This is a genomic window from Chryseobacterium endalhagicum, from assembly GCF_016745235.1.
In the GTDB taxonomy this organism is placed as follows: domain Bacteria; phylum Bacteroidota; class Bacteroidia; order Flavobacteriales; family Weeksellaceae; genus Chryseobacterium; species Chryseobacterium endalhagicum.
In genome coordinates, this window is sequence record NZ_JAELVM010000001.1 from 359,885 (window position 1) to 417,555 (window position 57,671).

A 57,671-nucleotide genomic window follows, 5' to 3' on the forward strand; every position below is an offset into this window, starting at 1 on the left:
ATCTGGATGGGCATTCTCCAAGTGATGGAACTTTTGCAAGAGAGCCAATTGTTTCCAGTTACTATAAATCAGTGGGTTCTGGATTTAGATATTATGGCGATTTAATGGCGAACTTTGATTATGACCTAACGGATAATATCAATATGAGGCTTAACGTGGGACACAATATCCAGGATAATACGTCCTCTACAACACAAGTTGGGGGAACCAACCTTAAAATTCCAGGATGGTATCATATTACCAATGTTTTGAATCCTGATCCTTTCTATAAACTTGATAATGGTAAATCACAGGTGAGATCTTATGCTTGGTTTGCCAACCTGGATCTTGCTTATAAAGATTATTTATTCCTGAATTCTACCTTCAGATATGAAAAAAGTTCTCTTATCAGCTTAAATCCTAGAGATATTGATGGAAATGCGTTGCCTTTTTCAAATAAGCCTTTTGCTTATTATTCTGTAGGGGCGTCCTTTATTCCTACAAAAGCATTTGAAAATATTAAAGGAAAAGTACTGAACTATGCTAAAGTGAGCTTATCATTCAGTAGGGTAGGTAACGTACAGACTATCCCTGTGTATGGTCTTGACCGTGTGGGTGCTTTCCCAACAGGATATCCTTTCGGTAATTTATCTTCATCGCTACCTACGGCTAACTTCTATGCTCCGGATATTGAACCGGAATTCTATAACTCTAAAGAAGCTGGATTACAGTTAGGATTCTTTAATGACCGTATTACTTTTGATGGGTCAGTATATAGAAATGATACCAATAACTTAATTACTTTGGTGACTACTTCTTCTGCTTCGGGAATTACTGGTATTCTTAATAATATCGGGGATAGCCGTAATGAGGGGTTTGAATTGGATTTAGGTTTTACACCGATCAAATCCAAAAATTTTGAATGGAAAATAAGAGGATCTTATACTACATACAGAACAAAGATTCTTTCCTTAGCTGATGGTTCTGACGAGACTCCATTGAATGTGATCTCAAGACCAACTGTAGGAATTTATGCTGTAGTGGGAGAAGATTTCCCAATGATCAAAGGAACTAAGTACCAAAGAGATCCTAATGGAAATATTATTGTTGACAGAAACGGAAACCCTCTGACTACTTCAACTTTGGAAGTTTTAGGAAAGGTAAATCCTGATTATATCCTGGGTTTCAGTACTTCATTTAAATTTAAAGGAATTACATTAAGTGCTGTTGCAGATTACAGAACCGGAAACAGCTTTGTTCCGCTTTCTAAAGAATTACTTGCTTATGCCGGGCATCTTGAGCAGACTGCGACTTTCGACAGAAACCAGGGGTATGTTGTTCCTAACTCAGTTCAGTTGGTAAACGGACAGTATGTACCAAATACAACACCTGTAGGAGATGATGCGTCTTACTTCGGAACCAATGAATACTTTACGAACGGTAATTTCCGTAGAGTAGGTGAGGAGCATGTAATTGACGGTACTGCCTTTAAAATAAGGGAGATTGCTTTGAGTTATGATATCCCGAAATCTGTATTAAGAAATACATTTGTTAACTCATTAACCATAGGAGTGTATGCAAGAAATCCTATTGCGATTTATGCAAAGAGCAACAGAAACTATGCTGATCCGGAAACAGCTACAACCAGCGGAAATGCTGCAGGTTTGGCGTCTACAGGACAATATCCTACTATCAGAAACTTTGGCTTCAACTTAAATGTAACTTTCTAATTATTGAATAAAATGAAAAAGAATAAATTTTTAACAGCTCTGTCCATTGTGGCATTAAGTATAGCGGCGACTTCCTGCTCTAATGAGTATCTGGATGTCAATGATAATCCTAATGCAATACAGGCAGAGTCGATTACTCCGGATCTTATGCTTCCGGGAGCTATCAGTACGGCTTACAGAACGCAAGGAGGTACAATGGTGCAGTTTGGGAACTTAATGATGAACAGCTGGGCTGGAAACACATACAGTTTTGGAGGTGCATTTTCAAGAGAATTTAACTTGGGATCAATAGATAATACTTTTTATACAGGTATTTGGGGGCTATATCCTAGAATAGCTAATTTTGCTCAAATAGAAATCTATCCCAATGCTGATCATAAGCAGGATAATTATATTGCGATCGCAAAAATTATGAAAGCATATTATATGCAGTATATTGTGGATCTTTACGGGGATGTTCCTTATTCTGAAGCCTTTAAAGGAAGGGATAATATGACGCCTAAGTATGATCAGGATTCAGATATTTACAAGGCACTTATTACAAGCCTGGAAGAAGCGAATGCTATTATTGCAGCGGGGAATGCTAATGCTGAAAATCCGGGAGCTGCAGATATTGTTTTCCACGGAACTATGACGAAATGGGCATCTTTCTCCAATACAATTAAATTAAGAATGCTGGTTAGAATGTCTAAAGTGACAGGTGATCTTGCGGCGTACAGGGATGCGAAATTACAGACTCTTGCCAGTGCAACATTTATTGATGAAGAGGTTGTAGTAAATCCTGGATATAGTGCTGCTACTGACGATCAGATGAATCCTTATATTCTTAACTGGGCAAGAACTTCAGCAGGAACTCAGGTTCAGAATTATGGACTTGTTGTTGCTTCCGAGCATATGGCAAATGCATTAGAGGGTAATCTTATCCTGAATGATGCCAACTATTCTAAATTTACAGGATTAAAAGATCCTAGAAGAAGCAGGTTATTTACCAATGTAGCCTCTGTTGATTATAATGGAAATGCATTTACAGGATTGAAGGGAATCAGACAGGGAGCTGTTCCTGGTCAGCCTGGAGCGCCTATCAGTAATACGAACACTTCAAAGCTGGGGATTGGTAATTTTGCAGGATCGGCTGCTATCAGTACCTGGACGGATGTAATTGATGTTAATAACGGACGTGGTGGAGTATTGATGTCAAGTGCGGAAAGTAACTTCCTGCAGGCTGAAGCTGCACTTAGATGGCCGTCTGTTTTTACATTTAGTCCGCAGGCTAAATTTGAATCAGCGATCAAATCTAATGCTGCCTGGTTGGGTGCAAATGCTGCAACAACGACAGCTTATATTACTTCGGCTAATGCCAGACCAGGACTGGGTTGGACAGGTTCTACACAACAGAAGATTGAAGCAATTATGACTCAGAAGTGGATTGCTTTAACGAATGTAAATCCTACAGAAATGTTTATTGAATATAACAGAACAGGATATCCATGGACGCCATTGGCGGTTACGGCTCAACAAGTTAATAAGCCGTACCGATTGATTTATCCATTCTCTGAATATGCTGCGAATGCTGCAAATGTTCCTAATATATCTGCTGCAGATATATTTGTTAAAAATCAGCATACACCTTTCTGGAATCAAAATTAAATTTGACAGATTTTTAATATATTTTTATTTACCGCCCTCGGGCGGTTTTTTTATTTTATTAATTGAATGCTCGCTTTTGTGAGTATAAAATATGATATGCATAGCATTGCTTTTTAAGAAGAGTGTTTTTTTATTTTTCATTGAAAAGTGAGTAATTGTTTTGATTATCAGTCTGTTATTGCGCTTTTTTTAAATATTCTATATAGAAAATATCAATTAAAAGCATTTGTGTATTTATGAAAAAAAATAATATAAAAATGTTTTGTTTTTGTTAATTGTTTTGTTTTTAACTTAATTTAATAAATTTTTTGAATATTGTTTTATGAAATGATGAACATTTGATATTTTTTTAAGATTTTGTTTTGTGTTTTTAAGAAAGTTTTACAAATTTGTACAGTCCACAAAATTAAAATTTGATATGAAGAAACTAACAACAAGTCTGCTTGTTTTAGTATTGTCCTCATCTGTTGCAATTGCAAACGCCCAACAGACGAATGATACTGTAAAAACAAAGGAAATTGAGGGGGTAGTAGTAACTGCACTCGGAATTAAAAGAGAAAAAAGATCTCTCGGCTATGCAACCCAGGAAGTGAAAGGGGATGCCGTAAATAAAAACCCTACAACCAACTTCTTAAATAACCTATCCGGAAAAGTAGCTGGATTAGAGATCAAGCAAAGTACCAACTTTGGTGGTTCTATCAACGTTGTTACAAGAGGGTATAAATCTTTATTAGGTGATAACCAGGCACTTTTTGTGGTAGATGGTGTTCCTATTATGAATAAGAATATCAATACTGCAAATCAATCTTCTGGTGGTGGAGGTTATGACTATGGAAGTTCTGTATCTGATATCAATCCCAATGACATAGAAACACTTAACGTGCTTAAAGGAGCTGCAGCAACTGCATTATATGGTTCCAGAGCTCAGAATGGTGCTATTATTATTACCACGAAAAGAGGAAAGAAAAATAAGGAAGGAATAGGGATGGAATTTTCTACTTCTATCACGATGTCTACAATAGATAAATCAACCTTCCCGGAATATCAGACACAATATGGGCAAGGATACACAGGAAGAAGTTTTAGTACTGCATTGTATCAGGGAAGCCCAAGAGTGGCTTTTGGGAATGATGCTTCCTATGGATCGCCTTATGATGGATCTATGGTATGGCAGTATGGTGCTTTTATTCCCGGATCTCCAACCGAAGGGCAGAGGACGCCATGGCAGATGGCTAAGAACGGACCGATTAAATTCTTCAATACCGGGACCAATTATGTGAACAGTTTAGCTTTCAATGGAGGAAATGATCAGGCAACTTATCGTCTAAGTTATACAAATACGGATGCTTCAGACATAATGCCGAACAGTTCTTTAACTAAAAATAATTTCAGTGGAAATGCATCTTACAAGATAACGGATAAATTAACCGCTAATTTATACGCCAATTATATTACTCAAAAAACCGTTGGACGAAATAGTACGGGATATAACGATAATATAATGACGAATTTCAGACAATGGTGGGCTACCAACGTAGATATAAAAGATCTGCAGCACCTGTATAATTCTTTCAGAAAAAATTATACATGGAACATGAGAAGCCAGACCGATCTTACACCTGCTTTCTGGGATAACCCGTATTTTCAGCGATATGAAAACTATCAGAATGACTCTCGTGACAGATTTGCAGGAAACTTCAGCTTAAGCTATGATGTAAATAAAGACATTAACCTATTGGTAAGAATGGGAAGGGATGGTTACACCATGATTACGGAAGACAGAAAAGCAGTTGGTTCATACATTGGAAATGATTTTGGATTAAACGGAACTGTTGACCAGCCTTCAGGTTATGCTACGAATCAGTACAAGTTTTCTGAAACCAATTATGACTTTATTGGGACCTACAAGAAAAATATTACCGATGACTTTAATGTTAATGTATTGTTAGGAGGTAACGTTAACGTACAAAAAACTTATTCTAATCAGCAGTCAACTTCGGGAGGACTTTATATTCCTGGAATTTATACGGTTGCCAATTCAAATTCTTCACCGGTTAGACCTTTAATTTCAGACGTTTCAAAATATGTTTACGGAGTTTTTGGTCAGATTTCCTTAGGGTACAAAAATACCTACTATTTGGAAGGAACATACAGAAGAGATCAATCTACGGCACTTCCTACGAATGATGCAGTGTACTGGTATCCATCATTATCTGCGAGTGTTGTGTTCTCTAATTTAGTGAAAGCAAACTGGCTGAACTTTGGTAAGGTTAGAGCAGCATACGCTGAAGTAGGATCGGATACTAATGCAGACCAACTATTGAATAGATATTTCTCTCAACCTTCTTATGGAGATATTCCTATTTATGCTTACAATACTACACTTAGAAATTTTGAGCTTAAATCACAGGGACTTAAGAATGTGGAAGTGGGTATTGAAGCAAGAATGTTTAATAACCGAGTAGGTTTTGATGTAGCTTGGTTCCAGAATAAAGCATTTGATCAGATCTTACCGCTACCGGTTTCTTTTGCTAACGGTGCATTGGCTAAAACCCAAAATGCAGGTGAGCTTACTACAAAAGGTTTCGAAGTATCCCTTAATGTAACGCCTATTAAAACAACCAATTTTTCCTGGGATCTTAATTTAAACTGGTCTAATCCATGGACTAAAGTTACCGCACTTGCTCCGGGTATTGAAAATATTACAATGGGTAGATCACAGGGAGGAGTAAGTATTAATGCCCCTCTTAATGGAGATTACGGTTCAATATGGACTTCCGATTATGTATACGATGCCAACGGACAGCGTATTGTTGGAGAAAACGGTGCCTATCTTGTAACAGATACTCCTACATACAATCAGGGAAGCTTCCAGGCTGACTGGACAGCTGGTTTGAATAACACGATCAATTACAAAAACTTATCATTAAGCTTCTTAATTGACTGGAGAAAAGGAGGAAAAGTATATTCTCTTGACCAGTTTTACGGATATGGAACAGGGGTATATCCTGATTCAGTAGGATTTAATGAATTAGGAAACCCAATCAGAAATACGCTTGCTACAGGAGGAGGTGTGATTTTACCAGGTGTGATGGAGAGTCCAACTAATCCGGGAACATATATTCCGAATACGATAAGACTTGACAGGTCACAATCCAGCCAGGTTTTAGGAACTGACCTTCCTGGAGCTGCCTACGTGTATGATGCAAGTTTCATCAAATTAAGAGAGGTAGCCATAACCTATAAATTTAATAAAGAGTTTTTCAATTCTAAATTTATACAGGGAATGTCTGTAAGTTTAATTGGTAATAACTTATGGATCATGCATAAAAACTTACCTTACTCTGATCCGGAAGCTGGATTGTCTTCAGGAAACCTTCAGGGATATCAATCTGGTCCGATGCCGGCTACGAGAAACATTTCATTTAATGTAAAAATTAATTTCTAAAGAACATGAAAAAATATATAATAACATCAATATTAGCGCTTTTGTTTGTAGGATGTTCAACAACTGATGATGTCAATTTGGATGACCATGCATTTTACAATACAACTCAGGAGTCCTTACTGACCTATTCACAAAAGGAGCTTAGTGATTATATGAACACGCCTAGTGTGAATGAAAACAACTTTAGGCTGACCATGCAGTACTGGACGGAAACTATTTACGTAAATGAAAGTAATTATGACTTTACAAATAGAAACGTATCCAATAATGTCTGGACTGACAATTATGTGAATGTACTGAAAAACCTAGATCAGGCAGAAGGGATCATTAATGCCTATACACCTACTCCTTCAGAACTTACGACATGGCCTGGTAAAAAGAAAAATCAGCTGGCCATCATTGATATGATGAAAATCTATACATATCAGGTTTTAGTAGATACTTATGGTGATATACCTTATACCCAAGCATTAAATATAGATGCTTATCCACTTCCGAAATATGATAAAGCTGCTGATATTTATTCTTCACTGATTACCAAATTAACTGCAGACATAAATAATCTGTCGGCTAGCGCAGGTACGTTTGGTAATGGAGATATTTACTATAAAGGAGATATCGGAAAATGGAAAAAATTTGGAAATTCATTATTACTTAAATTGGGGATCGCTTTGGCAGATGTTAATCCATCTTTAGCGCAAAATACTGTAAATCAAGCTTTAGCAGGTGGAGTGATCACGTTGTCCAGTGATAATTGCCAGTTCCAATATCTTGGGGCCTCTCCAAACGAAAATCCTATGTTCCAGGAAACTGGTTCCAGAGATGATTTTATTGCAGGAAAGACATTGGTTGATTATATGAATACTAACAATGACACAAGAATCAGCAAATATTATACAGATGTGGATGGAGACTATATTGGTCAGGTTATAGGAACACCAGGAGAATTTGCGGATTTTTCAAATGCAGGAGCATTCGCATATACAGCTACTACACCTGGAGTGATTCTGAGCAGTACAGAAGTATTGTTTTATCGTGCTGAAGCTGCTGCAAGATGGGGAATTGGAGGTGCCCCTGCTACATTATACGCTGATGCTATTACTTCTTCTTTCACGGATTGGGGAGTAGCTTCCGATGCAGTTGCATACATTGCAGCACATCCGTACAATGCAGCAAACTGGAAAAAATCTATCGGGGAGCAGGCTTGGGTAGCGATGTATAATCAGGCAATCACTTCTTGGAATTTCTTCAGAAGATTAGATTATCCTCAATTAGTAGCTCCTGCTACAGCAATTCCTAACGCAGATGGTAAAGTTCCGGTTAGGTTGCAGTATCCTGCGGCTGAAGCTACAACGAATGGTACCAACTATGCTGCTGCCAGTGCTGCAATTGGTGGTGATAGATTGACAACAAAAATATTCTGGGATATCAACTAAAAAATAGTTACTCATATTCAAATAACCGCCTTCGGGCGGTTTTTTTATTTCCGTATATTTGTACTTTAAAATTTTGAAGAAAAAAGACTATTTCCCATAGTCTTAAAAAATTAATAGATACACATGAATATTAAAGATATTATAGAAAAGAAGCTTTCGGAGGTTATTCTGAACGTATATCAGCTGAAAGAAATCAATCTGGAAATTCAGGAAAACAAAACTGAATTCGAGGGGGATTTTACCATCGTTACGTTTCCGCTGGTAAAACAGCTGAAAAAAAATCCGGAAAGCATTGGCATTGAATTGGGAGGAGCTTTGACGGAGTACTCTGACCTGTTCGAAAGTTTCAATGTAGTAAAAGGTTTCCTTAATGTTAAGGTAAAAAACCAGCTGTTTGTGGATAACTTCAGATCTGTGAGCAGCGATTTCGATACTATAGAAAAGAAAAATTCTACGGTAATGGTGGAATATTCTTCTCCGAATACCAATAAACCACTTCACCTTGGACATGTTAGAAATAATTTATTAGGATTTTCTGTAGCCCAGATCTTAAAAGAAGCAGGCTATGATGTGATCAAATCTCAAATTATCAATGACAGAGGAATTCATATCTGTAAGTCAATGCTGGCTTGGGAAAAATTTGGAAAAGGAGAAACTCCGGAGTCAACGAATACAAAAGGCGATAAATTTGTAGGAAATTATTATGTAGAGTTTGATAAGAACTATAAAACAGAAATTGCAGAACTTGTAGCAAAGGGTTCCACAGAAGATCAGGCCAAAAAAGAAGCTCTATCCATTATAGAAGCTCAAAAAATGCTTTTGGATTGGGAGAGTGGCGATGAAACAGTAAGAAATCTGTGGAAAGAAATGAACTCATGGGTTTATAAGGGCTTTAGTGAAACTTACAAAAGATTAGGTGTTGATTTTGATCAGATTCAATACGAAAGCAATACGTATATTTTAGGAAAAGATCTTATCCAGGAAGGACTGGACAAAGGTATTCTTTATCAGAAAGAAGATGGTTCTGTGTGGTGTGATCTTACAGATGAAGGTTTAGATCAAAAATTATTGTTGCGTTCAGATGGAACTTCTGTATATATGACTCAGGATTTGGGAACAGCTGTCGAGCGTTTTAAACAAAATAACATTCAGAAATTAATTTATACAGTAGGAAACGAACAGGATTATCACTTCCAGGTTTTATTTAAAATCTTGAAAAAACTGGGATATTCTTGGGCAGATCAACTATTCCACCTTTCTTATGGAATGGTAGAACTTCCGAACGGAAAAATGAAATCCCGTGAAGGAACTGTGGTAGATGCTGATGACCTGATGGAGGAAATGCATGAGACGGCAAAACTAAAAGCGACAGAACAAGGAAGATTGGAAGGTCTTTCAGAAGAGGAAAAAGTAGCTTCTTATGAAATAATCGGTATGGGTGCTTTGAAATATTTCATGCTGAAAGTGGATCCTAAGAAAAAAATGCTGTTCAATCCGGAAGAAAGTATTGAATTCAACGGGAATACAGGTCCGTTTATTCAATATACCTATGCACGTATTCAATCTTTATTGGCAAAGGCTGATTATCAGTATAAAGAAGTCACTGCTGTTGATGCGAATCAATTTGAAAAAGAACTGATCATATTATTGGTCAATTATAAAAATGTGGTGGAGAAAGCTGCAGAAGCACTAAGCCCGGCATTAGTAGCCAATTATGTGTATGATCTGGTTAAATCTTACAACTCATTCTATCAGAATCAAAGCACTCCGATAGTGAAGCTTGAAGACGAAAATTTAAAACAATTCCGTTTAAATCTATCCGATATAACGGCAAAAACAATACAAAAATCATTAAAACTACTGGGAATAGGAACGGTAAACAGAATGTAAAAATAAAGCCTCCTGAAATTTTTGGGAGGCTATTTTTTTTATAGTGTAAAATGTAAAATGTAAAATGTAAAATGTAAAATGTAAAATGTAAAATGTAAAATGTAAAATGTATTAATGATAAACATCTATTGATACAAGAGAATCTCGCATCTCACAACACGTACCCCGAAACGCTCAACTCTCTCCCAATTCATTCTTCTTTGCACTATCTCTGTACATCTTCGCTGCACTCCATTTTGCATGTTTGGAAAGAACGACTTTGTAACCTTTTTTGTAATTGTACACTTTCGTAAACTCGGCTCCGAAAAAGATCAGCATACAGGAATAATTAATCCACATCATAATTAAAATAACAGTTCCTGCCGCTCCGAAAGTAGATGTAGGTTTGAAATTACCGAAATACAGACTCAGTAAAAATTTACCCAGTGTGAATAAGATGGTAGTCAGTAAAGCCCCTTTCCATACAGGTTTCCAGCTGATTTTTACATCAGGAAGTACTTTGAACATCAGTGCAAACAAGAGCATAACCAGACCAAAACCGATGGCAAAATTCACGAGCTCTACCAGCATATAGGTCTCAAGACCAAAATAGTTGGTGATCCAGTTGTTGAACAGGCTGATCATTGAAGATAAAATCATTGTGATCATCAGTAAGAATCCTAGAATAAGAATCATTCCCAATGAGTTTGCGCGGTCCAGAAGAAATTTGATTAATGCTTTTTTAGGAGCCGCTTCCACATCCCAAAGCGTATTTAAAGTATGTTGCAGCTGAAAAAACAGAGTCGTGGAACCAAAAACCAAAGATCCTATTCCTACGGTTTTCATGAAAATATTCTGTTTGTCAATAAGAGCTCCGGCAATCATTCCTTCAATACTTTTGGCCACATCAGCTCCCATCAATCCGCCGATCTGATTACTGATTTCTCCACGGATGGCTTCCTCACCAAAGAAATTCCCGGCAATCCAGATAATAATAATCAATAGTCCCGGGATAGAAAAAATCGCGTAATAGGCTAAACTTGCCGAATCTTTTGATGCGGAAGAATTGTTCCATTCGTCGAAAGTCTCTTTTAAAGTCTCCCAGAAAAATTTGATTGTATTGATCATATTAGAAAGGATATCCGATGGCTATATTTAAAACTAAATTATCTTTTCTCCATTGTGAATCTCCGAAGTTAATCCGGTTAAATGCCCATCGGTCGCCTTTTTCATAATAAGGAACTCTCAATGGCATCGCAAGATCCAGCCTCAAAATTAAGATAGAGAAATCAAGTCTTAGACCAACTCCGGCTCCAACAGCAATTTCATCCAGAAAATCTTTTGAAAATTTGGCACCCGGTCTGTCTTTATCCTCATTGATTAACCAGACATTCCCTGCATCTGCGAAGACTGCCACATTTAAAAATTTATAAAGATTGGCTCGGTATTCTGCATTTAATTCCAGTTTAATATCTCCGGCCTGATCCAATAAAGTTCCCGGTGGAATGGTTCGCGGATCAAAGCTTCCGGGACCTAAAGTTCTTGCACGGAAGGCACGGATACTATTACTTCCTCCCGAGAAAAACTGTTTGGAGAAAGGAATGAATTCTGAATTTCCATATGGATAGGCAATTCCTCCGATAAATCTGGTAGCCAGCGAAGTTTTCTCTGTAAATTTATGATAGAGCCTGAAGTCATTTTCTATTTTAGCATATTGGCTGAAAGGAATTCCGAAGATCTTTTTTTCTTTTCCCTTTTCAACATTGGCTCCGGTCACCAAACCTGTAATGTTTCCGGCTAAATCCAATGTACCCTTATAATAAATAGTGGTGGGCTTAGACAACATCGTATTGGTGTAGGTGTACGAATAAGTAGGCCCGAAAATAAGTTGCTTTTCAACCACTCTTCGTGCTGCCGGCGTTGTGGCCTGCTCATAAAATTTTTCTGTTACTTTAGCGGGAGAAACCAGTGTAATATCAATGACTTTCAGATCATGTTCCTTTCTGGCATTCTCTTTCCAAACATATCCGAAGGAAGCCGTAAAATTATTAAGAGTATAAAACTGTGTACGGTTTTGAAACTCATAACCTAAAGTAATATTTGTTCTCGGAACAAAAGCACTTGAAGAATTGAAACGGAAAGGAGCCACAATTCTCGGAATAGAAAGCTGAACATTGGTTCCCGCACGGAAAAGATTCTGTGCATTTTCCTGACCTCCCATCTGGAAATCAAATGCGCCGTAAACAGCTGCTTTAAACTGTTCGGCTCCTCTGAAAAAGTTTCTGTGGGTCCAGTTTAAGTTAAGCTCACTACCGGCATAGTTGGCAGAATTGGTTCTTCCCAAAGTTTCCAGTCTCAGCGACTGAATTTGTCTTGGGGTCAGTAAATAATACGCATCAAACTGATGTTTTAAAGAATCCGAAACAATAAATTCATTCTTCACAAATTTGAAAACCCCCAGACTGATCAGACGGTTAAGCGTAAGATTATGATTCGTTCGGTTATAAAGATCTCCTTTTTTGAAATATAATGCCCTGTCGAAGATTTTCGGCTTGAATTTATGCTTGGGATCAATGACGTAAATGTCTTCGTATGCATATTTGGAAAGCGAATCAGGATTCATAGGAACGCTGTATTTGGCTCTTTTTACATCCTGAATATTATAATTCGGGAATACAATCACCTTGTCGATGCTGAACTGATCAGTCGCCAGATCCGGGGTATCTTCTTTTAATTTTACGTTAAGTTCAACCTTATGATTTTTGCTTACCGTACTGTCCGCCTGAACAATAATATTGTCCGGACTGAAATAATAGAATCCTCTTTCTTTTAAGCCGTTATCTATCCTCTCTCTTTCATTTTTAATTACATCAAGATCGAAAGGTTTCCCGGATTTAAGCAGCGTTTTGTTGGCCAGACTTTGAATTTCTTTATTGACCAGTGAAGAATCCTGCTGAAATTTCACATTGCTCACAGAATATCTTGCCCCAGGTCTTAAGGTGTAAATTACCTGTGCTTTTTTATTTTTAGAAACCGTATCATACGTGGCTTTTGCATTGAAATATCCCTTGTTTTCAGAATAATTCTCAATGATTTTTCTGTTGAATTCACGGTCTACATCTCCCAATAATACAGGTTTTTCACCTACTTTATATTTTAGCCAGTAATTGAAACCTTTATCTTTTTTAGGTTCTTTGGCAATATTATAGAAATACAATTTTGGACGAAGCCCTAATATAGAAGAATTAGGTTTAGGAACCAGATTTTCCTCCAGCGCAGCTTTAAGCTCGTTCTTTTCCTTTTTGGGAAGACTGTCGTTCTGGATTTTTACTTCCGCTCCGGTATAAAGCATCTGGCCCTGCTTCAGATATTTTGTATTGCTGCAGGAAAGACTGACAGCGGCAAATACCGACGCGAACGCATATTTCCAATATATATTCAATCTGTTTTTCATTATTTAAATTCTACCACCTGGTTATTCTTGTTTTCTTTTTTACGTCTCTCCTTCTTGGATTTCTGGAAAATCTCACGGAATTTATCATAGTCTAAAGTGATAATGAAACCAACTCCCGTTTCTATGATCTGCCCCTGAAGCGCTACCTGATATTCATCTTTACGGTACGCACGGAGCATATATCTTCCGTCTTTAGACAATGCGTAATCTATCGTTACATTTCCTGCAATGTTGGTCGTATTTTCGTTTTGACGGGCTTCCCCTTCCAGGGCAAAATTACTACCTACAGAAACTTTCAGACGGTCATTCAGTAATTTTTTACTTACCCCAACATTCAGATCTGTACGGGTATTTTTTTCTCCGGTGGAATAATCTTCAGAAGAATCAAGACCTAAGTCTATATCCACTCCTTTGATCAAACCTGAGGCAAGATTGTTCAGCTGTTGCGAAAGAATTTTACTCACACTTTGTCTGGCCATCATTTCAGCCGACATTCCCGCGCCGGATTCAAAAGGATTTTCCCCAATGAAACGATTCAGTAGAAGAAGCGCAAAAACCTGCTTATTCATTTCTGACTCCTGAGTTCTGAGCTGGGTAAGTTTTGCCTCAACAGTACTGACTACTTCCGAAGAAACTGCATTGTTTTTATCATCCGTAGTAATATCAAAACTGATCTGAGGTTTCAGAAGCTCACCTTTCATTTTTAATAAGGTATTGAAAGGGATTCTTTGCTTGTATTGATTAATGGTATTCCCGGATCCGTCGTTGGCTACCTGCTGCTCAACGAGATCTATAGGTGCAGCTTCCGTTTTATATACAGCGGTGATGTCCATAATCGCGGCAGTCGGTTCACCGGTCCACGTAATGGTACTTCCTTTCTGGATATCAAATTTACGTTTCAGAAGACTTACGGAAAGTTCATAAGAACCTTTTTCCACTTCATAAACCCCTACAAGCGTTGTTTTTCCTGAAGGATCAATTCCGCCCGTCAGTTCTGCTTCACCCTGAAGTTTTACAAAATCTCCGTTAGCTTTATCAATCACAATGGACATTTTAGCTTCCTTACTCACTTCAATATTCACACTCACATCCATTCCTTTGATGCGGCTTTGGGCTTTCAGAGAATCGGCTTTAACGGTTTTGTTTAAAACAACCTGATCCTGATCAATGAATTCAACAATTCCGTCTCTCTCCTGTACAGAAGGACTCGATTGAGGAAGGACAAAAGTAAAGTCAGTATCATCAGAAACGGAAAGTCTGCCGTCCACTTTCGGAAGATCTAGGTTTCCGCGGATATGAAGTCCTGCATCAATGGCAAGAATCCCATACATCATCGCGTCATTGGATTTTTCTGAATTCACGACTTTAAAGTCTTTGGCATTCACATCAAGATTGAATGCGAAATCTCTGTACGTCTGCGTAAGAACCTGCCCGTTGATCACAAGAGAATTTCCGTCCTTGTCGTTGATTTTAAATTTATTAAACTCAATACCACGGTTCGTAAAGTCAATTTCATCATTCAGTTTTCTGAAATCACTGCCGGTTTTGGCAATTTCCAGCCCTGCATCATTGAATTTTACTTTACCTAAAATATTCGGTTTTTCTGTATTTCCTGTGATCTTTAAATTCCCTGAAATATAGCCTTCGGTATTTGTTATCGCATTCATGGAGAAGCCCTGAACACTCTTCATCTGAAGCTTGTTGATCGCCATATTCAGATCAAATGTGCTTGAAGAAGTATTGTAGTCTCCAAGAATTTTCACATCGTTATCATTGCCGGATAGGGCAACATCAGCATTTAAAATATTCGGTGAAGAATTATTCACTTTAACCGCCAGATTTCCAACCGCATTTCCGTACACGATCAGATCTGTGATGTTAAGGTCTGAAGTGAAGGTCATATTTTTTGTCACATTACGAAGCTGAGCCGTTCCGTTAATGGTTCCTTTGGCCAGAACCGTATCTTTTTTAATCAGTTCGGTAATGGTTTCTATTTTAAAATCTTTCAGGGCAACATTCAAAGGACTGGCCGGACTTTCAGTTTCAGACTGAAGTGAGATCTGACTTCCTCCATTGGACAAAACAAAATTATCTGCTAAAATCCCTTTGCTGCTGATCTGGATCTTATTGTTTTCAGCAACATTCCAGTCCGAATAATTAAGTTTTAAACCATCCGGGTTCAGAGATATTTCTGTAATATCATTCAGCGATTTGGCCTTTCCTGCAATGAGGAACTGCGTAGCATCTTTGTCGTCTTTGGTGGTAATATTATAATTGATGGTATTATCCGCTACATCTCCGGTCACAGCAATTTTTTTCAGGGTAAAACTGGAACTTTTTAAAGAACCGGCGTTGAGACTGTACTGTAACGCCTGATTTTCATTGGTCACTTTTAAAGCTACATTTTCCAGCGAATTTTCACCATATAATAATTGCGGAATCTGCCCGTCTATTTCAATTTTTTGAGAATCCGCATCATAATTTCCTGCTAAATTGATCGTTTCAAAAGTTTTCAGCTCCGGAACAAATTTCCTGATCAGATCATCATTTTTGATCTTGGCATTGAAGGTGAAAAACTGCCCCGGATCAATTTTCTGTCCTTTAGCAGGCTTCTGGAACTGATAATACTGATTGATTGTCTGCGTTAAAGCACCGAAGATCTGGGTCAGTTTATATTTTCCTTTTAATGAAACATCAGCAATCTGAGAATTGAAAATGATCTGCGTGGAATCCTGTGTAGAAGACGCTTTCAGATTCACTTCCTGCACAGGATACACTTCTTTGGTATCTGAAAACGCGAAATCTTTTAAGTTTAAATAGCCGTTCAGTGCATCCGGATCGAGGCTTGAAAAATCTCCGTCGATCTTTCCTGCGATAATCATGGGTTTCTCATAGAATCCAAGTTTATTCACATCAAGTTTGATCACTTCACCATTGATCTTTACCGTAGGATTTTTTTCACTGTAAACTCCCGAAGCTATTAAATTCAGATTTGCATTCGGATCTTTTGAGTTGAGAACGATATTGTAAACCCCTTTATTAATTTTACCCGTCAGATCCATATTCTGGTAGCGGTATCCTTTGTAAACAGCTGATGCTACATGACCTTTAAGATCTGCTTTTGCATTTTTAAAATCAAAGCTTTCACCTTTTGCAGAAATCTGAGCAGTAACGGCTCCAACATCCTTATTCTTGATAATCTTTCCGACCTGAATGGCCTGAAGATTAGCTTTTACATCATACAGTTCGCGGTTTTTTCTGCTCATATCAACATCTGCCACGATAGCCGCGTTTCCAAGAGTAGAGTAGAGGTTCAGGTCTGCCTTTACCACTTTTGTTGTTCCTTTTGCACTTCCTTTGATACTGAAATGGGAAGGCAGGGAAATATTGGATGGAATGGTGTTTTTCGGAACCAGATTGTAAACCGTTTTAGCTTCTGCTGAAAATTCTCCGATTCTGAGATCATAGTACAGATTTTCAGGTTTCATTGCATTTTTGATTCTTCCCGATGCAGCTACTCTCAACTGGTCAAGGCCTGAAACTTTAAGATCTTTAATCAGTAAATCATTGACGATTCCCTGAACATTGGCATTCACATTCAGAATCGCGTTCGGATATTTATTGAATGGAGCCGTATTTCGTAAAGTCGGAACAATATTCAGGATATCGGCGAAACCTATTTTGGAATCTTTGATATTGGCTGAAATTTTTACAGCACCCGGATTGGAAGTCAGCTGATCAAGGGATTCATAATTTAAAATCACCTCATCACGGATCAGCGTTTTCGGGGTCTGCAGATAAAGATCTTTCAGGTAAGCCTGTTTTTCTTCATAGACAAAATCTGTATTGAATTTCTGGATATCCAGGCCTCTTCCTTCTTTAATTTCTGCTGAATTTACCGTTCCTGCAAACGTATTGTTCTCCATTTTGAAATTTCTTACTTCCACATTCATTTTAGAAAAATTCATGTGGTTGAAATCCATTCCCTGTTTTGTGGGAGCAATTGCGGTGTTGTTGTACACGGCTTTTACATCATTCAGCACCAGTTTTCCGAGAATCACTTTCATCGCTTTATCCTTGTCTGAAACTTTGGAAACTTCAGGTTCTTTTGGGTCCTTCGGATTGGCGTTTTGCGCAGGAAGATAAAGATTGGCGTTAATATCTGCTCCCGAAAGGAAAACATTGGAAATATTGAAAGCATTATTTTCCAGATCCAGTTTATTGACTTTCGTACTTAATTCTTTGAAAAGAACTTTAGCAAAAGTTTTGGTATTGTCATCTCCGTAATCAATATTGAAATTCGTCAGTTTGATTCCTCTCAAGCCAATATTCATCGGCTTTTTATCATTCAGTGAATCTACCTTTTTCTCTACTTTTTTAGACACTTCCTCAAGAAGATCCTGCTTTAATTTTAATTTAAGCCCGTCAAGGTTGATGTCATTAACGGCATAGGTATTTTTATTGAGATCAAAAGTTTTTACTCTTGTATCAAATGATTTGAAATATAACTGAATGTCATTCCTCGACTGCTGGTCGTTGAATGTCACGCCAATATCCTTTAAATTAATCTTATCAAGAGAAATAATAAAAGGCTTGGAAGGACTTTCCTCTTTGTCGCTGGTCGCAAAAGCATTGATGATATAATCGAAATTGAAAGTTCCGTTCGGTTTCCGTACCACATTGGCGCGGGCTCCCTGAAGATCTACCGAAGTGATATCCGCTGTAGAGCTGATCAGTTTCAGCATATTTAAACCCACATCCAGTTTTTTAACGGCCAGAAGCGTGTCCACATCCTGTCCTTTAAGGTAGAGGTTTTCCATTACAAGGCTGTTGGGAAATCCTATGTAAACCCGTTCCAGGCTTACCTGGGTCTTGATTTTTTTCTCAAGATAGACAACCAGTTTGTCTTTGATGAAATTTTGAACGGCGGGAAGCCTCAGACTTAATATCAGGAGGGTAAGAAAAACCAATATCGAAATAAAGGTTATTGCAATACGCTTTAAAATTTTTCTTTTGTTGATTTTTCTTTTCAAATGCAATCGGGTTTCTAACAAAGATAAGAATACTATTTTATTAGCTCTTTGTTGTGGTATCCTATGCAAGTGCAAAAATCCTGCCTTGGCTGCCTGATTATGGAATTTAGTTGAGTAGTTGTCAAGTGAATAGTTGATGACAGCAGCCAGGGCGTGGATTTATTTCTTTAAAAAGCCCCCTTTTATGGTCATTTTTAACGTTGAAAAGGTGTGCAAAAATGAAATTCAAATGTTGGTTTAGTTCAAAGGGGGCAAGGAATATATGGAGATAATAAATTTTTGTTAAGTTTTAAAGGGCTGGAAGCTGGAAGAGGGAGGCTGGAAGTTCATATTGTCCACTCATTTTGATTGTTGTTTTAAAATTTAATGATTTGGTTAAAAAAAATAATAAATGGTTCTCTAAGTCTTCCTTTCGACCTCAATAACTTCCCTCTTCCAGCTTCAAACTTCCAGACTATTAAAACTAATTGTTTCCGTTTTCCCATTTCACTTCTTCACCCTGAGCAGCGGCACCGCCCTGAGCCGGAGTGATAGGAGCCGTTTCCTGGTTGATGTGATAGATATACGCTGCAATTTTCTCAGCATCTCTTCCTGTAATGGTTCCGTCTTTGATGAAAGGACGCATCGTAGGATTATTGGGAGAGCCGTTTTCAAGCATCCAGAAGACATTTTTAAACAGACTTTTTTCTTTGATATTGATCCAGTGGGTATCTGTGAGATTCGGCCCGATGCCTCCTTTTCCACCGTCACCATGGCAGGTAACGCAGTTGGTTTTAAATAATTCCTGGCCTTCAGCGATATTATCGGCGCTGTATTTTGCATTTTCCAGATTGATCTGAGGGGCGTTTTTTTCGTATTCTTCGATGGAAGCAAGCATGGTTTTCACTTCTTTGTCATATTCAGCTTCAGGATGAGCGTATTCCGTGAAGGCAAAAGCCATCAGATACACCACACAGAATATACATCCGAACCAGAACAGACCTATCCACCATTTCGGCAATGAATTGTCAAGCTCTGTGATTCCGTCAAAACCATGATCGATAAGGATGTCTTTTTCTTCTGTAGCAGACTGTTTCTTGAATGCAGAATTCCAAAGTTTCTGGTAATACGGAATGTTTTTTTCTGCTAAATACTCTTTCTTTTCCTCCTCTGATAGTCTGTTGAAACTCTCATTTTCCACCAGATCTCCAATTGAGTTCATGATCAGGAGAAGAATGACAGCGATGAGGATAAGCGCCCAGAAAAACGGCGAGGAAAAATAACCTGAATCTCCGGCGAACATTTCAAACGCCATGATCGTTAAGCCTATCGTTGTTGCGATATATATTGAAATCGGGGTTCTCTTTTTCATTGCAGTACAATTTTATAGGTTACTCAGCACTTGCGGTCTGGATCTGTGTGGTTTTAATATCGGTACCCAATCTTTGCAGATAAGCGATCATCGCTACAATTTCTCTCTGCTCAAGCGGAACATATGATGTTCCTTTTGCCATTTTTTCTTTTTCCATCTGATCTTTCACATCGGTAGCTTCAGAATAAATTCTCTGTACAATCGCCTTGGACTGGTTGTCTGCCCATTGTCCGGCAGAATCTATTTCCGCCTTGGAATAAGGAACATCGAAATAATTTTTCATCAGTTTCATCTTGGCCACCATTTGAGTACGGTCCAGCTGGTTCGTGATCAGCCATGGGAAACGCGGCATAATGGAGCCTGCAGAGGTAATTCTCGGGTTGTACATATGTTTGAAATGCCATGAATCCGGGTTTCTGCCTCCTTCTCTGTGAAGATCCGGTCCGGTTCTCTTGGATCCCCATAAGAATGGTCGGTCATAAATAAATTCTCCCGCTTTGGAATACTGTCCGTTTTTTCCTTCAAACCTCACGATTTCATCACGGAAAGGTCTGATCATCTGGGAATGGCAGGAGTTGCATCCTTCACGAACATATAAATCTCTTCCTTCCAGTTCAAGCGGTGTATAGGGTTTTACAGCGGTGATCGTCGGAACACTTTGTTTTAATGATAAGGTCGGAACGATTTCTATTAATCCGCCGATGGCTACGGTAATGAAAGCCAGGATAGATAATAGTTTTGGTGTTCTTTCCAGCCAAAGGTGTACGCCTTCACCTTCTTTTCTTGCGGTTCCGATATCTGCCAATGCGGGAGCTTCTGCCGGAACGTTTTTCTGGAATGAACCTGATCTTACGGTTTTAATCACATTGATTACCATTAAAATAGCTCCAGAAAGGTAAAGAAGACCTCCTAAGAATCTCATTTTAAAGTAAGGAATGATCGCAGTTACCGTATCCAGCCAGTTTTTCCATAATAGGGTTCCGTCCGGATTGAACTGTTTCCACATCAATCCCTGGGTGAATCCTGAGATATACATCGGAACTGCATAGAAGATAATTCCTAATGTTCCCAGCCAGAAGTGCCAGTTGGCTAATTTTTTAGACCATAACGGGGTTCTCCACATGATCGGGATCAGATAATAGACTACCCCGAAAGCCATGAAACCATTCCATCCAAGCGCACCCAAATGTACGTGCCCGATGACCCAGTCGGTGTAATGCCCGATTTTATTTAAAGATTTTGTAGCTAATAAAGGTCCTTCGAAAGTGGCCATACCATAACAGGTAATTGCTACGACGAAGAATTTAAGGATAGGATTCTCTCTTACTTTATCCCAGGCTCCTCGTAAGGTAAGAAGTCCGTTCAGCATTCCTCCCCATGACGGAGCGATCAGCATAATAGAGAATCCCGTACCTACGGCCTGAGCCCATGCCGGAAGCGCCGTATATTGAAGGTGGTGAGGGCCAGCCCAAAGGTATACGAAGATCAGCGACCAAAAGTGAATAATGGATAATTTATAGGAGAATACAGGACGCTGTGCCGCTTTCGGCATGAAATAGTACATCAGACCCAGTACCGGTGTTGTGAGTACGAATGCTACAGCATTGTGGCCGTACCACCACTGTACAAGTGCATCTTTTACACCGGCATATACGGAATAGGATTTCCAGCTTGTGAATGATAAGGGAACTTCAAGATTATTAAAGATATGCAGCATTGCTACGGCAATCCATGTTGCGATATAGAACCAGATGGCTACATAAAGGTGTCTTACCCTTCTTTTCGCAATGGTTCCGAACATATTGATTCCGAAAATAACCCATGAGAAGGTAATCAGGATGTCAATCGGCCATTCGTGTTCTGCATATTCTTTAGAGGTATTGATTCCCATTAAGAACGTGATCACTACGGCCACGATCATCAGCTGCCAGCTCCAGAAATGAATCCATGAAAGCGTATCGCTGTACATTCTTGTTTTTAAAAGTCTCTGCATGCTGTAATAGGCACCACAGAAGAAGGAATTACATACAAAAGCAAAAATAACGGCACTCGTATGCAGCATTCTGATCCTTCCGAATCCCATGGCACCCTGAGTGTTGATCAGTCCCTGGATATTTCCGCTTCTCAGACTCTGAATCGTGGTATCATCTGTCCCGAATAAAAACTCAGGCAGTTCAGGGTAGAAAAGCATCAGTGCGGCTGAAAGTCCCAGTAGAAAACCAACTAAACCGAATACGATAGTAGCATACAGGAATGCTCTGACAATATTATTGTCATAATTGAATTTTTGCGTCTCCATAATTCCAATAGTGTTGTACCGAAGTGATATGTATCTTCTGAAATCAGATGGTATTAACCTCTGAATTGTGTGAAAAAATAAATATCATGTAACGTGTATAATGTTTTGCCAAAGGTATTTATTAACTTTGTCTAAGGCTAGTAGCTATCCTTCTAAACTATACCGAAAACTACTAAAACAAAAACGATGAAAGTATGTGGTCAAAATATCAGGAAAATCCGTAGGAGCAAAGACTTTACGCAGGAGTATATGGCTTTTGAAATGGGCATTTCCCAAAAGGCCTATTCGGATATTGAAAATTCTAAAGTGAAGATCAATCTGGAAATTCTTACGAAGATCTCGGATATTCTGGAAATCAAACCCTCTGATATCTGCAGCATCTCGCACAAATGCGGAAATGATGGGAACGAAGACCGGTATCAGTCGCTTTTAGAGTACATGAAAAAGAATAATATTTCAATTCCTGAGGAATATTTATAAAGAAATACTTCGTTTTTACTTTTTAATCCTTTAAAACTGAATCTCTTGAAAGTTCTTGCGACTCTGTAGAACGTGATTTCTCTAAAGTTTTATATATTTAGAGCATAATTTATAGTATGAATACTGAACAGAAAACGGAGCCTAATGACGGGTCTCTGGTGAGAGGATTAACCAACAGACATATTCAATTAATTGCCCTTGGAGGCGCTATCGGAACCGGGTTGTTTCTCGGAATCGGGCCTGCAGCAGTTTTAGCCGGGCCATCCGTTATTCTTGGATATGCTTTAGCAGGAATTATCGCCTTTTTTATTATGCGTCAGCTTGGCGAAATGGTGGTTCATGAGCCTGTTTCAGGAAGTTTCAGTCATTTTGCCTATAAATACTGGGGAAATTTTCCAGGTTTTGCTTCCGGCTGGAATTACTGGATTCTTTACATTCTGGTAAGTATGGCTGAACTGACGGCTATCGGGCATTATATTCACTTCTGGTGGCCGGAAATTCCGCTCTGGGTTTCCAGTTTATTCTTTTTTATCGTCATTAATGCTTTAAACCTGGCTTCCGTGAAAGTCTACGGAGAAACCGAATTCTGGTTTTCCATCATCAAAGTGGTCGCGATCATCGGGATGATTGTTTTCGGGATTTATTTATTGTTAAGCGGAACCGGAGGAGAGAAAGCTAGCATTTCCAATCTGTGGAACGACGGCGGATTTTTTCCCAAAGGATTCTTTAATAAAGGAGAAGGCGGATTCTCAGGACTCTTTGCTGCTATGGCAATGATCATGTTCTCTTTCGGAGGGCTGGAGCTTATTGGGATAACAGCTGCAGAAGCAAAAAATCCGGAGAAAACAATTCCAAAAGCTACCAATCAGGTTATTTACAGAATTTTGATTTTTTACGTTGGAGCTCTGGTTATTTTATTTGCATTAAGCCCCTGGAGAGAAATTACAGAAGGGACGAGCCCGTTTGTAATGGTTTTCCAGAATCTGAACGGTTTCTCACTGAATATTTTTGGAAATACCATCCATTTCAATGTATTAATTGCCAATATCCTTAATCTGATTGTTTTAACGGCGGCTTTATCGGTGTACAACAGCAGTGTTTACAGCAACAGCAGAATGCTTTTCGGATTGGCTCAGCAGGGAAATGCCCCGAAATTTTTAAAGAAGCTGAATAAAAACAGTGTTCCTACCAATGCAATTCTGATTTCTTCATGTTTCGCGGGAATCTGTATTATCATCAATAAACTGGTTCCGGAAAAAGCATTTGAGTACCTGATGGCTTTGGTGGTTTCTACCTTAATTATCAACTGGCTGATGATCTGCTACACCCATTTGAAATTCAGAAGAGAAAAAGACAGAGCAGGGGTGAAGACTTCATTTCCTTCCATATTTTATCCCATCTCGAATTACATCTGCATTATATTCTTACTGACTATTTTGGTATTGATGAGTATTACGGGCATGGAAATTCAGGTGATTTTAATTCCGATATGGCTGGCATTCCTGTTTTTGATGTATAAATTGTATAAGCCTAAAGCGAAGTAGGAAGCTGTTGCGGGGTACGGGTTTTAAAGTTACGAGTTTGAGAGTTTCGGGTCTCGGGATTCAGTATGGTATATTCACTTGCGAAGCAAAATTGACCATTGAGCATTGACGTTTCTCAGCCTCAGCCTAAATCTCAGCCTAAACCTAACATTTTATGAAAACAACACACCAATTGAAATTTATAGTATTCTTTTTATTACTGTCAACATTCTGCTTTTCACAGAAGTTTAGTTTTATTTACGAAACCAAATACAGATCAGCTAAAGAGAAACCTGAAGATATTTTTACGGATCATATGATTTTGGACTTTGAGAATAATACTTCTTTTTTTCGGGAATCAATGGCTAAAAAAGCTGATTCTCTGATGTTCATTAATAAACATGGAGGCTATAAAATGGGAGTTGAAAATCAGTTTTACATTAAAAAAGATATCAGCAATAATAAAACAGATAAAATTATTACGTATTTACGGGCCAACTATCTTCTTCCTATTGATGAGCCATTAAATTGGAAAATTTCATCAGAGAAAAAAACAATAGGAAAATATAAAGCACAAAAAGCAGAAGTGAATTATGGCGGCAGAAACTGGACCGCCTGGTTTACGACAGAATTGCCTTTTAATGACGGTCCGTATGTGTTCCATGGATTGCCCGGTTTAATTATTTCTATTGAAGACACGGAACATGACTATTCATTTAATTTAGTGCAAATAAAAAAAGGAGGCGACTGGTTTGACGCAAGAAAGAAAACCGTTACAATCGATTGGTCAAAATATGATAACCTTGGAAAATCTTATTACAATGACCCATGGAATTCCAAAACTGCCAAAAAGGTCACATTTACGGATCCTCAGGGAAATGAACAGGATATGAATGAAATGATCAGGAACGCGCAGAAATCCATTCTTGAAGAAAATAATCCTTTAGAGCTGAATCATAAAATCAATTATAAATAACCTGATTTCGGGATAAGAATAAAGAATAAAGAATAAAGAATAAAGACCGCCAGACATTAGATCGGGATAACAACATTTAGGTAGATAAGACTGAAAAATGCGGATTGGAATGATTTTTTTCTTGTGACAAGGTTCAATATCTTGATACAGTGGTTGATATTCCCGGAGGGTTTTCCATGTATTCAATAGGGGCGGGCTTCAGCCCGCTTACAACATATACGCATTGCAAAAGGCTTTAGCCAAAACTTATACACCAGGATTTTCTGTAGGTTTAAAAAAATCTACTTTGAATACTTACTGCTCATTCGTGACTTCCATCTTCCAACCTTTTAATCTTAGCTTTTTATCCCGAACTCAGTTTAAATAGAAATTTTTCCCGGTCCGTTTAGTTATATTCGACCTGTCATTTGTTTCATTAATTTGTTGAGGAATCAACTTAAATGCTTTATCTTTAGAAGTGGATAAGCCTATTCACTGGCAAAATATAAAGCCGTGCAGATCAGTTTCAATGAAATTCAGAAGATCGTTGACCATATCGAAGAAAACTTCGACAGGGAGATCACGGCTGATGAAATAGAGCATCTTTCCCAATATTCTTACCGGAATTTTCAAAGGATTTTTTTTAAGATCTTTAGAGAAACCATCTCCGGATTTCAAAAGCGTCTCCGCCTGGAAAAATCTTACAAAAAACTGATCTACACCACGGATAAAATTTCTGATATTGCCTGGGAAGTCGGCTATTTCAATATCCAGTCCTTTTCAAAAGCGTTTAAAAAACAGTATCATATTTCACCTGCAGAAGCCCGAAGTCAGAAGCAGGAGATTTTTAAAGAATTTCTGGAGAATGAGGTTCCTGACCTGCAGTATGAGATCAAATACAAGGATGCTGTTCAGGTATACTGTACCTTCATTAAGGCTAAAGATTACAACAATCAGGAGATTAATGATTTGTGGGCAAGCATTGAACAGGAGAATGGCGATTCTTTTCCAGCTTACGGAATTATACGCGATCAGCCGCTGATCACCAACCGTTCCCACTGCAGATATGGAGCGGCTATACTACTGCCTGTGTCAGGAGCTTCAGGATTTCAGAAAACAGAAATTTTTGGAGGGAAATACATCCGGTTTACGCATTACGGATCTTTTGAAAATATTTTAGAAACCTACCGGGCCTTTTACCGTTTCTGGCTCACTAAACCAGAACTTTTGTTAGATAATTCAGATGTTATAGAAGAACATGTGCAGTCTGAAAAGGAAGAAATGATCACCCATATTTATTTTCCGCTGCATTCTTAAGGATGTCCTTTTAGGACAAGTTTTGTTTTTCTGATGATCTAATTTTGCCCCGGATAAATAGTCCGGCTGATGGAATTTATCGCGCAAAATTTTTAGAAAACGGATCAGAATGAAAAAAAATGTATGCCTCTTTATGGTATTAATATCATCCTATGCACAATCTCAGGTTACCATCCAGGCTTATGGCGGAAATAAAGAAGCTGAGGTGTTGGGAATTTATGATAAAGATTTTAAAAACAGATGGAATTATTTCGTTTCAGGAACGGCTTCCTATGAGTATGAGACCGGAAAAGTGAGTCCTTCAGTGTATCAGAGCCTTAATTACTATGTAGGCAACAATTGGGGCGCTTCCGCCGGGGTTTATATTTCAGATGAAGACGTAATGCCATCTTTAGGTCTGGCTTACATCAAAGAAACCCGGAACTTCGGGATCAGTTTATTTCCGGCAGTTACCTATTCCTTCGATACCGGAAAAGCAGGACTGGGGCTTTATACCCTGATGGAATATACTCCCAAATTAAACGAAAAGCTTAACTTATACAGTATGCTGATGGTAGAATCTGACTTCAGTTTTCAGGAACATCAGGCCAGCAGCCAGATCATCCGCTTGGGATTGGAAAACAGAAAAAAGATGCAGTTCGGGATAGGAAGCAATATTTCCCAGACCGGAAGCACTTTTGAAACCGACATCAATTTCGGTGTATTTATTGGAAAAAAATTTTAATGATATGAATAAATTATTCGCAATCACTCTCTTACTCAATATGACATTTTGTATGGCACAGACGTATCACTTTCCGGAAGAATCTTCGCCTCACGAAGGAACTTGGCTGCAATGGCCCCACCATCATCAGCACGGTGCGGAATACCGGAAAAGAATAGAGCAGACCTGGATCGATATGACCCGGGAGCTTCAATCGGGAGAAAAAGTTCACATTATCGCTTATGATGAAACCGAGAAGAAAAGAATCACTGAACTTTTACAGAAGAATCAGATTCCTTTAAAAAACGTTGATTTCAAAGTATATCCTACCGATGATGTATGGATCAGGGATAACGGGCCTATTTTCGTGAAAGATAATAACGGACGTGTACTCATCGAAGACTGGGGATTCAATGGTTGGGGAGGAAAATATGATTCCGAAAACTGTGATGAAATTCCTTCCCGGATCGCAGAAGATTTGGGTATTAAGGTCATTGATCTTAATGAAGAAATGGTAAATGAAGGAGGTTCTGTAGAAACTGATGGAAACGGTGTTCTGATGGCCTGCAGAAGTTCGGTGATCAGCCAGAAAAAAAGATCTACAAGAACTAAAGGAATCACCCAGCAGGAAGCAGAAGAAATGTTTGAAAAATATTACGGTGTTTCCAAGGTTATCTGGCTGGACGGCGTTACCGGGCTGGATGTTACCGATATGCACATCGACGGGTTTATGAAATTCATCAATCATAATACCATGATCACGATGGATGAGGACGGTCTTTTTGAAATGGGTCTTACCGATAAAGATATCAATACCCTTTACGCAGCATCCAATGCAGACGGAAAAGAATATAAAAAGGTATACGTTCCGGCCACAAAAAACAAAGTGAAAACAGCTTATGGAAAGCAGCTGGAAGAAAAAGGCTCGTACGTGAATTTCTATGTCGCCAATAAAGTTGTACTGGTCCCGAATTACGGAGATCCCAATGATAAGATCGCCAATAAAATAATCCAGGAACAGTATCCGGATAGAAAAGTCATCGGAATTGATGTGAGAAACTTATATGAAAACGGCGGAATGATCCATTGTGTGACGCAGCAGCAGCCGGCGGGAAGTTGATTCGCGTTGCGGGTTACGGGTTACGAGTTTCGGGGTTACGGGTTATGAGTTGCCTGTTTTGGATTACAGGTGACATTTAGTTTATAATGTAAATTTAGATTAATAGGAATATAAAATTATAAACCTATATTTATACTGTGGCTCTCAACCCGGAACCACGAAACTCGTAACCCGAAACCCTTTTCCCTATGAAAAAAATTGCCCTATTAAGTCTTACCTGCATGTCAGCAATGGCTTTCTCCCAAAATAAAAAAACGAATGCAGCTCCGAAAATTGCAGACCGGTATGAATCCCGCCAGCAGCAGGATCCTTCAGTTCCGCCGCCGCCAACCATAGCTTTTCCGGCACAGTTTCCCGGCGGAAATAAAGCCTTTGTGAAAAAAGTGGAACAGAATCTTAATAAGGAAGCACTAACGTCTTTATCCAAAACCCTGAATACCCAGATTATCCTGAAAATAGATCAGGAAGGAAATGTTCTGAATATTTCGACGTATGGAAAGGATGAAATCTTTAACAGCGAAGTAAAAGCGGCAGCAATAAGCGCGACTGATACAATAAAATGGACTGCCGGAAAAAACAACCGCGGCGAAAAGGTGATTGATATTGTAAAGATTCCATTCAGATACAAAAGGTTATAGTTTTTCGATAGAATCCCAAGCTTTATAAACAAAAAAACCACCCTTAAAAAGGATGGTTTGTAGACCCACAGGGATTCGAACCCCGAATGACGGTACCAAAAACCGGAGTGTTACCGTTACACTATAGGTCTGTTTTATTTTGGTGATGCAAATTTACAAATTTTTTCTTTACAGACAAGGGTCTCACGTAAAAAGTAGGCTGTTTTTCCAGATGAAAATACATAAAAGGCTATGTTCTTTTGAGTTAAGTTTTTCGAATTTTTTTAAATCAAATATTTTTTCAGCCCCTCCATAATGCCCTGCCATAGAGTATTGAAAAAGCTTTTATTGGGATCACGTTCTTTATCGACCTCTACATGATCCGGCTCGCCTTTGGAATCATTTTTTACAAAAATATTAGCAATGGCGGTCAGAAGTTTTCTCTCTTTACCTGTATTTTTATTCATGAAATTCACGTGCATATCGGTGTATTTGAAATAGAAATTTCCCCCGATTTTCTTGCTGTTTCCTTTATAATCGAATTTCAGATAGTCAATCTTCCCGTCAAGGCTCACATTCAGGTAAGGACGTACAAAAAGATTGGCATTTTCCACAGAAAGATCTTTGATGGTTCCGTTGATTGCATAATCATCATTGGTATTCGCCACATCAAACTGCCAGTGAACATCCGTTGGAGCATCCCCGAAAAATTTAAAATCAGAATCCACTTTTATTAAGGTGGGTTTTCCTTTCATTTTCGCACTGTTTACGTTGGCAATTTTCGCATTGAAATGATCAAAGGTAATTTTACCCGGAATCTGTGCTTTTTCTGCAATTTCTTCGTAGGTTAATTTTGAATTTTTAATATCCACCTGTTTCACATAAAGCGGAAACTTTACATCACGAAGTTTTTTGCTGAACATATAGCGTACCCCGATATCATCCGGCGGTGCAAGATCATGGTAAATATTACAGTCTACACCGTCAAAAATAATATGATCAAGATCGATGCTCGTTTTACCTCCAATCACCGAGTTTTTATCCGCAATGTTGATGGATTTCACCTTTATCGTATACAAATCTTCCTCTACCGCAATCATTTTGTTAAACTGATTTCTGGAATACTTGGGAAGAAAAGCAAAATTGCTGATGTTGGTCGTTTTCCCTGTATTTTTTATTTGATCTACCTTTAATTTGTAATATTTTCCGGCATCCACATCGATGGTCTTAGCGGTAATCAAATGGCTTTTTACCTGGAACGGGATGGATTCCTTCAGGGTATTCTTATTGGCAGTTACAGAATTTAATTTAACATTAAAATTCCCGACTTTCATTTTCTGGCTGCCCTGTTTTTCCTGGCTGAATGTTCCGTTGATAAGATTCAGTGCTCCAAGATTTACCATCAGATCCGGTGGCTGGTTCTGAGCTTTTTTCGCAGATTTATTTTTATGAGCTGCCGCTGTAATACGGATGTCCGGAGCATACACATTGATTTCACCAAGTTTAAGCTGCAGCTGCTGTCCCACAAACTTTGAAGTGTTGTTCAGGATCTCTATCTTCTCTGTTTTAATGTTGAAAACATCTTTTGTATTACTTTTCCCGATACCATTGAAACGGGCATCACTGATGAAAATATCAGAATTATTGGAACTTATTTTTTTAACGCTTACCGCCTGTAAAGGATCAGTTTTAAAATAAATATTTTCAAACTCAATATTATGCGTAGAAAAGGCAAAAGGGATCTTTTCTTTCACCGTATTTTTATCAAAAACAATATCCTGCAGATTCACACGGAAATTTTCCACGGAAGCCGTTTTGGTTTTATCCTGCTGCTGAACGATAACAGAGCCCTGCTGGAAATCAAGGTTTTTGATGCCGATTTTCAGATTAACCTCTTTAGGATTTTCTTTTACGGTTTTTTTATGGGTGGAAGTCACAATCAGCTGAGGTTTTCTGAATGTTGCATTTTCCACGATAAGAGAATCCCGGTCAATTGTAAAATTATCTGCGGCAAGCTCATTAATCTTTAGATCAAAAACATTTTTTGCATTGTACAGCGCAGGACTTTCAATAGGTTTCAGATGAAATTCCGAAACATGAAGCTGCTTGTTTTTTGCATCAATTTTAGAAGCGGAAATTCTGTAAAATTCATTTGCGGTGATCAGAACATCATGCGCATCAATTTTAAAATCCTTAAAAGCAACTGGCATTTTGGAGGCATCTTTGCTCTGACGGATATCTGTAAGATTGATATTGATATTCTTTCCTGTGAAAAGATCTTTTTTATCATTCCCTTTTACCGAAATATTCCCGTTTTGAACAAAAATATTCTCAATGGCGAAATTCATTTTCTTTTTCGTGGAATCTTTTTTCTTTTTTGAGCGGCCGGAAACCACCTGAATATTCGGATCAATAAGCTTAACATCATCAACCTTATAAGTTTTGTTGAAAATAGCATTCCAGATCCCGAAGTTTTTTACTTCCAGACTTTTTACATCCCCTGAAATTTGGGTTACAGCCGGATCTTGGGTCGGTTTTGTACTGATTTTAATGGAATTGGCTGAAATATTTCCCTTCAGAAGACTCAGATCAAAATCTTCAAGAGTAATTTGGTAAGGCGTTTTCTCATTGATCAGATCCGGGAGCTTATGTTTAAGATAAATATTCAGCAGAAACGGGAAAATAATACCCAAAAGGCATAAAATTCCCAGTGTCACTAATATAATTTTCTTTCTCTTTTGTGGTTTTTCACGCTCTAATTCTTTTTTCATTGTAATAGTGTTTTGGAAGATTAACAGTGATTTTTACAATGCACATCCTTTTACGTTGTCAAATTTTATTCCATTAGCGGGATGTTATTATAATTTCATATGTTTAATAAAATTATCTTCAATTTAGTGTTAATTTCGTAAGATTTTATCACACCTGATAGAAATGTGGTATCTGATGAGGTGATGACGGCACTTTTTTTGCCACAGTTAATCCGGCCTATGTATCATGCTGTCATTTTCTGCGACGTATCAAGCGTATAAAAAGAAATTTGAATAACTAAACTAACACCTATGAACCAAAACCATTGTATGAAAAAAAGTTTGACCCTGCTTTTACTGTTCGGATATCTCAGCATCTTCTCACAGTCGAAGATTATTGTTAAAAATTCCGGTGATCAGCTGCCCGTTTCCGGTGCAACAGTTTCCTGCAACAATAAAGCAATCGGGAAAACAGATGCATCTGGAGTATTGAACTTCAAAACAAAATGCAAAAAAGTGCAGGTTTCTGCCAGCGGATTCAATGATGACGATGTTGTGGTTGACAAGGTGATGGAAGTTTTTCTAACCAAATCTGATCCCAATATTAAAAATATTCAGGCCATCGTTTTAGAAGATAAAAGTGATCCGCGGGCATTGGAAATCCTGAGAAAGGTCAACGAAAATTACAACCAGAATTCACCTAAAAGCTTGGAATCCTACTCATTCAAATCCTATGAGAAAATTTCACTGGATTTCGATGAAGACAGTATCAATGCTTATAATGCATACATCGCCAACCGTATAGATTCCCTTAAAAAACTGCCGCAGCGGCCTATGAAAGCCACAGAGAAAAAAGATTCCATAGAGTCGGTAAACCTCATGAAGCTGGTAGGAGAAAGCAAAATGTTTTTGTGGGAAAGAGCGTCTCAAAACCTGTATTCAAAAAAATATGGCGAAAAAATCAATATTTTAGATAACAAAGTGGCGGGAATCAAAGATCCGATCTATGAACTGATGGCTTTCCGTTCAAACAGAAATCAGGTTCCAAAAGAGATCCGTGAAGAAAACAGGAATTTGTACCGATTTTTTCTGACGGATTCCATTGAAATTGAAGGACGCCAGAATTATATCATCCGCTTCCGCCAGGTGGGTGACAAACAATCCGTAAAACAGAGGAAATTCAACGGCTATCTGTATGTGGATAAAGAAACCTACGCTTTGAAAAAAATTGAAAGCAACAGCAAAATTAAAAGTGAGGGAAGTATTACAAGTATTTGGAAGCCCGTTCAGGAAAAATGGTTTCTTGTGAAAGAAAACTATAAAATGAAAATGGGTTCTACCAGTTTTGACAATGATGATGAGCAGGATAAAAATAAAACAAAAGAAGAAAAAGAAGCAGATAAGCAGAACCGGAAAAGATTCGGGAGCTATGCTTTTGTCACTGCAGATTATTTTGATTTCAAAACGCCGATTGAAGAAAAACCGGAAGATTTTAAAGGTTATACCATCGGTGTGAAAAATTCAGACGGGAAACTGATTGATCAGTACCGTACCGAAAATCTCACCGCCCGCGAAACGGCAACGTATACCAAAATAGACAGTTTAAGCAGTAAATATAAGCTCAATCAGAAAGCGAAAGCACTTGCCGGGCTTCTTAAGGGAAAAATAAAACTGGGCATGGTTGATTTTGATCTGGCCAGATTGATCGGGTACAACAAATATGAGCATATAAGGCTTGGGGCCGGGGCAAAACTGAATGAAAATTTCAATAAGTATATTTCTCCGGATGCCTATTTTGCGTATGGAATATATGATAAAAAGCTTAAGTATGGAGCTGGGGTAGATATCCGTACCACTTTGGAAAAGAATTCTTTCTTCCGTGTCGAATATTTTAATGATGTGATGGCCGCCGGACGTTTTTCTGAAAACTTATGGAACTTCAGGATGAAAATAATGAATTCCGGAATTGCATTGAACAACGGCGTATTTTATGGTTACAAAGGCTTTAAAGTGAGCTATGAAAATGATATCACCAATGCGTTAACCGTCAATGTTGCTGCCAAAAGAACCCAGGAAGAATCCAAATTTGATTATAATTTTAAAGGTCTGGGAAATAATTTTGATATAGCATCATCCATAATCACCTTAAAATATTCTCCGAATTCAAAGAATATTATGACACCGGGCGGGAAATATACCTATGAACAGAACCTTCCTGAACTCTACCTGAATTATGAGCAGGGATACAAAGCATTTGGAGGAACTTTTAATTTCAGCAGATTTGACGCATTGTTTGTTCATAATTTTAAAACAAAACTTGGAGTAACAGGCGTAAGATTATACGGAGGTATGATCACCGGTGATGCTCCGGTTTGGAAGAATTTTACAATGAACGGTTTGGGCAATGGAAGAGAAGGATTGAATTTCAATCTTACCTCATACCTTGGTTTTGCTACAATGGCGGGCGGAAGATATTACAACGATAAGTTTGTAGGTGCTTATCTTACACACAGACTGCCGTGGTATTTCAAAAGTTTTGGGAAGAATGTATCCAGTTTTGATCTCATCTACAGAGGAACCATCGGGGATATGAAAAATCCGGAATTCCATCAGTTCGATTTTAAAAAGCTGGATCACCTGTATAATGAAGTGGGATTAGAGTGGAATAATTTCTTATCATCGCAGTTTAATCTGGGATTCTTCTATAGAGTTGGGTATTACAACACACCTCAGTTTAAAGATAATTTTGCCATCCAGTTTAAATTTAAATTTCTTGGATTTTAAAACAAAAAAACCATCCTTGAAAAAGGATGGTTTGTAGACCCACAGGGATTCGAACCCCGACTGACGGTACCAAAAACCGGAGTGCTACCGTTACACTATAGGTCTGTTTTTATTTTGGTGAGGCAAATTTACAGCTTTTTTCTTTAGATACAAGAACTTTTTAAACTTTTTTTTACATTTACATCACATTTTATAGGCCAAAATCATGCTGATAGACTTCAATAATCTCAATATTAATAATTTATCCTTTCAAACCGATTTCGAACACAAAATCAAAAATTTTTTAGAAGAATGGTTTTCTGATGGGGATACCGTAAAAGTACAGACCTCGGGCTCTACCGGAACTCCGAAAATTTTTGCGATTGAGAAAAAAAAGATGATCAATTCTGCGGTGATGACCTGTAATTTCCTGGGCTTACAGGAAGGGGATAAAGCATTGCTCTGCCTTCCGGTTGAATATATTGCCGGAAAAATGATGACCGTACGTTCTGCAGAAAGAAAATTAAAATTAATTGTTGCCGAACCGTCTTTACAGCCGCTTAAAGATTTGAATGAAGAAGTGGATTTCTGTGCAATGACTCCTCTTCAGGTAGAAAATTCGCTGGAACAGTTATATTTAATTAAAAACTTAATTATTGGAGGAGCCGCAGTTTCAGAAAGCCTTAAGCAGAAAATATTCAATAACCAACGCCTTTCTAATACTTCAAACCGTATTTTTGAAACCTATGGAATGTCCGAAACCCTGTCTCATATCGCCCTGAAAAAGCTGATGCCGGAACCTGAAGATTATTTTACAGCTTTTGAAAACGTTTCGATCAGTACAGATGAAAGAGGCTGCCTGAAGATTTTTGCCCCGAATGTGAATGCTGAGGTTCTGCAGACTAATGATTTAGTTGACATTAAAAATGAAAAGCAGTTTAAATTTCTGGGACGTATAGATAACGTCATTAATTCCGGGGGAGTGAAAATTTTTCCGGAAACCCTCGAAGTTTTGGTAAAAAAAGAAATTCCCAATGAAGCTGTGTTTATAGGAATAAAAGACGAAAGTCTGGGCCAGAAATTAATACTGGTGGTAGAAGGCGAAAAGTCGGAAGATATTACTAATAAAATATCAGCAATACCGTTCGATAAAAAATTCCATCATCCAAAAGAAATTATTTTCACAGAAAAGATCCCAAGAACTCCAAATGGTAAAGTAAACCGTATGGAACTCCACAAAATTATAGCCGAACGTTTATAATCTTTTATCTTTACTCTTTAATCTATTGGTCTCTGTCATATGAAAGACTTTTCAAAAGAACTCACCTTCAAAACTTCACGCAGCAGCGGGGCAGGCGGGCAGAACGTCAATAAAGTGGAAACTTCTGTTACCGTCCTTTGGTCTGTTGCAGAGTCTGAATTTTTTAATGAATATCAGAAGGAATTGATTCAGCGTAAATTAAAAAACAGGATCAATGCGGACGGCTATTTATTCCTGACGGTTTCCGAGAGCAGAACCCAGCTGATGAACAAGAATAAAGCGATTGAGAAAATTCTTGAATTCGTTGACAAGGCTTTGATTGTTCCCAAGAAAAGAATTGCCACCAAACCTTCAAAAGGGCAAAAGCAGAAACGGCTGGATACCAAAAAGAAAATTTCTGATAAGAAAGAGAGTAGGAAGTTTAAGTTTTAAAGGCGGGGTCCGGGTTTTCCGAGGTTCGGGTTTTTAGTTGCTGGTTTTCAACTTTGATAAAATACTTTTAATCCCAAGTATTAAACCTTAACCCCCATACCTAATACCCCAAAACTCGACAACTCGGACCCCGAATCCCGAATCCCGGAACCTTTGACCCCGAATCTTAACGATTTTGAATGTTTAGAATTTTTGAGTATCTTAGAGGTATTATTAATCAATTTTTATGACAGCAATGATTTCTTTATCCGCAGAATGCCGTTCCAATGGCCTCTTGCTGTCGCTTTTATATTTGCATACGGACTCTTTTCTTAAAAGTTCCAAGGACTTTATCAATTAAGCCCTGTCAGGATCCTGGACAGGGGAAATTTTCCGAATAATTTTACCTATTATTTTTGCAGTTTTCCACGGGAGCAATACCTGACTGTATCTGTAATCCTGCACCGGATCACGGGAATCACTGCATTCATCAATTAAAAAAGAAAAAAATGTCCAATCATATTATTGTAACCACCGGAATTTATGATGCTATAAAAGATACCCTCAGAAGAAAAAAAGTAAGTAGAGACGAAGAGAAAAGGCTCGCTGAAGAACTGAGGAAAGCCCAACAGGTTCTGAGAAGAAATCTTCCTGCTGATGTGGTAACTGTTGACAGAAAAGTGACGATTAAAGATCATACTCAGAATTTTGAACATGAATATATTTTTGTAGCCTCTGCAAAAGCAAAACCGGCAAAAAACAAACATTCCATTTTATCAGATATTGCTCTTGCCACAGTAGGTTATAAAGTAGGAGATATCATCGAATGGCCGTTTAAAGACGGCGAAAGAAAGATTGAAATCCTAAAAGTGGAAGCCTGGAACGGGTGATCCCTGTGTACTCTATAGTGTTAGAAGAAAGTACAGCTCCCGGGCTGTACTTTTTATATAATCCAGAATGGCTGGAGCCGTTTTTATCATTTGTTAAAAAAGGAGGTTCAGATACGAGTTTCTTTATGTTCCCATGTTGCATTCCGTTTTTAAGTTTTATCTTTGCAAAAATTAAAATAATGAGCAAACCGATTTCTGAATTTATAGAGAAATATTACCTGCACTTCAATGCGGCTGCGTTGGTAGATGCATCTAAGGGGTATGTTGCACATCTTAAAGATGGCGGAAAAATGATGATCACTTTGGCAGGGGCAATGTCTACTGCTGAATTGGGAAAGATACTTGCAGAAATGATCCGTCAGGGAAAAGTTGATTTTATCTCTTGTACAGGAGCCAACCTTGAAGAAGATCTGATGAACCTTGTGGCGCATTCGCACTACGAAAGAGTTCCTCACTACAGAGATCTTACGGCACAGGACGAATGGGATCTTTTGGAAAGAGGTTTAAACAGGGTTACAGATACATGTATTCCTGAAGAAGAGGCATTCAGAAGACTTCAGAAACATATTGTAGATATCTGGAAAGATGCAGAAGCTAAAGGTGAGCGTTATTTCCCGCACGAATTCATGTACAAAATGATTCTTTCAGGAGTTCTTGAGCAGTATTACGAAATTCCAAGAGAAAACTCATGGATGATTGCTGCCGCTGAGAAAAACCTTCCGATTGTAGTTCCGGGATGGGAAGATTCTACCATGGGTAATATCTTCGCTTCTTACTGTATCAAAGGTGAGCTTACAGCAACCACTATGAAATCAGGAATCGAGTATATGATGTATCTTGCAGACTGGTACACTAAAAATTCAGCTGGAAAAGGAGTTGGTTTCTTCCAGATCGGTGGAGGTATTGCAGGAGATTTCCCTATCTGTGTAGTGCCAATGCTTTATCAGGATATGGAAATGCATGACGTTCCTTTCTGGTCTTATTTCTGCCAGATTTCAGATTCTACCACATCTTATGGTTCCTATTCAGGAGCGGTTCCAAATGAGAAAATCACCTGGGGTAAACTGGATATCACAACACCGAAATTCATCGTTGAAAGTGATGCTACTATTTGTGCACCATTGATGTTCTCTTACATCTTAGAAAATTCTTAAGAATCTGTTCTTATAACAATATCAAACGCTTCAATTTATTTTGGAGCGTTTTTTTATTTAAAAATGTGTTGGAAAGCGCAAGGACGCAAAAGTTTTTTCTTTCGTATTGTTCTTTAGGACGCAGGGATTTTTACCGTCATTGCGAGGAGCTATGCGACGAAGCAATCTTTAAAAACACATTATTATTTACAAATCTGAGATTGCTTCACCTAAAGGTTCGCAATGACAGGATGTAAAAAATAGCTGAAAATCTTTGATTTTCTTGCGTCTTAAAAAAGTATACATCATAAATCCTTTGCGGCTTTGCGTGTACCAACAAACCCAAAACTACAAATCATTATCTTTCATATTGATCAATCAAGAGAATTCACCAGCACAAAATAACGGTAGGCCAGAATTCCCTTTTGAATCTTCGTCAGACTGTTCGGATCTTTATCACTCAGTTTCGGGAGTAACTTTTTATTCACTGTATTCAGCAGCTTAAAAAATGATTTTTTCATATCTTTATATTTAAAATGAAACATCATTGAATGGTTTAGAATCCAAAAATGATGCAGAAACTGTTTATTATTTACGAAAAATATTTTTCAACATCAAAAACCAGATTACAGAACCATGGATGAGATTTTCAAACAACAGGTTTACGAAGTATCCAGACTGATTCCCAAAGGCCGTGTTTCTACGTATGGCGCCATAGCGAAAGCGGTTGGCTATCCCAATCATTCCCGTCATGTAGGAAAGGCAATGGGCGGATGCCCTGAAGATGTTCCCGCTCATCGGGTAATAGCCAGTTCCGGAGTTTTATCCGTTCCTGAATTTCAAAAAAGACTGGAAGCAGAAGGAATTACCGTTGAAAATTTAAGAATAAAGAACTTTAAGAAACTGTTCTGGGATCCGCTGGAGGAGATTTAATGCGGGTTTCGGGATTCGGGTTGCGAGTTTATGGGATTCCAGATTCGGGGTGTTGGTTGTGGGGTTTGGGTCTGGAATCGTATTTTTATTAGATTTTATCAATAAAAAATGCCATCTATGTTTTTTGCATGATGACATTTAAAACTTATACAGTAAAAGGGCAGCGTTTACAGCTGCGGCTATTTTTTACTTTTGAGACCTTTCAGTTCTTCTTTTAATTTCGCATTTTCTTCTTTCAAAAGAGCGATATAATCCTGCAGATTCTGGATGACAGATCCCGGGATATTGTCATAATTATTCTGGTTCGTGATTGCTCCTGCAGAAATAGACTTATCATTAAAAATCGGATGATCATAATTAACCATTACTTTTGTTTCTTCATCTTCATAAATTTCTTCCACGGGAACATCCAGAAAACGGGCGATTTTATCCCATTCATCTCTGACAATCCTTACATCACCGCTTTCTTTTCGGCTGTAGTTGGATACATCAGTTGCGATGATATCCGCAATCTGCTGCTGGGTGTAGCCTTTTTGTTTTCTGATGACGCGTAATTTTTCTTTTTGCATATCCGGCATTTTATACAAAAATGGAAAAAAAGCACAATGTGTACAATAGAAAACATAAAAAATGTACAGTAAGGCTTAATTATTTGGAAAGGGAAATTTTTATGGTTTGTAATATTAATGTCTTTGTTGTTAAATGTTGATTATTTTCTTTTAAATGATTGAAATGGGTTTTGTTTTAAACGCAATGACGCAAAGGTTTTTAAATGCAATATTGTATTTAAATTATGCAATATTTTTTTCTCTGTCATTGCGAACCTTTAGGTGAAGCAATCTCAGATCTGTGAAACAATAAAGCATTTTAGAGATTGCTTCGTCGCATAGCTCCTCGCAATGACGGATGCACAAAAAAAGCTGCTCCCAATATGAGAACAGCCTTAGTTTTCTGTATGATGGATTATTTCTCCAGCTGCTTATAGCTTCTTTGAATAAAATCCGTAAGGTCTTTTCCTTTCAGCAGATTCTGTGAAAGCTTGGCAAGATCCAGAGCATATTTGATCAGGGTTTCCTTTTCTTCAGGACTTTCTGTCTTTAAAATCTGGTTTGATAGTTCACTGTTTGAGTTTACGACCAAATTATACATTTCCGGGAAGCCTCCCATTCCGAACATACCGCCTCCGCCGGTGGCCTGCATTTCCTTCATTCTTCTCATGAATTCAGGCTGTGTAATGGTAAAAGGAGCATCATTGCTGTCTAGATCTTCAAGCTGAACGGTGAATTTTGCATCTTTTACAGCCTCTTCCACATCTTTCTTTAAAGATTCTTTTTCCGTTTCATTTAATTTTGAAATAACCGGCTCGTCTTTTTTAATCAGGTTATTGATGTGATCTGCATCCACTCTTGCAAATGAAATCTTCTCTTTTGAAGTTTCCAGCTTCTGAATCACGTGAGAGATCACCGGTGAATCCAATAACAGAACGTCATAACCTTTGTCATTCGCTGCCTGGATGTAGCTGTGTTGTTCATCAGCATTGGTTGCATACAGGATGACCGTATTGCCGTCTTTATCTGTGTGTGAAGGCTGGATTTTTTCCATCAACTCATTCCACAGGAAATATTTTCCATCTGTAGTAGGGTATAATGTGAATTTATCTGCCTTTTCCGCGAATTTCTCCTCCGTGATAATTCCGTATTCAATGACAATTTTGATGTCGTTCCATTTTTTCTCATAATCTTCGCGGTTCTCGTTGATCAGGGAAGACATTTTATCTGCAACCTTTTTAGTGATATAAGAAGAAATTTTCTTTACAGCACCGTCTGCCTGAAGATAAGAACGTGAAACATTCAGCGGAATATCCGGAGAATCTATTACCCCTCTTAAAAGCATTAAGAAGTCCGGAACAATACCTTTCACTTCATCTGTTACGAATACCTGGTTCTGATACAGCTGGATCTTATCCTTATCTATATTCAGGTTATTGCTCAGCTTCGGGAAAAATAAAACTCCCGTAAGATTGAAAGGGTAGTCCACATTCAGGTGGATGTTGAATAAAGGCTCCTCAAACTGCATTGGATAAAGCTCATGGTAGAACTTCATATAATCCTCATTGGTCAGTTCGCTTGGCGCAATCGTCCATGCCGGGGTTGGGTTGTTGATGATATTGTCCACTTCCTCAGTTTCTGCAACGGCATCTTCCGGAGCGTCTTCCGGTAAAGGAAGGGTATGTGTTTTTGTTCCGAATTTAATAGGAACAGGCATGAATTTATTATATTTTGAAAGCAGTTCACGGATCTTTGTTTCTTCTAAAAATTCTGTAGAATCTTCTGCGATATGAAGAATAATTTCCGTTCCTCTGTCGGTTTTATCCGTTGTTTCTTCTAATGTGAATTCCGGGCTTCCGTCGCAGATCCAACGAACGGCAGGCTCATCTTTGTAAGATTTAGTAAGGATTTCCACTTTTTCAGCCACCATAAATGCAGAATAGAATCCAAGACCGAAATGGCCGATAATTCCGGAGTCTTTAGCTGAATCTTTATATTTTTCAAGGAATTCTTCAGCTCCGGAAAAAGCAACCTGGTTGATGTATTTTTCAACCTCTTCTCCCGTCATCCCAATTCCCTGGTCGATAATGCGTAATGTTTTCTGCTCTTTATCGATCTTTACTTCAAGTTTCGGATTTCCGTATTCCACTTTAGCTTCCCCGATGCTTGTTAAATGCTTTAATTTTAAAGTTGCATCAGTAGCATTGGAGATTAATTCTCTTAAGAATATTTCGTGGTCACTGTAAAGAAATTTTTTGATAAGTGGGAAAATGTTTTCCACAGATACATTAATATTTCCTTTAGTCATAATGTTTTAGATTTTTTTAATTTCCTAGTAATGCTCAAAAAAAATACCGTTTGATGAAAAGTGACATTTTGACATTTTTTTGCTGGAAGCAGAAATCTTGAGGCAGGAAGTTTTGCTTCACCCTTTTATTTGAAAGAGCTTGAATTTGCATAACTTTCGACAGATTAAAACATCATGGCTGACTTTAGTTCCTTTCTTCCAGCCTCCATCTTTCGTAAAAATAACCCTAACGCATTGCAAATTTGTCAATGAAATGCCTTATTTTTAAATCTTAAAATTATTTTATAATGAAGTTGAAATATACAGTTTTTATTCTGCTCATCATGACCTGTTTTATGTATGGGCAGAAAAAGCCTTTAGACCATTCTGTTTACGACAGCTGGCAAAACATAGGTGCGAGAAAAATCTCAAATGATGGAAAGTGGGTTGCCTATTCTGTAGATGCTCAGGAAGGAAACCCCAATCTTTTTTTATATTCAGTAAAAAATAAAGATTCGAAGAAGTTTCCCCGAGGAACAAAAATGGAGTTTACGAGTGATTCCAGATTTGGTGTTTTCCAGATACGCCCTTTGTATAAAGATATAAAAGCGGTGAAGGATAAAAAGCTTAAACAGAATAAGCTAACCAAAGACAGCCTTGCTATCGTTAATTTTTCAAGTGGAAAAACGGAGAAAATTCCTAATGTTAAAGGATTTAAAATTCCTGAGAAAGGAGGTTCTTATATTGCTTATCTTCTGGAAAATATGAAAGATAAATCCTCGGATGATGCTTCTGATAAAGAAGATGGAGAGGAAAAGAAAGACGATGATAAAAATGCAAAGCCGTTACAATTGGTCGTACGAAATCTTTTGAACGGAAAAAGCACAACCTATGATAATGTTGCCCGTTATGAATTCAGTAAGAATGGGAAACAGCTTGTTTTTGTAACCAAAAAGCCGGAAGAGAAAACCAGGAAAGAGAAAAAAGATTCGTTGGATGATAAATCTGCGGATAAAAAAGTTGTTGATAAATCAAAGCCAAAGAAATATACGCTTCAAACCGTACAGGTCGTTAATTTACAATCTGGAGCTGTTGAAAAAATTTCGGAAATGGAAGGCGATTTTTCGCAGTTGTCTTTTGATGAAGAAGGAAATCAGCTGGCATTTGTAGGAACTCCTTCCGCTCAGAATGATTTGGTGAAACTGTATCAGCTGTATTATTTTAATTTTAAAAATAATAAAAAGGAAACTGTAGCCAATGATCATACCCAGATGAAAAAGAATTGGGTAATTTCCGAAAACCGTCTGCCAATATTCAGTAGAAACGGGAAACAACTCTACTTTGGGGTAGCTCCAAAACCTGTTGCAAAAGATACCGCAATGATTGCCAATGATCATGCTGTTGTGGATATCTGGAATTATAAAGATGATTATCTGCAAACAGTACAGCTGAAAGAGTTGAAAAATGATCTGAAAAAGTCTTATGCAGCTGTAATGCAAACGGAAAAACCAGATTTTTTCAGAAATATTGATGGAGAAGATTTGGATACCTTAAGATTGGTCAACGAAGGGAATGCCGGATTTGCGCTGGGTATTACCAGTCTGAACAACCGTGTTTCTTCGCAATGGGAAGGTTCCACAAAGAAAACCTATTTCCTTATTGATAATAATACGGGCGAAAGAACAGAAATTATTCAAAATCTGAACGGTGCGGTTGCTGTATCCCCGCTGGGTAGATTTGTTGTGATTTTTGACAGGGAAAAAGGCAGGTGGTTCAGTTATAATGTGAAAACAAAACAAACCCTTCCACTCAATAACGAATTACCGGTTTCCTTTGTGGATGAGGAGTTTGATATGCCCGATTTTCCAGATCCTTATGGAATCGCCTCCTGGACAGATAATGATGAATCCGTGATTATTAAAGACCGTTTTGACCTTTGGGAGTTTTTCCTGAATGGTTCCAAAAAGCCAAGAAATATCACGAATGGATTCGGACGGAAAAATAAAATAACATTTGATACGTACAGTTTAGATAAAGATATTAAAAGCTTAAACCGGAAATCTCCTGTTTATTTGTCAGCTTTCGATAATACATCCAAGTCGAACGGAATTTTTAAGACATCCATTCACTCCAATGCTGATCCTGAAAAAGTTCAGATGGAAAATGTCTGGGGATACCGAAGTCTTCAAAAAGCGAAAAATGCAGAAGAATATATTTTGATTAAAGAGTCCTATACCGATTCTCCAAATATTTTTGCAACATCAGATTTCTCTAAGCAGGACAAGCTGAGTAATACCAATCCGCAGCAGAACTTTTATAATTGGGGAACAGACGAATTAATACACTGGACGACGCCAAAAGGAAATTCGTCTGAAGGAGTTTTATATAAACCGGAAGATTTCAATCCGGACAAAAAATATCCTATGATCGTTTATTTCTATGAAAAACTTTCTGATAATCTGAATCGTTATGTAGCTCCGGCTCCCACGCCTTCAAGATTAAATATCTCTTATTTTGTGAGCAATGGATATTTGGTTTTTACCCCCGATATTTCTTACACCGACGGCTTTCCCGGAGAATCTGCAATGGAGTACATTAATTCCGGAGTTGAAAAGTTAAAACAAAATTCCTGGGTAGATGGCTCGAAAATAGGAATCCAGGGGCAAAGCTGGGGTGGTTATCAGGTAGCCTATCTGATTGCCCATACCGATATGTATGCTGCAGCATGGAGTGGAGCCCCTGTTGTGAATATGACTTCTGCATACGGAGGAATCCGATGGAGCTCAGGGATGAACCGCCAGTTTCAGTATGAAAAATCACAAAGCAGATTAGGGAAAAATCTATGGGAAGCACCGGATCTCTACATTAAAAATTCACCGCTTTTTACGATTGATAAAGTGAAAACTCCGGTAGCCATTATGAGTAATGACAAAGATGGGGCAGTGCCTTGGTATCAGGGGATTGAAATGTTTACTGCATTACGCCGTCTCGGAAAACCGGCCTGGCTTCTGAACTATAATGGCGACGACCATAATCTGGTGAAGCGTCAGAACAGAAAAGATATCCAAATCCGCGAACAGCAGTTTTTTGATTATTACCTTAAAGGGGCTAAAGCTCCGGCCTGGATGACGAAAGGAGTTCCAGCCACGCAAAAAGGAAAAGACTGGGGATTTGAGTTAACAGACGAAAAACCTTAATGGAAAATAAAACCCGGCGGAGCCAAAGGCTCCGCCGGGTTTGTTAATATATCTTTAGAAATTACTACTTTTTACTGGCAATTTCTTCTTTGATCTTGTTTTCCAGTTCTTCCGCAAGCTCAGGATTGTCTCTTAAAACATCCTTCACCGCATCACGTCCCTGACCTAATTTAGTCTCTTCGTAGCTGAACCATGAACCACTTTTCTTCACAATTCCTTTATCCACGGCAGTATCAAGAATTTCTCCTACTTTGGAAACTCCTTCACCATACATAATATCAAATTCTGCCTGCTTGAACGGAGGTGCTACTTTGTTTTTCACAATCTTCACTTTCACACGGCTTCCGATAGCTTCATCACCATTTTTAATCGGTGCGCTTGCCTTTCTGATATCCAGTCTTACTGAAGCATAGAATTTCAGGGCATTACCACCGGTTGTCGTTTCAGGGTTTCCGAACATTACGCCGATTTTTTCTCTCAACTGGTTGATGAAGATTACGGTACATTTTGTTCTTGAAATAGTCGCGGTTAATTTTCTTAACGCCTGAGACATTAATCTGGCGTGAAGACCCATTTTGGAATCTCCCATTTCACCTTCAATTTCTGCTTTTGGAGTAAGCGCTGCTACGGAGTCAATCACTACGATATCAATAGCTCCTGAACGGATCAGGTTATCGGCAATTTCCAGTGCCTGCTCACCATTGTCCGGCTGGGAAATAATAAGGTTTTCAAGGTCAATTCCTAGCTTTGCCGCGTAAGTTCTGTCGAAAGCGTGCTCTGCATCAATAAATGCAGCAATACCGCCGGCTTTCTGAGCTTCAGCAATAGCGTGAAGGGTTAACGTTGTTTTACCGGAAGATTCAGGTCCGTATATTTCAATGATTCTTCCTCTCGGGTACCCGCCAACGCCTAATGCGATGTCAAGCCCCAAAGATCCTGAAGGAATTACCTCTATCGTATTGTCTACAGAGTCATCTCCCAACGTCATTACCGTTCCTTTTCCGTATGTTTTATCTAGCTTGTCAAGCACCAGTGCCAGTGCTTTTTTCTTATCTTCTATGTTGCTCATCTCTATTAAAATAATTTCTCAAAAGTACATAATTTAAACATCAAAAACTAATATTATTTAGGGCGAAAATAGGTTTTTAGAGTTAAAAAACAATAAAATTCTGATGCTGATCGTATTCATTACGAACACGATGCATGATTTTATGATTCAGAATATAAAAAATAAATTTTTGTTCCCGAAAGACCTTATTTTCCGATGCGGGTTTAATGGAAATTTGAATTTTTCGTGATTTTCAGATAGTCTTCCAGAACTTTCATCTGATCTTTATTTCCCTTTTTGATTCGGGCATCACGGCTTACCACCTGATCATAAATTCTGTTGATGAAAATTTTTGTTTTGGGAAATAAATTTTTGTTGGAAACATCAGGAATCTGAAGTCTTTTACATACTTCGTCATCCAGCAGGAACCATGTACAGCAGATATGAAGATATCTTAAATTTTTTCTTTGAAATTTGAATTTTAAGATAGGATTTTCCAGAGATTCATTCAGCAGGGAATGAGCAAGCAGAATAGAATCCTTATCCGAAGGCGGCTGCACAGAAGTCCAGAGATAGAAATATTCCGTTGCCTGTTTTTTGTTGTCCGGCAGAATCTGTTCAGGGATTCCCAATAAGTAGCCCACATATTTCCAGAGGTGGAAAATTCCTTTTTCCTCTTCGTCAGAAAACGTATTCCCAAGCTTTTGCAGACTGTGAAGAAAAACGAGACTGAAACCGATATACGTGGCCATCATATCCCATGAATTGATAGGCTCGCCCCAATTTTCAGTATCCCACTGCTTGTAATGTTTCTTAATCGAAAGTCTGGCGTAAGAATGGATAAGTCTTGTTTTTATGGCAAATTCATAGCCTTTTGCATGAATTTCCAGAGCATCATACCGGGTAGCGTTGACCCAGAAATCAAGTGTTTCGGAAAGACGTTTCACAGCCCCTTTTTTCAAGGCTTCCGTAGCTGTTAATGGTTTATTGAGGTAAGAATAGTCATAACCACCCATCAGGCAGTAATCCCTCAGCGAGATCAGAGAGTCCAGATTGCAGCGCATACAGAGCTCTGCGCCGCTTTTCAACAGGCTGTAATCCAACCATTCCGGAACCTTCTGGGTCTGGGCAAAAAGTTTTTTTACACTGTCCGGAACATGGTCGCCTTCTGCCACTCCGTTCCGTATATAGTTTTCAATTTCTCTGGAGGCTTCGTGAAATTTTTTAACAAGATAAACTTCTTTCACCACCTCATCACCAATCTCATCTGCATGATAAAAAAATGCTGAAAACTGCTCAAAGTTTTTAAAGCTCACTTCGGCACCTGAAAAATCAATCAGCTGTTTTCCATTGCCTTTTTCCCAAAAACTTCTGAAGTGGGGAGAATCTTTAAAACGGGGTTGCGGTATTCGTTCCATGGCAGATAAAAATACAAGTTTTGAACCGAAATTCCCTGGTGAGATTTATCAGCCTCAACAAATTTGGAGGCAGGCGCTGAATAGAAGTGCTGGATACCGCTGGTAACTTCCAGCTTCTCTCTTCCATCATCATCCTTGGAATCTTAAATAAGCCCTCTTTCAAACGCTTTTTTCACAAGCTCTTTACTGTTTCTGGAATCTGTTTTCCGCAGGATGTTTTTTCTGTGTGTGCGTACGGTATGTTCAGACAGAATCAGTGCCTGGGCTATTTCAGGCCCGGAGTACCCTTTCGTGATCAGGGCTAGAATTTCCATTTCTCTTTTCGTTAAATGTTCAGGAAAATTTTCCGGAATCGAAAAACAATCGAATTTCACCTGGTGAAAATCATTTCTCGGGCCTATCCCGGAAACAAGAACGGTGTAAGGATTTATTTTGGTGATATGATGGATGTTGGTGTGAATATTTATGGCCTGTATCGGAATACCGGTCTCATCTTCCATGGTAATAATGGACTGGTGGTGGAAGAGCTCGTAATTACCTTCCGCAGTTTTCATTCTGAAGCAGTAGCTGCATTTGATATAAAGCTGATGTTCCAGACCTATTTCTGTCATTTTGTCAATGAGGGTCTGTTCCGCTTTCATCACAAATTCAATATCATCAGGATGGGTAAGATCTATAACTTCCTTTAAATTTTCAGGATAGGAAGGGAGCCCATGAAGTTTGAGAATATTTTCGTGATGATGAGAAAGGGTACTGTTGGTGAGGTTGAGCGCGTAATAATAAAATTCACCTATGGCAAACATTTCGCCAATGATACGCTCTATGGGTGGCTTATCCAGAATTTTCCTGTCTCTTCTGACACCAGGGTACGTATTCCAGACCTCAATGAGAGGGTGTTTTTTTTCCGAATTTTCCATGGATAATAGTTTTATGCTAAAATAACCAAAATACTTGCAAAATACCACAAAAGGGGGATTTTTTTACTTTGATAAAATTCCAAACTTTGTAGGAACTAATAACCATGAACGCTCATTTTATTCTGTCCCGTTTTGTTTAATGATTTACTATTTCTTTTCTGTCATGAAAAAAATATAGATCATCAAATAATTGACAGACCGTCTGTCCGGGCGGTTTTTATTCTAAGTTAATAAATGAATGTTATAAAACCAGTTTACTCTTTTCTTTTTTAGTTGTTTGAAAATGATAAACTAATAGCCTCTCGTTGCTGGGAGGCTTTTTCTTTTACTTATAAGGCATATTCTTCCTATTATGAGGTTCATGATAGCCAATCTATGATATGTAAAATCCTAAGATTAACGCATAAATTACAGATAATATTGTAATTATAAATACGACAATATTATTTCTGCTTTGTTTTGTAAAAAGCTTTATAAAACCATAAGAAATTATTCCTAAACCTATAGCGAAGATATAAAAGATGTGACCGGAATATATGATTTGTAATTCCCATAGTATTCCGCCAATAGTTCCACCGATTATTCCGCCCAAGATACTTCCAACAAACGTACTGGGCTTAATTTCTAAATCTTTTTTTTCAGCCTCTATATTAGTAGAGGTGGTTTCTATAATTTGTCGTATTTCATCCGGCGACAATATTTCTGAAGTCAAATTGCGATTGATGTCATTTTTTGTCATCCCTTTTTGATACAGTTGGGCGGCATCGTTATTTATTCTCGCCTTTTCTATCTCTTTTTCTATAATTTTATCATACCGCTCTTTCAAAGATTGTATTCCTCCTTTCTTTTCTATAACAATATCCAAAGCTTCCTTTGCATCACTTGTATATCCATTTTTATTTAAATAGACTTCCATTAATTCAGTATCAGAATATTGAGAATATCTTTCAATAAGTTCATCAAGCATAGTGTAGTTTTAACGGTTAAATTAACAAAAAAAAACCTTCCCAACGGGAAGGTTTTTATATTACTCATTGCTTATCGCTCATTACTTATGATAAAGAAGCAGCGTGTACAAGCATGTCTACCAATTTGTTTGAGTAACCCATTTCGTTGTCATACCAAGAAACAAGTTTTACAAAGTTTGGAGAAAGCATGATACCAGCATCTTTGTCGAAGATAGAAGTTCTCTTATCTCCTACGAAATCCTGAGAAACCACTGCATCTTCAGTGTATCCTAAGATTCCTTTCAATTCGCCTTCAGAAGCAGCTTTAATTACTGAACAGATTTCTTCATAAGAAGCAGCCTTTTCAATTCTAACTGTTAAATCTACTACAGAAACGTCTACAGTTGGTACTCTGAAAGACATACCTGTTAATTTTCCGTTTAGTGAAGGGATTACTTTTCCTACCGCTTTAGCAGCACCTGTAGAAGAAGGGATAATGTTGTTCAGCGCAGCTCTTCCTCCTCTCCAGTCTTTCATTGAAGGACCGTCCACTGTTTTCTGAGTTGCTGTTGTAGCGTGTACCGTAGTCATAAGACCTTCAACGATCCCGAAGTTATCGTGGATTACTTTAGCTAAAGGAGCTAAACAGTTGGTGGTACAAGACGCGTTTGATAAAATTTTGATATCGTCAGTAAGTTCTTTGTGGTTTACACCCATTACGAACATCGGCGTGTCGTCTTTAGATGGAGCAGAAAGGATTACTTTTTTTGCACCAGCGTTTAAGTGGGCAGCAGCACTTTCTTTATCAAGGAATAAACCTGTAGATTCTACTACATAATCAGCACCTACTTCGTTCCATTTTAGGTTGTTAGGGTCTCTTTCAGCAGTTACTCTGATTCTTTTTCCGTTTACTACAAGATCGTTACCTTCTACAGAAACTTCTCCCGGGAAAATACCGTGTACAGAATCATATTTTAACATGTAAGCCATGTATTCTGCGTTGATTAGGTCATTGATTCCTACTACTTCAATGTTATCTCTTTCAGTCATTGCTCTGAAAACAAGACGTCCAATTCTACCAAAACCGTTGATACCTACTTTGATTGTTGACATAATACTTTGTTTTAGATTATATAAAAAATAATTAGATTGCTAAAATTTCGGAAATCAGTAAAAGATCTTTATTGATTTCATTGTGTTTTTTAATGGCTTCTTCAATAGCGGTATAAACCACATCATTGGAACGCATTCCTGCCATTACATTGGTTTTTCCTTCCATTAATCCAGTGACTGCACCGTAGCCTAATCTGCTGGCCAAGACCCGGTCTGCACAGCTTGGAGAACCTCCTCTCTGCATATGTCCCAAAATCGCTACACGAATGTCATAGTCAGGGAAGGTCTGTTTTGTTTTTTCTGCAAGCTCATAAACGTTGGCTAATTTTTCACCTTCCGCTACCACTACAATACTGGATGCTTTTCCGGTTTTCTCTGCACTTCTGAATTTCGCGAAAAGCTCATCAATGCTATCTTTTTTCTCTGGAATTAAAATATCCAGTGCTCCTGTAGCCAATCCACTGTTTAAAGCAATAAAGCCGGCATCGCGGCCCATTACTTCCACAAAGAAAACTCTGTTGTGAGATGTTGCGGTATCACGGATTTTATCAATGGCATCCATTGCAGTATTCAGTGCGGTGTCATATCCGATCGTATTATCTGTTCCGAAAATATCGTTGTCAATAGTTCCCGGTACACCAATAACCCTGATTCCGAATTCTTCATTAAAGATTTTTGCCCCGGTGAATGTTCCGTCTCCTCCAATACAGACTAATCCGTCTATTCCCAGTTTTAGGCAGTTGTCATAAGCTTTCTGACGGCCTTCCTTAGTTCTGAATTCAGCGGATCTGGCAGACTTTAGAATGGTTCCGCCCTGGTTGATTATATTTTTTACGGAACGGGGACCCATTTTCAGGAAATCATCGTGGATAAGGCCGTTATAGCCTTCCCTTACTCCGTAGCATTCGATATTATAATAGTTGGCGGTCCTTACTACCGCTCTTAATGCCGCATTCATACCCGGAGCGTCACCTCCTGAAGTAAGAACTGCAATTTTTTTTACAGCACTCTCTTTCATCAAGTAAAAAATTTCGAACACAAATTTACAAAAACAAGTTCAGATAATGGCAGTAAGTTGAGAAGAGTTTTGAATATAAATAATTAAAAGCTTCTAAAATTTGTCGGCTTGAAAAAATACCTCGCTGTTTTCGTTTCTGCAGCATTTACATCAAGACCGTACCACGGCGAAATTTTTTTATCAAAAGGGTTGGAAAGCGTATGAATAGATTGCGCCGGAGTGAACCCCTGACTTAATAAAAATAATTTGTCGCCCGCTTTATTTTTGCATACCCCTGAAATAAAGACAATATGCCCCGGACTTCCCGGTGTAATGAGGATATCACCCGTTTTCAGATCTGAAGTTTTGGCCACAGGTTTTGTTTCCTTATTCAATGAAATCGTTCCGGCATAATTGAAGATCAGATCCAGATAATTCCTGAAACTCCGGTAAGAATCATCAAAATCGGCTGTTTTTCTGAAACTGACGGAATTTCCTTTAACAAAAGCCCTGATGCCCTTTTTATAATCATTCCACGAAACCAGATCACCGCTTGTAAAATGAAACTTAATCTCATCAAATCTTTTGGCCGCAAAAAGATATTCTGCTCTCAGACGGATGGCGGCATCGGCACATTGCTGGAGGTCTTTAGTTCCCGTATCAATATCAAATACAGCTTCGTGAAGGTCCTGCGCTGCAATAGGCGTTCCGTCGTATTTTAAGATCTGGCTGCCATAAGGTTTTAGTTTAAAATTTTCGATAAAATATTCGAAAGAATCTGGTTTTTCTTCAACCCAGGTGTAGCCTTCAGGAGCAGGAAACCGTTCTTTAATGGTATTTTTATCCTTATTGATCTGAACCTGGTTTTCCGGAACCGATACTCCGGCCATGGTAGTTTTGCTTCCTGATACGGCTTTGTCATGGCTGCATGCAGTGATTATCAATACAGCGGTTAAGATGGAAATAGTTTTTTTCATGAGGTTTTATTGAACTATAAATATCATGTTTTTTTTGATACGAAGGCTTTTTAAACCCCTTCTGTTTTGTCTTATTCGGTAAAAAATCATCGATTTTTTAAAAACTTATGTGAACTTCTTCTTTGCAAATCTTTTTAACTTCAAAATAACCTCAATGTTCATCTTTTGTGACTTTTGTGGTTGAAGTTTTTACATTTCATTTGAAGAGAATTGTTGTTTTTTAACCACAGATGGCACGGATCTGCACAGATGATTGCGTTTTATTTTGGGATAAAATCTGCATTACCAGCTTAATCAGCGAGAGAAAGAGAAAGCAAGTGTTGTTGTAATTTATTATTCAGGATTAATCAGAAAAGATTAAACTTTTGAATCCTCATGAATCAGAAGTTTTCCCCAATCGTTCAAATGCCAGAGGATCTTTACCAGCTTTTCACCGAGCTCAGTTAGGGAATATTCCACTCTGGGAGGCAATTCATTAAACACTTGTTTAACCAAAATGCCGTCTTCCACCATTTCATTAAGATGCTGGTTCAAAACTCTGCGGTCTACTTTTGCAATGCCGCGCAGGAATTCGCTGGGACGTTTCTTCCCTTCATGGATCTGCCAAACAATAGGAATTTTCCATTTTCCACTGATGGTATTAACAGCTGCTTCCAGTGGGCAGATTTTATTTTCTTCGGCCTGTTCCTTTATTTTCATAACATTGACTTTTTTATCCCTATGGGGTAAAAATATGCGGTATTGTTTATCTTGATTGTCTTTCGGACTTTTGTAAAGTTAATCATTAATACAGCGATGACCGAAAAGCGAAAAGGAGCACGCTCCATGAAAGATATTCCCGGTGATATTTTAGCACAGCTGAACCGGGGAGAAATAGAAACTGCTAATCTTACAGAATGGCTGGCAGCAGATCAAAGGATTCTGCTGGAAAATTTACTGCAGCAGAATGACCGGAAAGCTTATCTGAAGCCTGTTTTAGAAAAACTGGACCAACTGAAAAAGCAGACCGTCAATACGATTAATGAAGCGATAGGGATTGAATTGCTCAGTCTGGTTCATCAAAATCAGGATGAGGCATTTTTGTTGAAACTTTCAACTCATCAGGCGGATCTGGTGCGTTGCTGGGCAGCGTATGCGATTGGAAGAAATTCGGGTATTGATTTAAAAGAAAAACTTCAAAGTATACAGCAGTTTGCTTCGGATTCTCATTTCGGGGTGAGAGAAATCTGCTGGATGGCGGTGCGTCCGGATATCTCAAAGAACCTTACCGAAAGTATCCTGATTTTATCAGCATGGACGAAACATAAAGATGAAAATGTAAGACGTTTTGCCAGCGAATCTACCAGACCACGGGGCGTTTGGTGTGAGCATATCAATGCTTTAAAACAAAATCCAGGACTTGGACTGGAAATTCTGGAACCTTTACGATCAGATTCTTCAAGATATGTGCAGGACAGTGTCGGGAATTGGCTGAATGATGCCAGTAAATCACAGCCGGAATTCGTGACGGAAATCTGCGATGAATGGCTTCGGGAAAGTACGACAAAAGAAACGCAGTATATTGTTAAAAAGGCGCTGAGGACGATTAAGAAGATAAATTGAAAGATTTAAGAATTTAAATTATTTAAAAATTCAGAAATTCAGACTGGAAGTCATTAGCTTAACTGCTACCTCATCATCAAATCATCAAATCATCCAATCAACCAATCAACCCATCATCAAATCACCTCTTCTCCGTCAGATATTTCCAGTACCTTTTTGGAACATGCTGAACATGCAGTTTTAAATTTTTTCGTTCAACAATATTGGTTTTAGTAAAATACCGCTGCCAGAGGGTTTGGTAGTTTTGTTCTTCGTCGTGAAACTTTTGCTCGTATTGGCGAAGGTCTAGTTTTTCTTCCGGATAAAAGAATTCGCAGTTTTCCAGATCGTACAGGATTCCGTAATGCCGTCTCAAATCGTAAATCATCCACTTTTGGTCCCGATAGCGGTCGTTGAAATGCTTTCGGATCAGCGGAAGAACATCGTAATCAGGATCTATTTTCGCAAAGAAAACACCATCCTGCATTTTTTCAAACCGCACAAAAGCAGTCATTCTGTGACTTTCCCGACCTACAGATTTATTGATCTTGGAGATCTTCAGCATATCCGGATCGGCATAATTCTGAAGAATATTTTCGTCTGCATGCTGTACAGATTGCCTTACCGCAGATAAAATAAGATGTTCAAGTTCAGGATCTTCAGACAGATATACTTTCAGAAGCTGATGAATTCCCTGTCTGCCGATATTGTGTTCAAGTTTTTTTAAAACCCGTTCTGCTTTATGATTCTGAGTAATAACCTCATGAATTTCTGCAAAAATATTTTCCTGATGAAATCTTTCTTTATTCACGATTTCCACATCCTGATAATGGTATTCAAAAACTTCGAATACTGCGGTGAAAAGTCCGTCGAAACTTCCGTCGTAGAGGAGGGTGGTCATGGGGTGATGGGTTGATTTGGTGATGTGATGGTGTGTTGATGTGTTGATGTGTTGATGTGATGATGGGGCAACAGTTAAGCAAATGACTTTCGGTCTGAATTTCTAAGTTTCTGAATCTTTTAATTCTTTACATTTTTAAATAATTAAATTCTTCAATCTTTCAATCAATTTAAAACAAACTCAGCTGCTGTGAAAACTGGTTGTGAAATTTGGAAGAACTTCCGCCTACCAGCAGTTTTCTGAAATTTTTATCGGTCAGATATTTTAAATAGGCATTTCCTGCATTGAAATCAATAAAATATTTTGCCCGGTTAATAGCGGCTCCCAGTTTTTTTAAGTGATCCATATTCAAAACCTGAAAACGCCGGGCTTGAATGATTTTCTGTGCTGTTTTCACTCCGATGCCTGGAATTCTTAAAATCATCTGATAATCGGCGGTCTGTAAATTAATAGGAAACTGATGAAGATGTCTCAAAGCCCAGCTGAGCTTGGGATCAACTTCCAGATCTAGGAAAGGCATGCCGGGATCGAGGATTTCCTCAGCTTTAAAACCGTAAAACCTCATCAGCCAGTCAGACTGATACAACCGGTTCTCACGAAGCATAGGAACTTCCGTTGTGAGAGAGGGCAGTCTTTTATCTTCCAAAACAGGAACATAACCGGAATAATACACTCTTTTCAGGCTGAAATTTTTATAAAAATGATCGGCTACTTTTATAATTTGCAGGTCGTTTTCATTGGTTGCGCCCACGATCATCTGTGTAGACTGTCCTGCCGGAGCGAATTTCGGAACTTTTCTGAAAATCTTTTTTTCGTCTTTATATTGGGCAATACCGTTCTGGATATATTTCATAGGATTCAGCATATCCTGGCGGTTTTTTTCCGGGGCGAGTAATTTCAATCCGCTTTCTGTAGGAATTTCAAGGTTCACGGAAAGCCTGTCTGCATATAAAGCAGCCTCTTGCATCAGTTCATCGCTGGCTCCGGGAATAGATTTTAGATGAATATAGCCGTTAAAGTTTTCTTCGGTGCGTAATTTTTTTGCCACCCGTACCAGACGCTCCATCGTAGTATCTGCGTTTTTAAAAATACCGGAACTCAGGAAAAGGCCCTCAATATAATTTCTGCGGTAAAAATTAATCGTCAGATCCACCACTTCCTCCACGGTGAAGGCGGCTCTTTTTACATCATTAGAACTTCTCGATACACAATAAGCACAGTCGTAGATACAGTGATTGGTCAGTAGAATTTTGAGCAGGGAAACACATCGCCCGTCTTCCGTATAGGTATGGCAGATCCCGCTTACAGAGCTGTCTCCCAAACCTCCTTTTTTATTTTTTCTCGTTCCTCCGCTGGATGAGCAGGAAACATCATATTTCGCTGCATCAGCAAGGATTTCGAGTTTTTCTTTCAGGCGTTCAAAATTCATATTTTTAGCTCGATGTTATAATTTGTATCAATATTTGGTTCAAAAATAGTTCCAAAATTGATAAATATCAATCTTTTTCAATAGAAGTTATCAACAATTGACACTTACAAAATTACTATCTTTACGCATATTAAATTTATGAGTGAAATCGTAAATCTGCGGTTATTGCTTACCTACATTATAAATAAACATACCATATGAATCATAAACCGGTGGAAGGTTTCTCCAAACTTTCAAAACAGGGGAAAATCGATTGGCTTGTCAACGAATACCTGGAAGGAAACGAAGAATATCAAAATATATTAAAACAATACTGGAACGAAAATGCTGATCTCCAGAAACTTCATGAGGAGTTTTCTGAAAACACGATCTCCAATTTCTATATGCCGTACGGAATTGCCCCGAATTTCCTGATCGATGGAAAATTATTTGCACTTCCGATGGCTGTGGAAGAAAGTTCGGTAGTGGCCGCCGCTTCAAAAGCTGCGAAATTCTGGATTGATAAGGGAGGATTTAAAACAACTATTATCAACAATGAAAAACTGGGCCATACCCATTTTATATTCAATGTAGAGCCTCACAAACTTCTTCATTTCTTTAATTTCAATTTAAAGAAGAAATTATTTGAAGCCACTGAAGAGATCACAGCCAATATGAGAAAGCGTGGCGGAGGGATTTTAGATATCAAACTGGTAGATAAAACCTCTGAAATGCCAAATTATTTCCAGCTTAAAGCAAGTTTTGATACGGTAGATTCCATGGGGGCGAATTTTATCAATTCATGTCTTGAGCAGTTTGGAAAAACCATGAAGCAGGAAGTAGCTACGAATGAAGATTTCACGCAGGAAGAGAAAAACTCGCTTCAGATTGTGATGAATATTCTTTCTAACTTTACTCCCGACTGTCTTGTCAGAGCTGAGGTTTCATGTAAAATTGAAGATCTGAAGGACGACAGTGGAATTTCCAATGAGGAATTTGCCGCAAAATTCAAACAGGCGGTTACCATTGCGGAAATAGAACCTTTCCGTGCCACTACCCACAATAAAGGAATTATGAATGGGGTAGATGCTGTAGTGATTGCTACCGGAAATGATTTCAGAGCGACGGAAGCCTGTGCTCATGCCTATGCAGCAAGAGACGGACAATACAGATCACTGACACACTGTACGATTGATAACGGTATTTTCAGATTCTGGATCGATCTTCCTA

The 57,671-nt window shown here is 38.3% G+C and carries 40 protein-coding genes and 2 tRNA genes (2 of these 42 running past the window's edge); 21 read left to right on the top strand and 21 right to left on the bottom strand.

Annotation, left to right across the window (positions count from 1 at the left end; all coding sequences use genetic code 11):
* From JET18_RS01590 to argS, 5 genes are all read left to right on the top strand, one after another.
* Positions 1-1,709, top strand: partial view of a SusC/RagA family TonB-linked outer membrane protein gene (locus tag JET18_RS01590; protein ID WP_202088785.1) — the 3' portion only. Its footprint begins 1,297 nt before the window's first position; the window shows 1,709 of its 3,006 coding nt (coding positions 1,298-3,006); its start codon lies off the left edge, out of view; it ends in the stop codon at positions 1,707-1,709.
* 12 nt (positions 1,710-1,721) lie between these two features.
* Positions 1,722-3,356, top strand: coding sequence for a SusD/RagB family nutrient-binding outer membrane lipoprotein (locus JET18_RS01595; RefSeq protein WP_202088788.1), 1,635 nt, complete (start codon positions 1,722-1,724; stop codon positions 3,354-3,356).
* Positions 3,357-3,774: 418 nt separating this feature from the next.
* Entirely contained in the window at positions 3,775-6,804 is a 3,030-nt protein-coding gene (locus JET18_RS01600) for a SusC/RagA family TonB-linked outer membrane protein (protein ID WP_202088797.1), read from the top strand.
* A gap of 5 nt (positions 6,805-6,809) precedes the next feature.
* On the top strand, positions 6,810-8,240 hold the full coding sequence (locus tag JET18_RS01605; RefSeq protein ID WP_202088799.1) for a SusD/RagB family nutrient-binding outer membrane lipoprotein: 1,431 nt from the start codon (positions 6,810-6,812) through the stop codon (positions 8,238-8,240).
* A gap of 123 nt (positions 8,241-8,363) precedes the next feature.
* Positions 8,364-10,130, top strand: a complete 1,767-nt coding sequence (gene argS, locus JET18_RS01610; RefSeq protein WP_202088801.1) for an arginine--tRNA ligase — start codon at positions 8,364-8,366, stop codon at positions 10,128-10,130.
* A 174-nt stretch (positions 10,131-10,304) separates the two neighbouring features.
* On the opposite strand, the gene JET18_RS01615 is transcribed toward argS, so the two are convergent.
* The 5 genes from JET18_RS01615 to ccoN form a co-directional block, all read right to left on the bottom strand.
* A complete protein-coding gene (locus JET18_RS01615; RefSeq protein ID WP_202088802.1) occupies positions 10,305-11,237 on the bottom strand; it encodes a YihY/virulence factor BrkB family protein in 933 nt (310 codons plus the stop codon).
* A gap of 1 nt (position 11,238) precedes the next feature.
* The gene (gene tamL, locus JET18_RS01620; protein ID WP_202088804.1) at positions 11,239-13,563 is read right to left on the bottom strand and encodes a translocation and assembly module lipoprotein TamL; all 2,325 of its coding nucleotides are present in this window, start codon (positions 13,561-13,563) and stop codon (positions 11,239-11,241) included.
* Positions 13,563-18,596 carry a translocation/assembly module TamB gene (locus JET18_RS01625; RefSeq protein WP_202088807.1) on the bottom strand — a complete coding sequence of 1,678 codons (5,034 nt, stop codon included), beginning with the start codon at positions 18,594-18,596 and terminating at the stop codon, positions 13,563-13,565. The genes tamL and JET18_RS01625 overlap by 1 nt, the downstream gene beginning before the upstream one ends.
* A gap of 463 nt (positions 18,597-19,059) precedes the next feature.
* The gene (locus JET18_RS01630) at positions 19,060-19,947 is read right to left on the bottom strand and encodes a cbb3-type cytochrome c oxidase N-terminal domain-containing protein (protein WP_202088809.1); all 888 of its coding nucleotides are present in this window, start codon (positions 19,945-19,947) and stop codon (positions 19,060-19,062) included.
* 19 nt (positions 19,948-19,966) lie between these two features.
* Positions 19,967-22,246 carry a cytochrome-c oxidase, cbb3-type subunit I gene (gene ccoN / locus JET18_RS01635; RefSeq protein WP_202088811.1) on the bottom strand — a complete coding sequence of 760 codons (2,280 nt, stop codon included), beginning with the start codon at positions 22,244-22,246 and terminating at the stop codon, positions 19,967-19,969.
* Positions 22,247-22,432: 186 nt separating this feature from the next.
* On the opposite strand from ccoN, the gene JET18_RS01640 reads away from it, so the two are divergent.
* From JET18_RS01640 to JET18_RS01670, 7 genes are all read left to right on the top strand, one after another.
* Positions 22,433-22,726 carry a helix-turn-helix domain-containing protein gene (locus tag JET18_RS01640; RefSeq protein WP_202088813.1) on the top strand — a complete coding sequence of 98 codons (294 nt, stop codon included), beginning with the start codon at positions 22,433-22,435 and terminating at the stop codon, positions 22,724-22,726.
* Positions 22,727-22,842: 116 nt separating this feature from the next.
* A complete protein-coding gene (locus JET18_RS01645; protein WP_202088815.1) occupies positions 22,843-24,270 on the top strand; it encodes an amino acid permease in 1,428 nt (475 codons plus the stop codon).
* A gap of 154 nt (positions 24,271-24,424) precedes the next feature.
* Positions 24,425-25,225 carry a GLPGLI family protein gene (locus JET18_RS01650; protein ID WP_202088817.1) on the top strand — a complete coding sequence of 267 codons (801 nt, stop codon included), beginning with the start codon at positions 24,425-24,427 and terminating at the stop codon, positions 25,223-25,225.
* A gap of 492 nt (positions 25,226-25,717) precedes the next feature.
* Entirely contained in the window at positions 25,718-26,521 is an 804-nt protein-coding gene (locus JET18_RS01655) for an AraC family transcriptional regulator (RefSeq protein WP_202088819.1), read from the top strand.
* A 109-nt stretch (positions 26,522-26,630) separates the two neighbouring features.
* A complete protein-coding gene (locus JET18_RS01660; protein ID WP_202088821.1) occupies positions 26,631-27,245 on the top strand; it encodes a hypothetical protein in 615 nt (204 codons plus the stop codon).
* Between the two features lie 4 nt (positions 27,246-27,249).
* Positions 27,250-28,344 carry an agmatine deiminase family protein gene (locus tag JET18_RS01665; RefSeq protein ID WP_202088823.1) on the top strand — a complete coding sequence of 365 codons (1,095 nt, stop codon included), beginning with the start codon at positions 27,250-27,252 and terminating at the stop codon, positions 28,342-28,344.
* Positions 28,345-28,532: 188 nt separating this feature from the next.
* On the top strand, positions 28,533-28,982 hold the full coding sequence (locus JET18_RS01670) for a hypothetical protein (RefSeq protein WP_202088824.1): 450 nt from the start codon (positions 28,533-28,535) through the stop codon (positions 28,980-28,982).
* 60 nt (positions 28,983-29,042) lie between these two features.
* On the opposite strand, the gene JET18_RS01675 is transcribed toward JET18_RS01670, so the two are convergent.
* A tRNA-Gln gene (locus tag JET18_RS01675) sits at positions 29,043-29,113 on the bottom strand.
* 132 nt (positions 29,114-29,245) lie between these two features.
* Positions 29,246-31,732 carry an AsmA family protein gene (locus JET18_RS01680; RefSeq protein WP_202088826.1) on the bottom strand — a complete coding sequence of 829 codons (2,487 nt, stop codon included), beginning with the start codon at positions 31,730-31,732 and terminating at the stop codon, positions 29,246-29,248.
* A 309-nt stretch (positions 31,733-32,041) separates the two neighbouring features.
* Between JET18_RS01680 and JET18_RS01685 the strand changes: the two genes are divergently transcribed.
* Entirely contained in the window at positions 32,042-34,495 is a 2,454-nt protein-coding gene (locus JET18_RS01685; RefSeq protein ID WP_202088828.1) for a hypothetical protein, read from the top strand.
* 34 nt (positions 34,496-34,529) lie between these two features.
* Here JET18_RS01685 and JET18_RS01690 read toward each other — a convergent pair.
* Positions 34,530-34,600: transfer RNA gene (locus JET18_RS01690), tRNA-Gln, on the bottom strand.
* A 100-nt stretch (positions 34,601-34,700) separates the two neighbouring features.
* On the opposite strand from JET18_RS01690, the gene JET18_RS01695 reads away from it, so the two are divergent.
* The 4 genes from JET18_RS01695 (at position 34,701) to JET18_RS01710 (ending at position 38,190) form a co-directional block, all read left to right on the top strand.
* On the top strand, positions 34,701-35,735 hold the full coding sequence (locus JET18_RS01695) for an AMP-binding protein (RefSeq protein ID WP_202088830.1): 1,035 nt from the start codon (positions 34,701-34,703) through the stop codon (positions 35,733-35,735).
* A gap of 39 nt (positions 35,736-35,774) precedes the next feature.
* Positions 35,775-36,167 (top strand): alternative ribosome rescue aminoacyl-tRNA hydrolase ArfB, encoded by a 393-nt coding sequence (gene arfB, locus JET18_RS01700; RefSeq protein WP_202088832.1) that lies wholly within the window; start codon positions 35,775-35,777, stop codon positions 36,165-36,167.
* Between the two features lie 488 nt (positions 36,168-36,655).
* A complete protein-coding gene (locus tag JET18_RS01705) occupies positions 36,656-37,036 on the top strand; it encodes a GreA/GreB family elongation factor (RefSeq protein ID WP_202088834.1) in 381 nt (126 codons plus the stop codon).
* A 179-nt stretch (positions 37,037-37,215) separates the two neighbouring features.
* Positions 37,216-38,190, top strand: a complete 975-nt coding sequence (locus tag JET18_RS01710) for a deoxyhypusine synthase family protein (protein ID WP_048508622.1) — start codon at positions 37,216-37,218, stop codon at positions 38,188-38,190.
* Positions 38,191-38,543: 353 nt separating this feature from the next.
* On the opposite strand, the gene JET18_RS01715 is transcribed toward JET18_RS01710, so the two are convergent.
* Positions 38,544-38,690, bottom strand: a complete 147-nt coding sequence (locus JET18_RS01715) for a hypothetical protein (RefSeq protein ID WP_202088836.1) — start codon at positions 38,688-38,690, stop codon at positions 38,544-38,546.
* Positions 38,691-38,805: 115 nt separating this feature from the next.
* On the opposite strand from JET18_RS01715, the gene JET18_RS01720 reads away from it, so the two are divergent.
* Positions 38,806-39,102, top strand: a complete 297-nt coding sequence (locus JET18_RS01720; protein WP_202088838.1) for an MGMT family protein — start codon at positions 38,806-38,808, stop codon at positions 39,100-39,102.
* A gap of 179 nt (positions 39,103-39,281) precedes the next feature.
* On the opposite strand, the gene JET18_RS01725 is transcribed toward JET18_RS01720, so the two are convergent.
* Together JET18_RS01725 and htpG are read right to left on the bottom strand one after the other, a co-directional pair.
* Positions 39,282-39,671 carry a helix-turn-helix transcriptional regulator gene (locus tag JET18_RS01725; RefSeq protein WP_202088840.1) on the bottom strand — a complete coding sequence of 130 codons (390 nt, stop codon included), beginning with the start codon at positions 39,669-39,671 and terminating at the stop codon, positions 39,282-39,284.
* A 394-nt stretch (positions 39,672-40,065) separates the two neighbouring features.
* A complete protein-coding gene (htpG, locus tag JET18_RS01730) occupies positions 40,066-41,958 on the bottom strand; it encodes a molecular chaperone HtpG (protein ID WP_202088842.1) in 1,893 nt (630 codons plus the stop codon).
* A gap of 287 nt (positions 41,959-42,245) precedes the next feature.
* On the opposite strand from htpG, the gene JET18_RS01735 reads away from it, so the two are divergent.
* Positions 42,246-45,134, top strand: coding sequence for a prolyl oligopeptidase family serine peptidase (locus tag JET18_RS01735; protein ID WP_202088844.1), 2,889 nt, complete (start codon positions 42,246-42,248; stop codon positions 45,132-45,134).
* Positions 45,135-45,198: 64 nt separating this feature from the next.
* On the opposite strand, the gene recA is transcribed toward JET18_RS01735, so the two are convergent.
* The 8 genes from recA to JET18_RS01775 form a co-directional block, all read right to left on the bottom strand.
* Complete coding sequence (recA, locus tag JET18_RS01740) at positions 45,199-46,203, bottom strand: recombinase RecA (protein WP_202088846.1); 1,005 nt, start codon at positions 46,201-46,203, stop codon at positions 45,199-45,201.
* Positions 46,204-46,406: 203 nt separating this feature from the next.
* Positions 46,407-47,600: an oxygenase MpaB family protein gene (locus JET18_RS01745; protein ID WP_202088848.1), complete on the bottom strand. Its 1,194-nt coding sequence runs from the start codon at positions 47,598-47,600 to the stop codon at positions 46,407-46,409.
* A gap of 143 nt (positions 47,601-47,743) precedes the next feature.
* Positions 47,744-48,517 carry a response regulator transcription factor gene (locus tag JET18_RS01750; protein WP_202088850.1) on the bottom strand — a complete coding sequence of 258 codons (774 nt, stop codon included), beginning with the start codon at positions 48,515-48,517 and terminating at the stop codon, positions 47,744-47,746.
* Between the two features lie 373 nt (positions 48,518-48,890).
* Entirely contained in the window at positions 48,891-49,484 is a 594-nt protein-coding gene (locus JET18_RS01755; RefSeq protein ID WP_202088852.1) for a hypothetical protein, read from the bottom strand.
* An 85-nt stretch (positions 49,485-49,569) separates the two neighbouring features.
* Positions 49,570-50,577, bottom strand: coding sequence for a type I glyceraldehyde-3-phosphate dehydrogenase (gene gap / locus JET18_RS01760; protein WP_062649883.1), 1,008 nt, complete (start codon positions 50,575-50,577; stop codon positions 49,570-49,572).
* A gap of 31 nt (positions 50,578-50,608) precedes the next feature.
* Entirely contained in the window at positions 50,609-51,595 is a 987-nt protein-coding gene (gene pfkA / locus JET18_RS01765; protein WP_202088860.1) for a 6-phosphofructokinase, read from the bottom strand.
* An 83-nt stretch (positions 51,596-51,678) separates the two neighbouring features.
* Positions 51,679-52,551: a DUF4846 domain-containing protein gene (locus tag JET18_RS01770; RefSeq protein WP_202088862.1), complete on the bottom strand. Its 873-nt coding sequence runs from the start codon at positions 52,549-52,551 to the stop codon at positions 51,679-51,681.
* A 357-nt stretch (positions 52,552-52,908) separates the two neighbouring features.
* Positions 52,909-53,250, bottom strand: a complete 342-nt coding sequence (locus tag JET18_RS01775) for a winged helix-turn-helix transcriptional regulator (protein ID WP_202088864.1) — start codon at positions 53,248-53,250, stop codon at positions 52,909-52,911.
* Between the two features lie 96 nt (positions 53,251-53,346).
* Here JET18_RS01775 and JET18_RS01780 point away from each other — a divergent pair, with 96 nt between their 5' ends.
* On the top strand, positions 53,347-54,153 hold the full coding sequence (locus JET18_RS01780) for a DNA alkylation repair protein (RefSeq protein ID WP_202088866.1): 807 nt from the start codon (positions 53,347-53,349) through the stop codon (positions 54,151-54,153).
* 121 nt (positions 54,154-54,274) lie between these two features.
* Here the strand turns inward: JET18_RS01780 and JET18_RS01785 are convergent, their stop codons facing one another.
* Both JET18_RS01785 and JET18_RS01790 read right to left on the bottom strand, forming a co-directional pair.
* Positions 54,275-55,033: a TIGR03915 family putative DNA repair protein gene (locus tag JET18_RS01785; RefSeq protein WP_202088868.1), complete on the bottom strand. Its 759-nt coding sequence runs from the start codon at positions 55,031-55,033 to the stop codon at positions 54,275-54,277.
* Between the two features lie 169 nt (positions 55,034-55,202).
* Entirely contained in the window at positions 55,203-56,462 is a 1,260-nt protein-coding gene (locus tag JET18_RS01790) for a putative DNA modification/repair radical SAM protein (RefSeq protein WP_202088870.1), read from the bottom strand.
* 197 nt (positions 56,463-56,659) lie between these two features.
* Between JET18_RS01790 and JET18_RS01795 the strand changes: the two genes are divergently transcribed.
* On the top strand, positions 56,660-57,671 hold the 5' portion of the coding sequence (locus JET18_RS01795; protein WP_202088871.1) for a hydroxymethylglutaryl-CoA reductase, degradative. Its footprint extends 317 nt past the window's final position; only the first 1,012 of its 1,329 coding nucleotides appear in the window; the start codon lies at positions 56,660-56,662; its stop codon lies off the right edge, out of view.

Bases quoted from the DNA above. Each gene is read 5' to 3' on its own strand.
- JET18_RS01750 (WP_202088850.1), bottom strand. From the start codon at position 48,517: ATGGAAAATTCGGAAAAAAAACACCCTCTCATTGAGGTCTGGAATACG.
- JET18_RS01595 (WP_202088788.1), top strand. From the start codon at position 1,722: ATGAAAAAGAATAAATTTTTAACAGCTCTGTCCATTGTGGCATTAAGT.
- ccoN (WP_202088811.1), bottom strand. From the start codon at position 22,246: ATGGAGACGCAAAAATTCAATTATGACAATAATATTGTCAGAGCATTC.
- gap (WP_062649883.1), bottom strand. From the start codon at position 50,577: ATGTCAACAATCAAAGTAGGTATCAACGGTTTTGGTAGAATTGGACGT.
- JET18_RS01685 (WP_202088828.1), top strand. From the start codon at position 32,042: ATGAAAAAAAGTTTGACCCTGCTTTTACTGTTCGGATATCTCAGCATC.
- JET18_RS01715 (WP_202088836.1), bottom strand. From the start codon at position 38,690: ATGAAAAAATCATTTTTTAAGCTGCTGAATACAGTGAATAAAAAGTTA.
- arfB (WP_202088832.1), top strand. From the start codon at position 35,775: ATGAAAGACTTTTCAAAAGAACTCACCTTCAAAACTTCACGCAGCAGC.
- JET18_RS01785 (WP_202088868.1), bottom strand. From the start codon at position 55,033: ATGACCACCCTCCTCTACGACGGAAGTTTCGACGGACTTTTCACCGCA.
- JET18_RS01660 (WP_202088821.1), top strand. From the start codon at position 26,631: ATGAAAAAAAATGTATGCCTCTTTATGGTATTAATATCATCCTATGCA.
- JET18_RS01670 (WP_202088824.1), top strand. From the start codon at position 28,533: ATGAAAAAAATTGCCCTATTAAGTCTTACCTGCATGTCAGCAATGGCT.
- argS (WP_202088801.1), top strand. From the start codon at position 8,364: ATGAATATTAAAGATATTATAGAAAAGAAGCTTTCGGAGGTTATTCTG.
- htpG (WP_202088842.1), bottom strand. From the start codon at position 41,958: ATGACTAAAGGAAATATTAATGTATCTGTGGAAAACATTTTCCCACTT.
- JET18_RS01605 (WP_202088799.1), top strand. From the start codon at position 6,810: ATGAAAAAATATATAATAACATCAATATTAGCGCTTTTGTTTGTAGGA.
- JET18_RS01775 (WP_202088864.1), bottom strand. From the start codon at position 53,250: ATGAAAATAAAGGAACAGGCCGAAGAAAATAAAATCTGCCCACTGGAA.
- JET18_RS01640 (WP_202088813.1), top strand. From the start codon at position 22,433: ATGAAAGTATGTGGTCAAAATATCAGGAAAATCCGTAGGAGCAAAGAC.
- JET18_RS01725 (WP_202088840.1), bottom strand. From the start codon at position 39,671: ATGCAAAAAGAAAAATTACGCGTCATCAGAAAACAAAAAGGCTACACC.
- JET18_RS01645 (WP_202088815.1), top strand. From the start codon at position 22,843: ATGAATACTGAACAGAAAACGGAGCCTAATGACGGGTCTCTGGTGAGA.
- pfkA (WP_202088860.1), bottom strand. From the start codon at position 51,595: ATGAAAGAGAGTGCTGTAAAAAAAATTGCAGTTCTTACTTCAGGAGGT.
- JET18_RS01720 (WP_202088838.1), top strand. From the start codon at position 38,806: ATGGATGAGATTTTCAAACAACAGGTTTACGAAGTATCCAGACTGATT.
- JET18_RS01755 (WP_202088852.1), bottom strand. From the start codon at position 49,484: ATGCTTGATGAACTTATTGAAAGATATTCTCAATATTCTGATACTGAA.
- recA (WP_202088846.1), bottom strand. From the start codon at position 46,203: ATGAGCAACATAGAAGATAAGAAAAAAGCACTGGCACTGGTGCTTGAC.
- JET18_RS01745 (WP_202088848.1), bottom strand. From the start codon at position 47,600: ATGGAACGAATACCGCAACCCCGTTTTAAAGATTCTCCCCACTTCAGA.
- JET18_RS01630 (WP_202088809.1), bottom strand. From the start codon at position 19,947: ATGAAAAAGAGAACCCCGATTTCAATATATATCGCAACAACGATAGGC.
- JET18_RS01790 (WP_202088870.1), bottom strand. From the start codon at position 56,462: ATGAATTTTGAACGCCTGAAAGAAAAACTCGAAATCCTTGCTGATGCA.
- tamL (WP_202088804.1), bottom strand. From the start codon at position 13,563: ATGAAAAACAGATTGAATATATATTGGAAATATGCGTTCGCGTCGGTA.
- JET18_RS01770 (WP_202088862.1), bottom strand. From the start codon at position 52,551: ATGAAAAAAACTATTTCCATCTTAACCGCTGTATTGATAATCACTGCA.
- JET18_RS01695 (WP_202088830.1), top strand. From the start codon at position 34,701: ATGCTGATAGACTTCAATAATCTCAATATTAATAATTTATCCTTTCAA.
- JET18_RS01665 (WP_202088823.1), top strand. From the start codon at position 27,250: ATGAATAAATTATTCGCAATCACTCTCTTACTCAATATGACATTTTGT.
- JET18_RS01680 (WP_202088826.1), bottom strand. From the start codon at position 31,732: ATGAAAAAAGAATTAGAGCGTGAAAAACCACAAAAGAGAAAGAAAATT.
- JET18_RS01780 (WP_202088866.1), top strand. From the start codon at position 53,347: ATGACCGAAAAGCGAAAAGGAGCACGCTCCATGAAAGATATTCCCGGT.
- JET18_RS01710 (WP_048508622.1), top strand. From the start codon at position 37,216: ATGAGCAAACCGATTTCTGAATTTATAGAGAAATATTACCTGCACTTC.
- JET18_RS01615 (WP_202088802.1), bottom strand. From the start codon at position 11,237: ATGATCAATACAATCAAATTTTTCTGGGAGACTTTAAAAGAGACTTTC.
- JET18_RS01600 (WP_202088797.1), top strand. From the start codon at position 3,775: ATGAAGAAACTAACAACAAGTCTGCTTGTTTTAGTATTGTCCTCATCT.
- JET18_RS01705 (WP_202088834.1), top strand. From the start codon at position 36,656: ATGTCCAATCATATTATTGTAACCACCGGAATTTATGATGCTATAAAA.
- JET18_RS01650 (WP_202088817.1), top strand. From the start codon at position 24,425: ATGAAAACAACACACCAATTGAAATTTATAGTATTCTTTTTATTACTG.
- JET18_RS01735 (WP_202088844.1), top strand. From the start codon at position 42,246: ATGAAGTTGAAATATACAGTTTTTATTCTGCTCATCATGACCTGTTTT.